At 65.3% G+C, this 55634-nt stretch carries 59 protein-coding genes and 1 tRNA gene (2 of these 60 only partly in view); 26 read left to right on the top strand and 34 right to left on the bottom strand.

The genetic code is table 11. The annotated features are described in order from the left end of the window. A protein-coding gene (locus LDH66_RS12205; protein WP_226481349.1) for a DUF7839 domain-containing protein crosses the window boundary here: on the top strand, positions 1-351 show its 3' portion. It extends 429 nt beyond the left edge of the window; only the last 351 of its 780 coding nucleotides appear in the window; the start codon falls outside the window, past its left edge; the stop codon is at positions 349-351. Between the two features lie 128 nt (positions 352-479). Here the strand turns inward: LDH66_RS12205 and LDH66_RS12200 are convergent, their stop codons facing one another. The 5 genes from LDH66_RS12200 to LDH66_RS12180 are packed head-to-tail and all read right to left on the bottom strand — an operon-like array spanning position 480 to position 2690. Continuing rightward, complete coding sequence (locus tag LDH66_RS12200) at positions 480-1247, bottom strand: proteasome assembly chaperone family protein (protein ID WP_226481348.1); 768 nt, start codon at positions 1245-1247, stop codon at positions 480-482. A 6-nt stretch (positions 1248-1253) separates the two neighbouring features. Next, positions 1254-1433, bottom strand: coding sequence for an RNA-protein complex protein Nop10 (locus tag LDH66_RS12195; RefSeq protein WP_226481347.1), 180 nt, complete (start codon positions 1431-1433; stop codon positions 1254-1256). After that, on the bottom strand, positions 1433-2233 hold the full coding sequence (locus tag LDH66_RS12190) for a translation initiation factor IF-2 subunit alpha (RefSeq protein ID WP_226481346.1): 801 nt from the start codon (positions 2231-2233) through the stop codon (positions 1433-1435). The genes LDH66_RS12195 and LDH66_RS12190 overlap by 1 nt, the downstream gene beginning before the upstream one ends. Beyond that, entirely contained in the window at positions 2230-2403 is a 174-nt protein-coding gene (locus tag LDH66_RS12185; protein WP_226481345.1) for a 30S ribosomal protein S27e, read from the bottom strand. Before LDH66_RS12185 ends, LDH66_RS12190 begins: the two co-directional genes overlap by 4 nt. 5 nt (positions 2404-2408) lie before the next feature. After that, entirely contained in the window at positions 2409-2690 is a 282-nt protein-coding gene (locus tag LDH66_RS12180) for a 50S ribosomal protein L44e (RefSeq protein ID WP_006186272.1), read from the bottom strand. Positions 2691-2839: 149 nt separating this feature from the next. Between LDH66_RS12180 and LDH66_RS12175 the strand changes: the two genes are divergently transcribed. From LDH66_RS12175 to LDH66_RS12160, 4 genes are all read left to right on the top strand, one after another. Next, a complete protein-coding gene (locus LDH66_RS12175) occupies positions 2840-3118 on the top strand; it encodes an HAH_0734 family protein (RefSeq protein ID WP_226481344.1) in 279 nt (92 codons plus the stop codon). Positions 3119-3318: 200 nt separating this feature from the next. After that, positions 3319-3765 (top strand): GtrA family protein, encoded by a 447-nt coding sequence (locus LDH66_RS12170; RefSeq protein ID WP_226481343.1) that lies wholly within the window; start codon positions 3319-3321, stop codon positions 3763-3765. A gap of 66 nt (positions 3766-3831) precedes the next feature. Continuing rightward, a tRNA-Met gene (locus tag LDH66_RS12165) sits at positions 3832-3906 on the top strand. Positions 3907-4346: 440 nt separating this feature from the next. After that, entirely contained in the window at positions 4347-4664 is a 318-nt protein-coding gene (locus LDH66_RS12160) for a HalOD1 output domain-containing protein (protein WP_226481342.1), read from the top strand. Here LDH66_RS12160 and LDH66_RS12155 read toward each other — a convergent pair. The 9 genes from LDH66_RS12155 to coaBC form a co-directional block, all read right to left on the bottom strand. Continuing rightward, on the bottom strand, positions 4654-5184 hold the full coding sequence (locus tag LDH66_RS12155) for a DUF7974 family protein (protein ID WP_226481341.1): 531 nt from the start codon (positions 5182-5184) through the stop codon (positions 4654-4656). The genes LDH66_RS12160 and LDH66_RS12155 overlap by 11 nt on opposite strands. 93 nt (positions 5185-5277) lie before the next feature. Next, complete coding sequence (locus LDH66_RS12150; RefSeq protein ID WP_226481340.1) at positions 5278-6594, bottom strand: ABC transporter ATP-binding protein; 1317 nt, start codon at positions 6592-6594, stop codon at positions 5278-5280. Beyond that, positions 6591-7703, bottom strand: a complete 1113-nt coding sequence (locus LDH66_RS12145) for an ABC transporter ATP-binding protein (protein WP_226481339.1) — start codon at positions 7701-7703, stop codon at positions 6591-6593. The genes LDH66_RS12150 and LDH66_RS12145 overlap by 4 nt, the downstream gene beginning before the upstream one ends. Beyond that, the gene (locus LDH66_RS12140; RefSeq protein ID WP_226481338.1) at positions 7703-8791 is read right to left on the bottom strand and encodes an ABC transporter permease; all 1089 of its coding nucleotides are present in this window, start codon (positions 8789-8791) and stop codon (positions 7703-7705) included. The genes LDH66_RS12145 and LDH66_RS12140 overlap by 1 nt, the downstream gene beginning before the upstream one ends. A gap of 3 nt (positions 8792-8794) precedes the next feature. Then, entirely contained in the window at positions 8795-9742 is a 948-nt protein-coding gene (locus LDH66_RS12135; protein WP_226481337.1) for an ABC transporter permease, read from the bottom strand. Positions 9743-9753: 11 nt separating this feature from the next. Beyond that, a complete protein-coding gene (locus LDH66_RS12130) occupies positions 9754-11334 on the bottom strand; it encodes an ABC transporter substrate-binding protein (protein WP_226481336.1) in 1581 nt (526 codons plus the stop codon). Positions 11335-11506: 172 nt separating this feature from the next. Continuing rightward, complete coding sequence (hpt, locus tag LDH66_RS12125; protein ID WP_226481335.1) at positions 11507-12076, bottom strand: hypoxanthine/guanine phosphoribosyltransferase; 570 nt, start codon at positions 12074-12076, stop codon at positions 11507-11509. 168 nt (positions 12077-12244) lie between these two features. Continuing rightward, complete coding sequence (locus LDH66_RS12120; RefSeq protein WP_425492940.1) at positions 12245-12922, bottom strand: DUF7344 domain-containing protein; 678 nt, start codon at positions 12920-12922, stop codon at positions 12245-12247. Between the two features lie 115 nt (positions 12923-13037). Continuing rightward, positions 13038-14210 (bottom strand): bifunctional phosphopantothenoylcysteine decarboxylase/phosphopantothenate--cysteine ligase CoaBC, encoded by a 1173-nt coding sequence (coaBC, locus tag LDH66_RS12115; RefSeq protein WP_226481334.1) that lies wholly within the window; start codon positions 14208-14210, stop codon positions 13038-13040. 191 nt (positions 14211-14401) lie between these two features. Here coaBC and LDH66_RS12110 point away from each other — a divergent pair, with 191 nt between their 5' ends. Next, entirely contained in the window at positions 14402-15487 is a 1086-nt protein-coding gene (locus LDH66_RS12110) for a polymer-forming cytoskeletal protein (RefSeq protein WP_226481333.1), read from the top strand. Here the strand turns inward: LDH66_RS12110 and LDH66_RS12105 are convergent. From LDH66_RS12105 to LDH66_RS12090, 4 genes are all read right to left on the bottom strand, one after another. After that, complete coding sequence (locus tag LDH66_RS12105) at positions 15484-16809, bottom strand: MFS transporter (protein WP_226481332.1); 1326 nt, start codon at positions 16807-16809, stop codon at positions 15484-15486. The two genes, LDH66_RS12110 and LDH66_RS12105, sit on opposite strands and share 4 nt — an antisense overlap. Positions 16810-16924: 115 nt before the next feature. Further along, complete coding sequence (locus tag LDH66_RS12100; protein ID WP_226481331.1) at positions 16925-17494, bottom strand: YqaA family protein; 570 nt, start codon at positions 17492-17494, stop codon at positions 16925-16927. A gap of 94 nt (positions 17495-17588) precedes the next feature. After that, complete coding sequence (locus LDH66_RS12095; protein WP_226481330.1) at positions 17589-18014, bottom strand: GtrA family protein; 426 nt, start codon at positions 18012-18014, stop codon at positions 17589-17591. Further along, positions 18015-19448 carry a sulfatase gene (locus LDH66_RS12090; protein ID WP_226481329.1) on the bottom strand — a complete coding sequence of 478 codons (1434 nt, stop codon included), beginning with the start codon at positions 19446-19448 and terminating at the stop codon, positions 18015-18017. A gap of 408 nt (positions 19449-19856) precedes the next feature. On the opposite strand from LDH66_RS12090, the gene LDH66_RS12085 reads away from it, so the two are divergent. From LDH66_RS12085 to LDH66_RS12070, 4 genes are all read left to right on the top strand, one after another. Further along, positions 19857-20876, top strand: a complete 1020-nt coding sequence (locus tag LDH66_RS12085) for an N-acetyltransferase DgcN family protein (RefSeq protein WP_226481328.1) — start codon at positions 19857-19859, stop codon at positions 20874-20876. Between the two features lies 1 nt (position 20877). After that, positions 20878-21921 carry a dipeptide epimerase gene (locus LDH66_RS12080; RefSeq protein WP_226481327.1) on the top strand — a complete coding sequence of 348 codons (1044 nt, stop codon included), beginning with the start codon at positions 20878-20880 and terminating at the stop codon, positions 21919-21921. 143 nt (positions 21922-22064) lie between these two features. Further along, a complete protein-coding gene (locus tag LDH66_RS12075) occupies positions 22065-22973 on the top strand; it encodes a response regulator (RefSeq protein ID WP_226481326.1) in 909 nt (302 codons plus the stop codon). Between the two features lie 118 nt (positions 22974-23091). Then, positions 23092-23973, top strand: coding sequence for a hypothetical protein (locus LDH66_RS12070; RefSeq protein WP_226481325.1), 882 nt, complete (start codon positions 23092-23094; stop codon positions 23971-23973). A gap of 34 nt (positions 23974-24007) precedes the next feature. On the opposite strand, the gene arsN2 is transcribed toward LDH66_RS12070, so the two are convergent. The 9 genes from arsN2 to LDH66_RS12030 all read right to left on the bottom strand — a co-directional run bounded on the left by arsN2 (position 24008) and on the right by LDH66_RS12030 (position 30318). Next, positions 24008-24457 carry an arsenic resistance N-acetyltransferase ArsN2 gene (gene arsN2 / locus LDH66_RS12065; protein ID WP_226481324.1) on the bottom strand — a complete coding sequence of 150 codons (450 nt, stop codon included), beginning with the start codon at positions 24455-24457 and terminating at the stop codon, positions 24008-24010. Positions 24458-24541: 84 nt separating this feature from the next. Next, positions 24542-24778, bottom strand: a complete 237-nt coding sequence (locus tag LDH66_RS12060) for a hypothetical protein (RefSeq protein ID WP_226481323.1) — start codon at positions 24776-24778, stop codon at positions 24542-24544. 163 nt (positions 24779-24941) lie between these two features. Further along, positions 24942-25763, bottom strand: a complete 822-nt coding sequence (arsM, locus tag LDH66_RS12055; protein WP_226481322.1) for an arsenite methyltransferase — start codon at positions 25761-25763, stop codon at positions 24942-24944. Continuing rightward, the gene (locus LDH66_RS12050; protein WP_226481321.1) at positions 25756-26130 is read right to left on the bottom strand and encodes an ArsR/SmtB family transcription factor; all 375 of its coding nucleotides are present in this window, start codon (positions 26128-26130) and stop codon (positions 25756-25758) included. The genes arsM and LDH66_RS12050 overlap by 8 nt, the downstream gene beginning before the upstream one ends. Positions 26131-26279: 149 nt before the next feature. Beyond that, positions 26280-26726: an AAA family ATPase gene (locus LDH66_RS12045; protein ID WP_226481320.1), complete on the bottom strand. Its 447-nt coding sequence runs from the start codon at positions 26724-26726 to the stop codon at positions 26280-26282. A gap of 70 nt (positions 26727-26796) precedes the next feature. Then, the gene (locus LDH66_RS22960; RefSeq protein ID WP_264182379.1) at positions 26797-26928 is read right to left on the bottom strand and encodes a DUF7577 domain-containing protein; all 132 of its coding nucleotides are present in this window, start codon (positions 26926-26928) and stop codon (positions 26797-26799) included. Between the two features lie 83 nt (positions 26929-27011). Further along, the gene (locus tag LDH66_RS12040) at positions 27012-28055 is read right to left on the bottom strand and encodes a DUF7972 family membrane protein (RefSeq protein ID WP_226481319.1); all 1044 of its coding nucleotides are present in this window, start codon (positions 28053-28055) and stop codon (positions 27012-27014) included. Positions 28056-28146: 91 nt separating this feature from the next. Further along, positions 28147-29175, bottom strand: a complete 1029-nt coding sequence (locus LDH66_RS12035) for a DUF7972 family membrane protein (protein WP_226481318.1) — start codon at positions 29173-29175, stop codon at positions 28147-28149. A gap of 93 nt (positions 29176-29268) precedes the next feature. Next, complete coding sequence (locus LDH66_RS12030; protein ID WP_226481317.1) at positions 29269-30318, bottom strand: DUF7972 family membrane protein; 1050 nt, start codon at positions 30316-30318, stop codon at positions 29269-29271. Positions 30319-30545: 227 nt separating this feature from the next. Here LDH66_RS12030 and LDH66_RS12025 point away from each other — a divergent pair, with 227 nt between their 5' ends. Further along, a complete protein-coding gene (locus LDH66_RS12025) occupies positions 30546-31055 on the top strand; it encodes an FxLYD domain-containing protein (protein WP_226481316.1) in 510 nt (169 codons plus the stop codon). A 72-nt stretch (positions 31056-31127) separates the two neighbouring features. Here the strand turns inward: LDH66_RS12025 and LDH66_RS12020 are convergent, their stop codons facing one another. The 3 genes from LDH66_RS12020 to LDH66_RS12010 form a co-directional block, all read right to left on the bottom strand. Then, entirely contained in the window at positions 31128-31475 is a 348-nt protein-coding gene (locus LDH66_RS12020; RefSeq protein WP_226481315.1) for a hypothetical protein, read from the bottom strand. A 237-nt stretch (positions 31476-31712) separates the two neighbouring features. Continuing rightward, positions 31713-32558 (bottom strand): PspA/IM30 family protein, encoded by an 846-nt coding sequence (locus LDH66_RS12015; RefSeq protein WP_226481314.1) that lies wholly within the window; start codon positions 32556-32558, stop codon positions 31713-31715. A gap of 147 nt (positions 32559-32705) precedes the next feature. Continuing rightward, complete coding sequence (locus tag LDH66_RS12010; RefSeq protein ID WP_226481313.1) at positions 32706-33581, bottom strand: winged helix-turn-helix domain-containing protein; 876 nt, start codon at positions 33579-33581, stop codon at positions 32706-32708. A 129-nt stretch (positions 33582-33710) separates the two neighbouring features. Between LDH66_RS12010 and LDH66_RS12005 the strand changes: the two genes are divergently transcribed. The 4 genes from LDH66_RS12005 to LDH66_RS11990 all read left to right on the top strand — a co-directional run bounded on the left by LDH66_RS12005 (position 33711) and on the right by LDH66_RS11990 (position 38719). Beyond that, complete coding sequence (locus LDH66_RS12005; RefSeq protein ID WP_226481312.1) at positions 33711-35321, top strand: M23 family metallopeptidase; 1611 nt, start codon at positions 33711-33713, stop codon at positions 35319-35321. Positions 35322-35414: 93 nt separating this feature from the next. Continuing rightward, positions 35415-36038: an alpha/beta hydrolase gene (locus LDH66_RS12000; RefSeq protein WP_226481311.1), complete on the top strand. Its 624-nt coding sequence runs from the start codon at positions 35415-35417 to the stop codon at positions 36036-36038. Positions 36039-36186: 148 nt separating this feature from the next. Continuing rightward, positions 36187-37086: an FRG domain-containing protein gene (locus LDH66_RS11995; protein WP_226481310.1), complete on the top strand. Its 900-nt coding sequence runs from the start codon at positions 36187-36189 to the stop codon at positions 37084-37086. A 538-nt stretch (positions 37087-37624) separates the two neighbouring features. Then, positions 37625-38719 carry a PAS domain-containing sensor histidine kinase gene (locus tag LDH66_RS11990; protein ID WP_226481309.1) on the top strand — a complete coding sequence of 365 codons (1095 nt, stop codon included), beginning with the start codon at positions 37625-37627 and terminating at the stop codon, positions 38717-38719. A gap of 386 nt (positions 38720-39105) precedes the next feature. Here the strand turns inward: LDH66_RS11990 and LDH66_RS11985 are convergent, their stop codons facing one another. From LDH66_RS11985 to LDH66_RS11975, 3 genes are all read right to left on the bottom strand, one after another. After that, positions 39106-40950 (bottom strand): ATP-binding protein, encoded by a 1845-nt coding sequence (locus LDH66_RS11985; protein ID WP_226481308.1) that lies wholly within the window; start codon positions 40948-40950, stop codon positions 39106-39108. A gap of 56 nt (positions 40951-41006) precedes the next feature. After that, positions 41007-41822: a cohesin domain-containing protein gene (locus LDH66_RS11980; RefSeq protein WP_226481307.1), complete on the bottom strand. Its 816-nt coding sequence runs from the start codon at positions 41820-41822 to the stop codon at positions 41007-41009. A gap of 155 nt (positions 41823-41977) precedes the next feature. Further along, positions 41978-42598 (bottom strand): DUF7344 domain-containing protein, encoded by a 621-nt coding sequence (locus tag LDH66_RS11975; protein ID WP_226481306.1) that lies wholly within the window; start codon positions 42596-42598, stop codon positions 41978-41980. 348 nt (positions 42599-42946) lie between these two features. Here LDH66_RS11975 and LDH66_RS11970 point away from each other — a divergent pair, with 348 nt between their 5' ends. From LDH66_RS11970 to LDH66_RS11955, 4 genes are all read left to right on the top strand, one after another. Further along, positions 42947-43279, top strand: a complete 333-nt coding sequence (locus LDH66_RS11970; protein ID WP_226481305.1) for a DUF7113 family protein — start codon at positions 42947-42949, stop codon at positions 43277-43279. Between the two features lie 227 nt (positions 43280-43506). Next, positions 43507-44316 carry a helix-turn-helix transcriptional regulator gene (locus tag LDH66_RS11965; protein WP_226481304.1) on the top strand — a complete coding sequence of 270 codons (810 nt, stop codon included), beginning with the start codon at positions 43507-43509 and terminating at the stop codon, positions 44314-44316. A gap of 264 nt (positions 44317-44580) precedes the next feature. Beyond that, a complete protein-coding gene (locus tag LDH66_RS11960) occupies positions 44581-44811 on the top strand; it encodes a DUF1059 domain-containing protein (protein ID WP_226481303.1) in 231 nt (76 codons plus the stop codon). Further along, positions 44811-45350, top strand: a complete 540-nt coding sequence (locus LDH66_RS11955) for a hypothetical protein (protein WP_226481302.1) — start codon at positions 44811-44813, stop codon at positions 45348-45350. Before LDH66_RS11960 ends, LDH66_RS11955 begins: the two co-directional genes overlap by 1 nt. Before the next feature lie 52 nt (positions 45351-45402). On the opposite strand, the gene LDH66_RS11950 is transcribed toward LDH66_RS11955, so the two are convergent. Beyond that, positions 45403-46680 carry a DNA double-strand break repair nuclease NurA gene (locus tag LDH66_RS11950; protein ID WP_226481301.1) on the bottom strand — a complete coding sequence of 426 codons (1278 nt, stop codon included), beginning with the start codon at positions 46678-46680 and terminating at the stop codon, positions 45403-45405. 125 nt (positions 46681-46805) lie between these two features. On the opposite strand from LDH66_RS11950, the gene LDH66_RS11945 reads away from it, so the two are divergent. The 7 genes from LDH66_RS11945 to LDH66_RS11915 form a co-directional block, all read left to right on the top strand. Next, on the top strand, positions 46806-47084 hold the full coding sequence (locus LDH66_RS11945; RefSeq protein WP_226481300.1) for a hypothetical protein: 279 nt from the start codon (positions 46806-46808) through the stop codon (positions 47082-47084). Positions 47085-47217: 133 nt separating this feature from the next. Beyond that, entirely contained in the window at positions 47218-48771 is a 1554-nt protein-coding gene (locus tag LDH66_RS11940) for an HTTM domain-containing protein (protein ID WP_226481299.1), read from the top strand. 124 nt (positions 48772-48895) lie between these two features. Further along, positions 48896-50416 carry a 2,3-bisphosphoglycerate-independent phosphoglycerate mutase gene (gene gpmI, locus LDH66_RS11935; protein WP_226481298.1) on the top strand — a complete coding sequence of 507 codons (1521 nt, stop codon included), beginning with the start codon at positions 48896-48898 and terminating at the stop codon, positions 50414-50416. Between the two features lie 271 nt (positions 50417-50687). Next, on the top strand, positions 50688-51110 hold the full coding sequence (locus LDH66_RS11930; protein ID WP_226481297.1) for a hypothetical protein: 423 nt from the start codon (positions 50688-50690) through the stop codon (positions 51108-51110). 318 nt (positions 51111-51428) lie between these two features. Continuing rightward, positions 51429-54116, top strand: a complete 2688-nt coding sequence (locus LDH66_RS11925) for an alkaline phosphatase PhoX (protein ID WP_226481296.1) — start codon at positions 51429-51431, stop codon at positions 54114-54116. Beyond that, positions 54113-54868: a hypothetical protein gene (locus LDH66_RS11920; RefSeq protein ID WP_226481295.1), complete on the top strand. Its 756-nt coding sequence runs from the start codon at positions 54113-54115 to the stop codon at positions 54866-54868. Before LDH66_RS11925 ends, LDH66_RS11920 begins: the two co-directional genes overlap by 4 nt. Before the next feature lie 250 nt (positions 54869-55118). Next, positions 55119-55634, top strand: partial view of a fibronectin type III domain-containing protein gene (locus tag LDH66_RS11915; protein WP_226481294.1) — the start only. It continues 993 nt past the right edge of the window; the window shows 516 of its 1509 coding nt (coding positions 1-516); its start codon is at positions 55119-55121; its stop codon lies off the right edge, out of view.

The following is a 55634-nucleotide window of genomic DNA, read 5'->3' as shown; positions in this document are numbered from 1 at the left end:
ACCGACGTCGGCGTCACCAGTTTCGAGGGCGTCATGGAACTCGATCCCGGCTCCGTCACCGTCCTGCAGGTCCCCTCGATCCGCACCGGCGGGAGCCGCGCAATCGACGATGAAACCGTCACCGAAGCCTGCGCCGACGCCGACATCGTGGTCGCCGCCGGCGTCGAGGCCGTCGTCGCCTGTCGGCAGGCGGACACCGATCCCGACGTCACCTTCGCCGTCGGCGACGTCGCGGCCGACGCCGCGAATCACGGCCTCGAGGTCACCGCCGTCGCCACGACCGACGCCGTCGGCCGAGTCACCGACGCGCTCCGGGACGCCGACGTCTCCTACGAAGTGCTCGAGGGCTGATTCGATCGGCCGCGAACGGCCGTTCGCCCGATGAAACACACGATACGAGAACAGCGACCGCTATTGTGGTCAGGGATCCGAAAATCACCGCCGACTCGAACGCCCGACACCGACCGTCGGTACCGCTATCAGCCGATATACCGCAGATCGTCGTCCGTCGGCACGTCCATCTGCTGTTGTTGCTCCATCTCCTGGATCTTGCCGATGACCTCCTCCATCTCGTCGGCCCGCTCGTCCAGAGACTCGTACTCAACCTCGAAGCCGAGCACGTCCTCGAGCACCTCGAGCACCGCGCGGGCGCTCTTGGGGTCCACGAGATAGCCGCTGGTCTCGCCCATCAGGCAAGTCGCCTCGAAGCCGCGGCGATCGCCGAGTCCGAGCAGGAGACCCGAGACGCCGACGATACCGCCGGCAGGCTCGTCTTCGCGGAACTCGACGCCCGCGTCCTCGAGTTCCTCGAGCATCGATTCGTCGCTGACGGCTCCGACGACGGCGTACTCCTCGATGAGTTCGCCGGTCGGGACGCCGCCGAGCGCGTACACCTCGGTCGCGCCGAACTCCTCGGCGATATCGAGGAACGCGTCGGTCAGCGTGTAGTGACCCGCGTTGCTCTGGGCCTGATGATCACCGGTCAGGAGGAGGAGATCGCGGCCCTCGGGAACGTCGACGGCGTAGATCTCCGCACAGGTCAGCTCCGAGACGCCGTCCTCGACGCTCACCTGCGGCGGGAACTCCCGAGAATAGATCCGTCGGACGAGCGTGCTCTCGCCCTCGAGTTCCTCGAGTAAGTGCTCGACCGCGAGGGTGCCGACGTGCCCGACGCCCGGCAACCCCTCGACGAGGACGGGGTCGTCCAGTTCGACCTCGGCGACTGCGTCGATCTCGAGTTCGTCCATACCGTATCAGCGGCGGCGACGTTTAAGAGCGCGTCGGTACTCCCCGTATGGATCGTTCGGATCGAACGGTGCCGGAGCGCTGTTTTCGGCCGTGGCTCCGCAGTCGGGACAGGTGTCAGAAAGGGTGTACACCGGGCTGTCGTGGGCCTCGCGCCACGCCGAACACACCCGGATATCCGATTTCATTACTCGTCGTCGGTGCGGCGCTCGCGGTGGTATTCGCCCGTGCCACCGTGGCCTTCGATCGCGCTGACCGCTCGCTGTGCGCTCTCCTCGAGGTTGGATTCGGCGGTCTTGTAGTTGGGCGCTCGAACTTTGATTCGGTACTCGGGTGCGCCGACGTAGCTCACTTCGAGATCGACTTCGTCGGGCACCTCGCCGTTCCCTTCGGCCGCCTCGAGAGCCTCACGGATGCCGTCGACGCCGGTCTCGGTCGGATTCTCGAGGTCGACGTAGCCGGTGACGTTGACGTACGGCACCGAGACGTTCTCGCGGGCCGTATCGACGATCGATTCGATCTCGTCGTCGTCGAGGTCGGTGTCTTCGAGGGCCTCTTCGCCGTGGATCGCGGCCTGCTTGAATCCCTCGTAGAGACCGCCGTGGATGGCGATCAGCTCGTTGGCGATAGCGGTGTAGTCCTCGTCAGCGATCTCCTCGCCGAAGGCCAGTTCCATCCAGTTGTCGGCCTTCTGCTCGTTTTTCCACTCCTGAATCTTGTCGGAGCGCTGGTGGTCGTTGACGTCCTTCAAGGAGAGGTCGATCTGCTGGGACCCCTCGTCGACGTCCAAGACCTTGCAGACGACGATCTGGCCCTCGCGGACGTGATCGCGGACGTTCTTGATCCAGCCGCTCGCGACTTCGGAGATGTGGATCAGACCGCGCTTGTCCTCGTACTCCTCGAGATCGACGAAGACACCGAAGTCCTCGATTTCGTCGATCTTGCCGACGACGAGTTCGCCGGGATCGGGCCAGCCGCTGTACTTCATCGTGACTCGACTGTCTCGACGATCTCGTGTTCGATCTCGGCTTTGCCGCCGGTCGGTCGCACGAGCGTCGTGCCACAGACGGCACAGGCGACCTCCGAGGAGGCCTTGCCGAAGACGGTCTGTTCGTTCTCGCAGTCACTGCATCGAACGCTGTAGAATTTTCCTGCCATTGGTATCACTCCTGGAACTCAAGTCGGCCGGTACGCCATCCCTCGCGGAGGTGGGCCTTGCCGCATTCGCCGCAGCGGTACTTGAGGTCGGTCTTCTTGGTAGGCTTCTCGCCGACGGGCACCTTCGAGAAGCGACCGGAGTTACCGATGCTCGAGGTGCTCCGTCGGGTGCGGCGAGCGTCCCACTTCAGACCAGAGGAGCGGCCCGTTCGGGCCTTTTCGACTTCGTGTTCGTGATGTTCGTTGCAGTGCGGACAGTACGTATTGAATCGGCGTGGCATCTGCATAGTTATCTCACTTGCCGTGGGCTAAGATAGCGCCGTTTATAACCCGTTTGGTTCGTCGTCGCTCGTCGTCGCCGGCCGTCGTTTCGACCTCGGTCGGACGCACTCCCAGGTCCGAAGCGTTTAATCCGCTCTCCCGTGAATTCCCGGCCATGAAGCAGCTCATCATCCACGGGGATCCCGGGATCCGTAACGGAGCCATCGTTCGGTACGAGGGAGACGACGGGGAATCCGAGGTGGTCTGTTTCGGGATCAATCGAAACGGCGAGTACCACGGTCCCGACCGGGTCCAGCTCTGGTGTACCGTCGGCAGCGAAGACGAGTTCGAGGACTACGAGAAGCGAAACTTCACGCCGCACTTCCTCGACGTCGACCGCGTCGACGCCGACGACGTCGAAGTCGTTCGAGCGAAGAGCGATCTCGCGGTCTGACCGCGTCGGTCCGCTCGGTCGTCGGCCCGCTTCTCACCTCGGCTCCGAATGTTTTTCTTTCTCGCAGATCGCATACGGGCAAACGAGCACCGCGAGCGAGTGTCCCGGTCCGCGAATCCGATCGGATCGAGACGATCGCTCGGCGACCGAGAAACCGAATTCGAGGACGACCACCGACCCGCTCGAGACCGACCACGACGATGAGAGAGTCCCTGTCAGAGGCAGTTCGAACGCGAGCTCGCGCGTTGCTTTCGACGACGCGGTTTACCCAGTTCGTTGGCGTCGGGACCGTCGGTGCAACCGTCGATAACCTGGTCCTCGTGGCGCTCGTCGAGGCCACCGTTCTCGGCCCGATCGTCGCGAAGGTCATCTCCTGGGAACTCGGGATCGCGATCATCTTCGCGATCAACGAACGGTGGACGTTCGCGGACTACGGGCGGGTCGGACTACGGCCGTTGGGAAGGCGGTTCCTCCGCTCGAACGCGGTCCGGTTCGGCGGATTTCTGGTGACGATAGCCGTCCTAGGCGTGTTGGTCCGGCGGTTCGACGTCTGGTACGTTGCCGCGAACGTGATCGGGATCGGCGTCGGCTTCTTCGTCAACTACACCTGTGAGAGCCTCTACACCTGGCAGGTCCATCGGACGTAGCGGGAAAAACCCGCATACGGCTACCGGATCGCAACCCTTAACTAATGCACTCGGGTATGATGTGGTAGCGGGATGGGATAGCCAGGAGATTCCGGCGGGCTCATAACCCGCAGATCGGTAGTTCAAATCTACCTCCCGCTACTTTTCGACGCGAACAATAACGAGGAGCAAAGCGACGAGTGTCGTGAGCGTCGAAAATAGTATAGAGTAGATTTGAACCAGACGGCACCCGAGCATCGCGAGGGTGACGGCGAGGTTCAAATCTACCTCCTCCATTTTGACGTGAATAATACCAGCAAACGGAACGATGAGTCCCGTGAGCGGCGACCGTAGCGATAGTCAGTTCGACCGGACGCCACTCGAGCAGCACAGGTCACGGATCCGTTCACGGCCGCGTCGCTGCCGGTCCCGTTTCTTGCAGCCCGCTGTCGAGCCGGTTCGCTTCGGATCGAGTCTCGCGTTCGTCGAGAGTCAGCGACCGGTTTCGGTGCGAGTCGCGACATCCACAGCGTTCACTACAATTCTCACACCCTAAATAAACGGGACGAACGTTGATGGTCGTTTGTTCCGTGTGACGGACCATGACGCGAGACCGCGAGAGCGACCGGCCCGTTGCCGATGGGGGCCCCGAGTTCGTCACGGAGTGTCGGCCGGAGGAGTCGACGATAGAGGCCGTTTCACGGAGCGTCGCCGCAGTACGTGGGGTTTCAGAGGGGGATCTCGAGCCGCTCTACGAGAACGTCGACGTCGGGTCACTGGAAGCGATGATACGCCACGCTGAGGAACGCGGGCGGTCCGTAGACGTCGGATTTACCGTCGACGGGTACACCGTTCGTGTGAGCGATTCCAGGGAGATACGGATCGTTCCGAACCACTCCGAACGGAGCCTCAATCGGTGATCTCGATCTCGGTCCGATCGGCGAGTCCTCGGTCGGCGGCGTCCGTGCGAGCGACGCTCCCGCTGATCGCGTAGGTACCGGGATCGACGCGCTCCCACGCGTCGTCGGCCACCTGAATTCGCTGTGACCACTGCCGACGGAAGCGTTTGCGTTCGTTTCGGGCGAAGGAGAACGCGTCGGATCGGTCGGGAACCGATCGCGGGCACTCTGAGGCGTCGCGGAGGCCGTCGATGGCCCAGTACCAGCGGTTCGGCGAGTCGGTTCGAATTCGAATCGGAAACGGGAACCGATTGCGAAACTCGACGACGATGTCGACCGGTTCGCCGGCGTCGTACCGTCGTTTCTCGGTCGAGACGGTAACGTCGATCGCCCAGTGGCGCACCGCGACCGGCGCGAACGCGTGGCTGAACGCCGCCCAGTCGATCGTGCGCGGATCGCGGTCGTCGCCCGCGGCCGTCTCCGGAGCGAACGGGTCATCGTCCGCGCGCTCGAGCGCGTCGGAGTCGTAGATTCGTTTCATCGCTGCTCGTCTCGCGTCCGCCGATCGGCTCGAGTCGGTCGATCGGCCCGAGCAGGTCGGCCATTGCTCTCGTCGTCCGTCATGGGAACAGTTCTACTGATCATGTGCTGACGTTCGGTCCGCGTCGAACTCGGGATCGGCGTCGAATCGGTCGTCGAACCGGTGGCAAGCGATCGGGTGGTGATCCGAACTCCCCTGCAGTTCTGGCTCCGTCGTCTCGCAGGGCGTCTCGAACGCCGATGCGAGACGCCGTCGCGCCCCCTCGAGGTCGCCGACGGCGGCCGTCTCGAGCGCCGTCGAGAGGACGGCGTCGGCGTCCGAATCGCGGAGCCGCCGGGGAATGTCGTGGGCGTCGCGGATCGCCGCAGTGAGATCCGCCGCGTCGTCGGATCGCGAGCACAGCGCCTCGAGCCCCGCGTCGGCGTCCGCCTCGGCCAGACGGGTCCGGAGCGACATGATCCCGCGGACGGTCGCCGTCTCGAGGTCGAACGCCGCGGGCGGGATGACTTTCGGACAGCGAGTGTGGAACCGGCAGCCGGCGGGCGGATCGGTCGGCGAGGGGACCGACCCCTCGAGGACGATCCGGTCGCCCTCCCAGCAGGGGTCGGGTTCGGGGATCGCCGACAGCAGCGCTTCCGTGTAGGGGTGGGACGGGTCGTCGAAGACCGCGGCGGTCGGTCCGGTTTCGACGATCTCGCCGAGGTACATCACGGCCACGCGGTCGGCGACGTGCTCGACGACCGAGAGGTCGTGGGCGATGAACAGATACGAGAGGCCGAACTCGTCCTGCAGGTCGGACAATAGGTTGAGAATCCGGGCCTGTACCGAGACGTCGAGCGCGGAGACGGGTTCGTCGCAGACGACGAGTTCGGGTTCGACGGCGAGCGCGCGGGCGATGCCGATCCGCTGGCGCTGGCCGCCCGAGAACTCGTGGGGGTACCTGTGCGCGTGGTCGGCCCGCAGCCCGACCGTCTCGAGCAGGTCACGGACGCGCTCGTCGCGGCGGTCGGGCGGAACGATATCGTGGACCGCGAGGGCCTCGCCGACGATTTCGCCGACCGTCAGTCGCGGATCGAGGCTGGCCGTGGGGTTCTGGAAGACGTACTGGATCTCGGTCCGCAGCTCTCGGAGGTCGGCTCGGGAGCAGTCCGTGACCTCGGTGCCCCGATACGTGACCGAGCCGCCGGTCGGCTCGAGCAGCCCGAGGAGCGTCCGGCCGAGGGTCGTCTTGCCGCAGCCGCTCTCGCCGACCAGCCCGAGCGTCTCGCCGTCCCGGATCTCGAGGTCGACGCCGTCGACCGCACGGACCGTTTCGTCGCGCCCGAGCAGCCGATCGAGGACCCCGTCGGCGGTGGAGTAGTGGGTCTCGAGCCCCTCGGCCTGGAGCAGCGGGGCGTCGTCGGCCGTCATCGCGTCTCACCTCGATGATCCCGGTCCCCGGACTCCCGGTCGCGACGCGAATCGTCCGTCTCGTCCTCGCGCTCGTCGTCTCGCACCTGCACCTCGTACTCCAGCCCGTCCTCGAGGTCGCCGGTGTACTCGAGACAGGCGGCGAGGTGCGCGTCGGGGCCGGTATCGGCGGCCGGCGTCCTCGATTCGGACTCGACGAGCGGCGGGTCCCGCCGGGCACACGCCTCCTCGGCGTAGGGACAGCGCGGATGAAACCGACAGCCCGTCGGCGGGTCGACGAGGCTCGGCATCGTCCCGGGCACCGTCGCGAGGCGGTCGCGATCGTCGCCGAGGCGGGGAATCGACGCCAGCAGTCCGACGGTGTAGGGGTGTTTGGGATCGTAGTACAACTCTTCGACCGGCGCACGTTCGACGAGCTGCCCGGCGTACTGGACCAGCACACGATCGCACAGTTCCGCGACGACCCCGAGGTCGTGCGTGACGAGCTGGATCGCCGTGTCGGACTCCCGGGCGAGGTCCGCGAGCAATTCGAGAATGCCGGCCTGAACGGTGACGTCGAGGCCCGTCGTCGGTTCGTCACAGAGCAGGAGGGCGGGATCGCAGGACAGCGCCATCGCGATGACGACCCGCTGTTGCATTCCCCCGGAGAACTCGTGGGGGTAGTCGGAATATCGTGCGGTCGCGTCCGGGATCCCGACCCGCTCGAGGAGGGCGATCGCCCGATCGCGGGCCTCGCGGTCGGTGACGGCCTCGTGGGCGCGAATCGCTTCGGCGATCTGTTCGCCGACGGTGTAGACCGGATTGAGCGCGGCGTCGGCGTCCTGAAACACCATCGCGACGTCGTTGCCGCGGATCTCCCGGAGTTCGTCGGCCGAGCACTCGAGGAAGTCCCGCCCGTCGAACCGGATCTCGCCGCCGACGATCTCGCCGGGCTCGCGGATCAGGCGGAGGAGCGCGAGGGTGGCGACGCTCTTGCCGGCCCCGCTCTCGCCGACCAGTCCGACCGTCTCGCCAGCACGGATCTCGTAGCTGATGCCGTCGACGGCCCGGACCACGCCGTCGTCGGTGTAGAACTGGACGACGAGGTCCTCGACCTCGAGCAGCGCCATCAGCGCATCCGCCTCCGCTCGTCGCTCGCGTCCCGATGGGGATCGAGCGCGTCGTTGATGCCGTCGCCCACGAGGTTGATCGCCAGCACGAACAGGAAGATCGCGAGCCCGGGGAAGACCGTGACGTGCCAGTGACCCTGGACGAGCGAGTCCCGGCCTCGGGAGAGCATCGCGCCCCACTCGGCGGCCCCGGACTCCGGGCCGAGTCCGAGGAAGCCGAGCGCTGCCGCCGTGAGGACGACCGTACCGACGTTGAGCGTCGCCTGCACGACGACGGGCGCGATTGCGTTCGGGACGACGTGCCTGCGGACGATCGTTCGGTCGGGGACGCCGAGCGCCCTGGCCGCCGTCACGTACTCGCGTTCGCGGACGGAGAGGACTTCGCCGCGCAACAGTCTGGCGTAGCCGATCCAGCCGGTGACGACGAGCGCCACTACCAGCTTCCAGAAGCCCCGTCCGAGGATCGCGACGATCCCGATCGCGAGGACCAGGAACGGAAAGGCGTACAGCACGTCGACGACTCGCATGATGATTTCGTCGACCCAGCCGCCGAAATAGCCGGCGATCGCGCCCAGCGGAACCCCGATACACAGCGCCAGCGAGACGGCGATGAGGCCGACACTCAGCGTGTAGCGGCCGCCGACGAGCACTCGAGATAACTGATCGCGGCCCGCCCAGTCAGTGCCGAACGGATGGTCCCACGACGGCGGGGCGTTCGTCGGGCCGACGAACTGTCGGGCGGGATCGTACGGAGCCAGCGACACGGGCTGGAGCGTGATCGTGTACTCCGCCGTCGAGACCTCGATCGGGCGAGCGAAGACCGCGAGCAGCGCCATGACGACGATGATCGCCAGCCCGACCATCGCCGTTCGATTCCGGTGGAACCGGTGCCACGCCTCCTCGAGGCGGCGGCGTCCCCGTCCCTCGGACGTTCCCATCGTCGCCGTCGGTGAGTCGGCGTCATCGCCGCTCGAGTCCGCGTCTCTGCGGCCCGCCGAGTCTGCGTCTCCGCGGCCGTCCGACTCCGCGTCGTCGAAGCCGACGATGTGAATCCGGCCGCGGTCGGTGGTCGGTGGTCGGTCGCTCATGAATTAGTATCGAATGCGCGGGTCGAGTATCGCGTAGACGACGTCGACGAGCAGGTTCGCGAGGACGATCGAGACGCCGATGAGCAGGACGGCGGCCTGAATGACCGGGTAGTCTCGCTCCAGGATTGACCGGACCAGCAGCCGCCCCATGCCCGGCCAGGAGAAGATCTGTTCGACCACGACGGCGCCGTCGACCAGGAACGCGAGTTGGAGACCGGCGACCGTCACGACCGGGAGTAAGGCGTTTCGCAGGACGTGTTTCAGGATCACCGTCCGCTCGCGCAGTCCCTTCGCGCGCGCGGTCCGAACGTAGGCCGCGTCGAGTTCCTGGAGCATCGACGACCGCAGTAGCCGGGTGACGAGCGCGGCCGAGGCGGTTCCGAGCGTGATCGTCGGCAGGACCATGAACTTCGCCATCGCGAGGCTCGCCAGCGGCGCGTCCGGCGGGATCACCCGAACCCAGCCGAGTCGGACGCCGAAGACGAGCAGGAGGACGAGCCCGAGCCAGAAGTTCGGCGTCGCGATGCCGGCGAGTGCGGCGAGCCGACTGAACTCGTCGGCCGGCTCGCCGCGCCTGACCGCGGCGACGATGCCCGCGGGGACGCCGATCGCGAGCGCGAGCAGCCACGCGGCCCCGCCGAGGGCGAGCGTCGCGGGCAGCCGCCGGCCGACGGTCGCCGTGACGCTTCGACCGGTGATCGGCGATTCGCCGAACTCGAGGAACAGTGCGTCCCGCAGCCACAGCAGGTACTGTTCCCAGACCGGTCGGTCGAGATGGTACTCGGCCCGGATCGCGGCCTCGGTGGCGGGACTGACGTTCCGAAACCCGACGAGGGCGTCGATCGGATCGCCCGGGAGCGCGTGGATGAACGAGAACGTCAGCGCGGAGACACCGAGCAGGACCGGAACCGTGACCGACAGCCGCGTGAGGACGTAGCGACCGAGCGACATTGATGAGTGAGTCAGTCCGAACGGACGTATTCGTCGGCGATTCGTTTCTGGAACGCCTCGTCGGTGTACGCCTCGAGCAGCGGCGAGATCGGCGTGTAGGCCGGTCGGCCGACCCCGTGATACACCTCCTCGACGATCCGCTCGCGCGGAATCAGCATGTTACAGCCCCGCCGAACGGCGTCGCTGGAAAACGGATCGCGGTAGCACGGGTAGATCAGCATATCGAACCCGCCGCCGACGTGGCGATCGACGCCGTACGCGTCGTCGGCGTCCAGATCCGCGAGACTCGCCGGCGGCACGCCGTCACTGAAGTCGATATTTCCGGCCTCGAGTGCGCCTTGTCGCGACGCCGTTTCGGTGATGATCTCGAGTCGCACGGTCTCGACCGGTGCCGTCGCCGGGACCGTCTGCGAGCCCTCGAACCAGTAGTCGTCGAACCGCTCCAGTCGACAGTCGTCGCCCGCTCGATAGTCGGCGAACCGATAGGGCCCGGTTCCGATCGGGGTCGACTCGAGGTCGAGGTCACCGTCGATGGCCGCCATGGGGACGATCGGAAGGTCGAACAGTCGCCGTTCGAAGGGGCCGTACTCCCGCCAGCAGTCGATGTCGATCGTGTAGTCGTCGACGATCTCGCTGCCGTCGTACCAGTCGAAGACGTCGGCCTCGCGCGCTTCGCCCTCGTAGCGTTCGAACGAGCCCTTGACGTGGGCGGCGGTGAGCTCCTCGCCGTTGTGAAACCGGACGCCCTCTCGGAGGGAAAACCGGTAACTCGTCGCGTCGAGTCGCTTCCAGCCGTCGGCCAGGACCGGCTGCACCGTCCCGTCGAAGTCGACACCGGTAAGCCCCTCGTAGACGAGCTGTGTCGCCTGACTCGAGGCGGTGTCGTTCATCGACACGGGATCGGTCGTCGAGATGTCGCTCCCGAGATCGCCGACGAACTCGTCGGTCCCCTCGAGCTTCGTGAAGACGTCCGCCCAGGGGGCGTACACCGCGTTGTACGTTCCCGTCTGGAGCGGATATGCCTGCCAGCCGCTGACGGCGTCGGCGTCCCAGACGTGTGCCGCTTCGCTGAATCGAACGACCGAGACCGGCGAGTCGGCGACCAGCCGCTCCTGTAGCCGCCGGTAGATCTCGACCCGTTCGGCGGTGACCGTCTCCTCGAGTCCGCTGTCGATGTACTCGTCGACGGTCTCGTCGGCGTAGTGGTTCACGTTGAGCCCACCGGGCGTGTGGCTGTCCGAGTGAAACAGCATGTTGACGTAGTCGTCGGGATCCCAGCCACCGGTCCAACTGACGATGAAGAGGGCGTTTTCGCCCTCGTCGGCCGCTGCGGTCAGCAGGTCGAGATAGGTCGTCCACTTGTATTCCGCGATCGAGATATCGAAGAAGCCGGTGTCCTCGAGTTCGGCCGCGAGGAGTTCAGCGAAGCGGCTTCGCTCGGTGCCTTCGGTGACGGCGATCGTCGTTTCGAACGGCGGCTCGATGCCGGTCGCCGCGAACCCCTCCTGAATCAGCTCCTCGGCCGGGCCATCGGCTTCGACACTGTTGCTGCGAATACAGCCGGCCAATCCGGCGATTCCGGCCGTACCCACGCACTTCAATAGCGAACGCCGCCGTAACGGACGGCGTTCATCCGGCCCGACGCGATTCCCTGACATCGGTGTAGGATTCAGATCGTGACGATATATTCCTTGTGATAGGTAGACACAGGCCAGTACGAAGGCCGAGTATATCGGCCGAAAACCGACGAATTACCGACGCTGCTTACTGATCGCCTTCCTCGTCGACGATGACGACCTCGCCGTCGACGACGTCGACGTTGATCAGCGTCTTGACGTCGTAGTCGGCATCAGCGACCTTGTTCTCCCCGCCGACCTTCTTGATAACTGCGACGGTATCGACGACCTCCGCGCCGATCTCATCGAGCGCGGCGAGCACCGAGGCGAGCGTGCCGCCCGTCGAGAGGACGTCGTCGAGGACGAGCACGCGCTCGCCCTCGCGAACGTCGTTGATGTACATCTCGTTCTCCGAATAGCCCGTCTTCTGGGAGATCGCGACCTCGTCGTCGAGGCCGTACTGGCGCTTGCGGATGACCGTCAGCGGAATGTCGGTCATCAGCGAGACGGCAGTCGAGATATGAATGCCCATCGCTGCGGGGGTGACGATCCGGTCGACCTCGTCGAGTTCCGCCTTTCGGATGATCCGAATGACGATCTCGCGCAGGAGTGTCGGGTCGAGCTTCGGGACGCCGTCGCTGATCGGATGGACGAAGTAGTGATAGCCGTTCTTCTCGATGATCGGCGCCTCGAGGAGCGACTGCTTCAACTGATCCATGTCGTCGGTGGGACGGTAGCGGAGTAAAAGTTGACGATACGACCGAGACGATTGTGGAACGAGAACGAATCACACTCCATCTCGGTTCGGGCTGGCCGACTGACCGTCGGACTCTCCCCCGCAGTAGATGCAGTGGACGCATCGGCCCCGCACATCGGACGCTGAGCCTTACTCGTCGGTCCCGTAGCTGAGCTCGGGCGGCTGGTCGCCGTGGCCGAGGCGCATGTTCCGCTCGTGGTAGATGTGTGCGACCGCGGTCAGCGTAAACGTGACCGCGATGACGGCCGTCCAGGTCAGGCTCGACAGGGCGATCAACGGATAGATTTCCAGCCAGAGAGCGGCGACGAGCGCACAACTGATCGCGCCCAGCGAGAGGTACAGCTCCCGCCACGCGAACTCCCGACCGGGAACGATCTCGAGGTAGACGCTGATGTCCCGGGTTCGCTCGGTCGCCTGGATGACGCCCTGATCGGAGTCGAATCGGAGGATACCGATCCCGTCCATCTTCGGGAGGTGCGTCTGCTGGAGCGTCGTGTAGACCCGCTTTCGCTGTTCGGGCGTGACTCCCTCGAGCGTCGTCTCGTACTCCCAGGCGGCGACCTGTTGGGCCAGGTCGCCGAGTTCGACCGGGCGATCGTCCTGCTTGAGATACTGCAGGACGTAGCGACGTCGCTGGTTCCGCAACACCTCGAATATTTCACCTTTGGAGAGCTGTTCGTCGGTATCGGCGTCCTCGGCACCGTCGCCGGTATCGGCACTGTCGTCGACGGTATCGGCACCGTCGTCGCCGGTAGCAGCGTCCTCGGCATCGTCGGCGGTTCGGTGTCGTTGCGCCACCTCGATCACCTCGAAGTGCCGGCCGACGCCGCTATCCCGGGAACTGATAATTCCGATCGTCTATCCATTATCCCGGTCGGACGAACCCCACCCATATAATTCTCCTGACGCACTCGGGATACAATTAACTATCTGTCACGTCCGCGGTCAGGACCGCCGCGATCGAGTCGGCGATTTCGCCGCCCAGTCCCGCTTTCGACCCCTCGTACCTGGCGGCGTCGGTCGCGTGGACCAGCAGGGCCGTCGTCCGCTCTGCGCCCATCACGCTCGCGTCGTTCGCGACGACGAATGCGAGGTCGGCTCGCTCGAGCGTGTTCCTGGCCTGCTCGATCATCGCGTCCTCGTCGCCGGAGGTCTCGGTCTTGAAACCGACGATCGGGAGGTCGGGATGGGCCGAGCGAATCTCGTCGATGAGCTTCGGCGTCGGCTCGAGTTCGAGCGTGAGATCCTGGCCCGAACGGATCTTTGCCTCGCTCGTGTCGACGGTGTAGTCGCCGATCGCCGCCGCCGAGACGAGCGCGTCGGCGTCTTCGCAGGCCTCGCGCGTGGCCGCGAGCATCTCGCTCGCGCTCTCGACGTCGCGGACGTCGGCGTAGGGCACCTCGGGACCGTCGTGGACGAGCGTCACGTCCGCCCCGCGGACGTAGCAGGCTTTCGCGACGGCTCGTCCCATCTTCCCCGACGAGCGGTTCGTGATGACCCGGACGGGATCGATCGACTCGCTGGTCGCCCCGCTGGTGACCACCACGTGCTCGCCCTCGAGCGGCCGATCGCCGGCCGCGCGGGCCGTATCACAGACGATCGCCTCCTCGCTGGCGATCTTGGCCTTCCCCTCCTCGATCCGGGGATCGACGAAGTCGACGCCCCACGCCGTGACGGTGTCGATGGCCTCGAGCACGCCGGGGTGGTCGTACATCGGTTCGTGCATCGCGGGCGCGATGACGATCGGCGTGTCGGCACCGAGCGCGGTCGTCGCGCACGTCGTCACGGGCGTGTCGTCGACGGCACCGGCGATCTTGCCGACGGTGTTGGCCGTCGCCGGTGCGATCAGGAGCACGTCCGCCCAGCCGTCGTACCCGCAGAGATCGACATGTTCGACGCGTCCGGTGATCTCCGTAACGACCTCGTTCTCGGTCGCGAACTCGACGGCCCAGGGGTGAATAATCCCGCCTGCGCTGTCGGTCATCACCCCGCGAACCGCGGCCCCCTGCCGCCGCAGTTCGTGGGCCAGTTCGACCGTCTTGACCGCCGCGATCGACCCCGTGATCCCGAGCGCGACGTTGACTCCCTCGAGCATGTGAGTGTCACTTCGGATGGGGTGCCTTTAGGGTTACTGCCACTGGGGGTTCCGTCTCCCACAGCGCGGACCGAACGACGGCTCGAGCCGCGGCGAGACCGGACTGTTCGTCGCTCGGACTTCTTAATTATCGGTTGTGAAAGATGAAAGTCACCCAAAGCGATTATTCGTCGCAGTCGAAAATACGGCTAATGCGATTTCGTCGGCTCCAATCGGACGAGACTGCGGTCTCGGCAGTGATCGGAACGGTATTACTCGTCGGGATTGCGACGATCACGATGGCGATCCTCGCGGCGGCGATTCTCGGTGTCGGACTCTTCGAACAACCGCCGGACGCGGAGTTGGTTTATCAGGAAGACGAGGACGGAACCGTCGCGATCGGCCTCATCGACGTTCGAGGGCTGACCGCGGACAATACCGAAATCCGACTCGAGGGCGAAGGGAGCTGTGGCAATTGGGACGGGAGCGGCGACCTCGAGCGAGGAGATGTCACAGTCGTCGACGGGGTCGACTGTTCGGAACCGCTCGAGGAAAACGACGTGTTACAGGTGATCGGCTCCAACCTGTTGCTCGGGACGTACGAGCTACGCGGCAGGGCATACAACTGCGACGCGTTCACCGGCGCGTTCAATGACGGGAGCGAGATCACGGTCGACCGAGGCGAACCGGTCTCGTGTGATTTCGTCGATACCGACGGCGGTCGGTTGGATAACCAACTGGAGATCAACAACGAGACGAAATTGATCGGTGACGTGAACGTGACTCAGAGCGTCGATCTCAAAGACGGAGACATCGTCGGCGACATCGACACCGACGACCTGCTCACGCTGCGAGACGGCTCGGATATCGACGGCTCGGTTCGAAGCGGTCCATCGAAAGACGTTATCCTCGAAGTCGAAACGGGTGAGACGAGTACGATTACCGGGGACATCGAGGGAGGCCGGGACGCGATAATCAAAGACGACAACGTCGTCGAAGGCTCCGTAACGGTCGATAGAAACGTCGAGATCAAAGACGGGGGCGAGATCGGCGGCTCGATCGACGCCGGACGGCAGGTAACGCTCAAATCGAACAGCTACGTCGGCGGCCCCATCGACGCCGACGACGACGTGACCGTAGAGCAAAACGGTTTCGTGGACGATAGCATCGACACGGCCGGCAACGACGTGACTCTGGAGGAGGACGCGACTGTCACGGGAGACGTCACCGCGGACTCGATCACGTGCAGTTCCGGTGCGACGATCGACGGTGAAGATTGCGACGACTACGCGAGCTAATCCAGCACGTCTGAGGGCGACACCCGACTTTCTTCGCGCGGGTCCGCGAGCGCCTCGAGCGAGACGACGAGCCCCGCGCCGACGAGGACGAGCCCGCCGGAAACGGCGAAGGCGACGAGGTAGCCGACGCTCGCGGCCCAGCCGCCGAGAATGCCGCCGAGACCGCCGCCGATCGCGCCCAGGGCGACGTAGGCCCCGAGGATCTCGCCGCGGGCGTTAGCCGGCGCGAGGCGGGTAACGATCGCCGTCCCGATGACTGCGATCCCCGCCCAGGTGACCCCGAGGAGGGCCAGCACCAGGCCGGCAACGCCGAACGCGACGGAGACGCCCAACCCCGAAATGACGAGTATTGACGGGAACAACACCCCTCTGGCAGCGAGCGCGCCAGACTGCAGTCGACGGACGTCGTATCGCGCCGAGAGCCGCCCGGCGGCCTCGTAACAGGCCGCCGACCCGAGGCTCGAGGCGAGATAGAGCGCGAAGACCTGACTCGAGTCGAAGCCGGCGTCGGTCAGGAACAGCGGGAGGGGTGCCCAGAAGGCCGCGGAACCGGTAAAGAAGAAGAGGCCGGCGACGAAGTACGTCGTCAGCGCCGGATCGAAGCGGTCGGCGAGCCGTCGTGGATCGATGCCGCGCGTCGTCCAATAGAGGCGGTTCGGCGAGAACACGAAGGTCGCGCCCTTGACGCCGCGACCCGAATTCGCGAGGAGGCGCCCGACTCGTCGGACGGCGCGCTCGTCGGTGACGTGGGCCGACGGTGCGGGCCGCGGAAGGGTCCGCGCCGCGAGGACCGCGCTCACGCCGGCACAGGCCGCGAGGACCCAGAACAGCGTCCGCGTCACCGCGCCGGGCGCGAGCAGCCGGCCGCCGACGAACGGCCAGACCGTCCCGAGGACGAGGCCGCCTGCCCAGCCGTACCCCTGATACTTGTTCACTAGTCCGATCCGCTCGCTCCACGCGGACTCCGGCGTGTCGTCGACGACGAGCATCGTCAGAACCGGCCCGACCGACGAGACGAACAGCCAGAGGACTGCGTTCGCGACGATAACGGCCGTAATCGACGTCAGAAAGGGAATCGCAGCGAGCGACCCGGCGACGCCGATCAGGGTCCCGAGCACTAGCGGCCGGCGACTGTCGACCCGATTCGCCACGCGCCCGAACGCGATCGCACCGGGCGCGCCGACGACGGCCGCCGTCGCCGCCAGGATTCCGAGCTCTACCGGTGCTGCACCGAGCGAGACGATATAGAGCGGGACTAACAGCGATGCGCCGCCGAAGGCGATCGAGCCGAGTCCCCAGGCGGCGAGCCAGCGGTCCGTCATTACCGTCTCGTCGGCCGCGAACGGGTAAACCGTGGTGATATTCGTGACCGAGCCACCGAGACCCGCAATCGAATCGGATGGCCGACTCGAACCGGCGGCGGGATCGCCGCCGGTGTCAGAACACCGCTACGAAGCCACCGAAGAGGCCGAGCGTAACGAGGAGTCGGCCGAGACTCCCGAGGAACGTCGCCAGCGCGAATTTCGGGTAATCCTTCTCGAGGACGGCGAAGGCGTAGATCGAGATGGTGTCGGGAAAGAAGGGGACGGAGAGGGCGATCGCGAGTCCGCCGTAGCCGTATCGCCGCGCCAGCTGGACGGAGCGTTTCTCCGACCACGCCAGCACGTCCCATCTGGACTGGCGCAACCACCGGGTTATCGGCCCCGAACGTTTGACTTCCTGTCCAATATGGAACGCGAACACGCTGCCGGCGGCCTTGCCGGTCGCGCTCACGAGCATGATACTCGAGAGCCGCAGCCACTGGGGGAACCCCAGATCCAGCGGTGCGAGGAGGACGACCTCGCTGGGGCCGGGCAGGACGAACGCGATCAGAAACGAGTAGACGAAGACGATTCCCATGCCGGCCCAGCCGGTGGCCGACTCGACGAGCGCCTCGCCGCTCCCGACGAGGAGACCGATTACCGGCTCGAGCACGAGCAGCGCTGCCGGAGAAAGGATGCCGTTCATTGCGGGTCAGATAATCGAGTGTTCCACGTTCGTTCGGACGTTCGTCCGGCCGTCAGTTGCAGGGAAGTACGTCCGGTCGAGACAAGGCCGATCATCACGACCCCCACGTCCACCGCGCGTCGAGTACGTATCGATACACGCCGCTGAGAGCGATCGCGATCCCGTTGGCGACCAGATACGGCAGGTGAACCCACTCGACGAAGCCGAAGAGGACGCCGATCTGGATCGGTATCGCCGTCCCCCGGACGACGTTCGTCTTGAGTAATCCGACGAGATACTCGCCGGTACCGGTGTTCTGTGTCGCCCGAAACGTCCACGCGTTGTTGAGCACGTACGAGAGAACGATCGTAATCTCGATGGCGATCACTGCACCGACCAGATAGTGTAATCCGACGCTGTCGACGAACGCCCACAGCAGCACGATCTGGACCCCCGCAGCGACGGTCCCGACGATGGCGAACCGTCGGAGTTGGCGCGCGAACGGTCCGTCGACGAGACTGCGGAGGAACGATCGGATCATCTATCGGTAGCCCAGTGCCGACAACCGCGCCTCGAGGTCCTCGTCGACGTCCTCGTCGTCGGCTGCCTCGGAGTCGTGATCCCGTATTGCGTTCGCGTGGGCCGTCACGATCGGTGCGAGCGAGTCGATCACGTCCCGTTGTTCGGGCGTCGGATCGGTCGCGAGGTTCGTTTGCTGCAGCGGATCGTCGGGTCGATAGTACAGTTCGGTCTCCTCGGCCTCGACGTTTTCGATGTAGGTCCAGTCCCGGTCGCGGGCGCTGACGAGGAGTTCGCCGTCCGCGAGCGATCGCGGAATCGGTTGTTTCGTCACCGATTCGTCCCGGACGGTGACCGAGACGACCGGATCGTCGACGGGCGACTCGTCGCCGACGATGCTGGGAACGAGCGTATCGCCGGTCCACGACGCCGGCGCCTCGACGTCCAGTAAGTCGGTCACCGTCGGGGAGACCGAATCGAGCCCGACCTGTCCCTCGACTCGGCCCCCGTCGGAGCCGGGAACGTCGACGATGAGCGGGACCTGAATCAGTTCGTCGTACAGCTTCGGATAGTGGGCGAGGTGGCCGTGTTCCTGGAACTCCTCGCCGTGGTCGCCCGCCAGAATGACCGCGGTGTCGTCGTCGTGGTCGTTCGCCGAGAGCGTCTCGAGGAGCCGTCCGATGCTCGCGTCGACCTGTCGGACCGCCGCCTGATAGAGCGTTCGAAGGTCCGAGAGGGTTCGATCGCTGACGCCCAACCCCAGTCCGGTCCGGGTGTGGGCGAGCAACATTCTGTGCGTGCCGACCCGGTTGTCCGAGACCTCGCGGATGTAACGAGGTGCGGGGACGTACGGCGTGTGAGCGTCCATGTAGTGGACCCAGAGGAAGAACGGCGACGACGTCTCCTCGACGAACTCGCTCGCGGCGTGCTCGACGTCGAACATCCGCGACGTGTCCAGAAACGGCCGGTCGTCCGTCTCGCCGCGGAGCCACGACCCGGCGCGGCGGACGGGCGAGGCGGCCAACTGGAGCCAGGCCTCGACGGTCGGATGCGTCGCGAGGTAGCGACTGTAGACGCTCGAGCCCACGTTCGCGACGAACGATTCGAACTCGTCGAACCCGTCGTCGTACCCCCAGTGGGTCGTGAGAAATCCGTTCGCGGCGTTGAAGCCGCCGGTCGCGACGTCCGCCTCCGAGACGACCTCCGCGAGCGTCGGGGATTCCTCGACGCCGATCCGTCCATTATCCGCGAACACGGGGCGGGAGGACAGGATCGACGGAAACGAGAACGGCGTCCAGTTGCCGGTCGCGAAGGCCCGGTCGAAGACGGTCCCCCGGTCGGCGAGAGAGTCCAGTACCGGCGTGTGACGGTCGGCATCGTACGGGCTGATCGCGTCCGCCCGCAGCGAGTCGACCGTGACGAGTACAACGTTCGAAACCGATGTGTCAGTTCCCATTCTTGTCCAGTTCTCCTGCCGGATACCGTCGGTTCGGCGTCCCGATTCGGTTCCACCGAGCGACGCCGAGCGGAGCGCCGAGCGTCGGCCCTACGCCGACCCGTACGGACTGGTAGAACACGAAGTTGTGGTCGAATCGGTTAGTTATCGAAATGAGGGTTTCGGTATTGTCGAAATGGTAGAAGTGTGTTGATATGACGCCGCCTCGAATACGTTCAGTACACGTTAATATAATATCATATAGGTAAATTCATACCACCTCTAACAGTATTTATTTGCTAACGACGCTTCGCGAATCGGTCGAGCCGATCACACGAGGACGCTATTCGCAAGGCGTACCGAGCCCGTCGGGCGAATTCGCCGGACGCAGGACCGACAGTATAAGTCATCCCTCGTCTATGTCCCGATATGCGTGTCGCGATTCTCGCTCACGAGAAGTTTCCCGACCGAGCCAAGACCGCCCTCGGCGTCCTCCGGTACGCCGACCACGACGTCGTCGCCGTACTCGACCGAGCGAACGAGGGACGGCGCGTCGCCGACTTCGTCCCCGACGTTCAGGACGCACCGATCGTCTCCGGAACGGCGGCCCTCGAGTCGGACGCCATCGATACCCTGCTGATCGGCATCTCTCCGATCGGCGGGGAGTTCGACGAGAGCTGGCGGGCGGACGTGCGGACGGCCCTGGAGTACGGCTGTGACGTGGTATCTGGCTTACACTACTTCCTCGCGGACGACGAGGAGTTCGCCCGGCTGGCGGCCGAAAACGACTGCGAGATCCGCGACGTCCGGAACCCGCCGGCCGATCTCACGGTCGCCGACGGCGTCGCCGGCGAGGTCGACGCCGAGGTGATCCTCACCGTCGGCACCGACTGCTCGGTCGGCAAGATGACGACGACGATGGAGCTCGCCCGCGACGCTCGCGCTGCCGGTCACGACGCCGCCGTAATCCCGACCGGCCAGACCGGGATCATGATCGAGGGCTGGGGCAATCCGATCGATCGCGTCGTCAGCGACTTCACCGCGGGCGCGGTCGAGGAGATGATCGTAGAGAAGGGCGACGAACACGACTACCTGTTCGTCGAGGGACAGGGCAGCATCGTTCATCCGGCGTACTCGCCGGTCACGCTGGGAATCCTCCACGGCTCGATGGCCGACGCGCTCGTGCTCTGTCACGAGGCCGGCCGCGAGGAGATCCACGGCTACGAGTCCTTCTCGCTGCCGTCGCTCCCGATGTACATCGATCTCTACGAAGACGTCGCCGAACCGGTCGCGGAGAGTCAGGTCGTCGCCGGCGCGCTCAATACCGCCGGCCTCGAGGACGACGCCGAAGCCCGCGAGGCCGTCGCGGAGTACGCCGACGCGATCGGCGCGCCCGCGACCGACGTGATCCGCTTCGAGACGGACGAGTTGCTCGAAGCGCTACTCTGAGATGGCCCTCGAGACCGCATTCGAACGGCGCTCGCTCCCCCTCGAGTACCCCTTCGGGATCGCCCGCGGGACGACGACCGAGACCGAGGTCGCGTTCGTCCGGATCGAGGCCGACGACGGGACGACCGGTATCGGCGCTGCCGCGCCGTCGTCGCACTACGGCGAGACGGCGGCGACCGTCGGAGCCGTCCTGCCCGAGCTTCTGGCGGTCGTCGAGGAGGTCGGGGACCCCCATCAGCTCGAGCGGATCGAGCGTCGCATGCGCGAGACGGTCCGGCGAAATCCGTCGGCCCGCGCGGCAGTGAGCATCGCCCTCCACGACCTCGTCGCGAAACGGTTCGACGTCCCGCTCTATCGGTACTGGGGACTCGATCCCGCGGAAACGCTCGAGACCTCCTACACCATCGGTCTCGACGACCTCGAGACGATGCGGGAGAAGACGGAGACGGCCGTCGACCGAGGCTACGGGCAGCTGAAGGTCAAGCTCGGGACCGACCGCGACCGCGAGATCGTTCGGACGATCCGGTCGGTCGCGCCCGACGTCGACCTGTTCGTCGACGCAAACGAGGCCTGGACGCCCCGCGAGGCGGTTCGGAAGATCGATCGGCTCGCCGAGTTCGATCTCGCGTTCGTCGAACAGCCGGTCCCGGCCGACGATCCCGAGGGACTCCGGTTCGTCTACGAGCGCTCGACGCTCCCGATCGCCGCCGACGAGTCGTGCATCACGCTCGCGGACGTTCCGCGGATCGCCGACCGCTGTGACATCGCGAACCTGAAACTGATGAAGTGTGGCGGCCTGCGGGAAGCCAAACGAATGATCGGCGCCGCTCGCGCCCACGGCCTCGAGGTGATGTGCGGCTGTATGACCGAATCCAACGCCTCGATCGCGGCGGCCTGTCACCTCGCGCCGCTGCTGGACTACGCCGATCTCGACGGCTCACTGCTCCTGGCCGACGATCCCGCTGACGGAGTTCCGATGCCCGACGGCCGGATCGATCTCGACGGCCTCGAGCGCCTGGGAACGGGCGCCGTCCTCGAGTCGTGAGGGGCGGATCAGTTCGCTCGCGAATCGCACGTCGTTTCTTTCGGTTGCTGTATTGTCGCATTCATATTATTATATCTAGAGTTATTTGAGGTTCCAGCGGAAACGGGTCGGCAGTCGCGGTCCACAGCGAGCGAACTCCACACATGCCACTCGACTCATCCCACGGTGCCCGGACGGACGAGGCCGAGACGACGGTTCCCGAGACGACGCCTCGTCACGTGCTGATCGTCGAAGACGACGAGGACCTCGCGGAACTCCTGTCCGTCTGGACGCGAGCGTGCTTCGGCCGAGACGCACGGATCCGCGTCGCGCATTCGGTCGCCGACGGCCGGGCGCAACTGGACGCTCAGGGGACGCTCGACGTGGTACTCCTCGATCGACGATTGCCCGACGGTGCGGGGCGCGACCTCCTCGATTCGATAACGAACCGGTTCGACGCGATCACGCTGATGATCACCGCGGTCTCGCCGGAAAGCGACATCATCGATATCCCGATCGACGACTACCTCGTCAAACCGATCGACGAGGAAACGCTCGTGACGAAACTCTCCCTGCTCGAGAAACTCGACGCGGCCAACGCCTTGGAGCCCTACACCGACTCCCGGAAGGCCAGCCTGCTCGAGTTCCACCTCGACGCGCCGAAGGAGAACCCGCTGTTCCGGCGCTTCGCGGCCAGGTGGTCCTACGACCGCCTCGAGATCGCGGTCGTCGACGGCCGCCCGGTCGTCTACGAACTGTATACTGGCGGTCGGCGGGCGGGCGACGACGATCGCGAGGTCCACGTCTCGATCGCCGGAACGCTCGCAGCGGCCGTCGACCCGCTGCTCGAGGCGGGAGAGATCGAGCCGGTCGGCGAACTGCTGCCGTCGGGCGACGGCTTCGCCTGGATTCGGGCCAACGGTACCGGTCCGATCGAGTCCGACGACGGCGCGATCGCGATCTACGGTTTCACCTGCGAGACGCCCGAACGGTACGTCACCGACGACGGCGGACCGCCGGCCGGCACGACCGGTCGCGAACTGACGAGCGTCCTCGAGTCGGCGTTCGACTGAGGGGGCGTCTCCACGTCGACCGAGCGGTGGGCCGATTCCGGCGGCTATCACTCCGAGAGACTGTCAGTCCGGCCGGCAACGGGGTTTCATACCAGCGGTCGGTGTGGATCGTGCTGGTATGTACGACAGTGACGGCGACCGAAACGTGTCCCGACGGGCGCTGCTGCAGGCGTCGGCCGGGACGGTCGCGCTTTCGGGCATCGGCAGTGCGCGAGCCACCGGGGAGACGGGAGACGCCGCGGTCGTCCCCCGGTTCGACGAAGACTGTCCGGAGGCTACCCTCGAGCCCGGGATGACCCACTGCGAGGGGGCGAGTGCGGAGGGCTGTGCTGACGATCACCCGGCGACGATCGAGCTCCGATCGGCGGTCGCCGACGCCCTCGAGACGCGGTATCCCGACGTAGACGCGCTGATTGACGCGGGATACAAACCGTACTTCGACACGCTCGAGACGGGCGACGACAGCTGGTCGCACTGGCTCAGCCCGGAATTCATCGGCGACGACGAGCTCCTGACCCCCGAACGGCCGGAATCGGTCCTCGTCGACAACCAGTCGTGGCGGTCGATCGGCGTCATGTTCATCGCGACGAGCGAGGGGGAGCCGGTCGAGCCGCCGGCGGTGTACGGCGCGGACGACGCCGAGCAACTGTGTTCGCCGTGGCACGCCCACACCGGACTCCCCGGCCGGTTCGCGTGGTGGTTCTATCAGCAGACCTACGAGCGCGATTTCGCCGACGGCGACCTCGAGTTCCCCTGTCGAACGCCCTGTATGCTCCACGTCTGGACCGTCGACCATCCCGAGAGCGTCTATGCACACGACGCGCCGCCCCAGGAGAACCGCGACCTGCCGCCCGCTGACGACCCCGATTTCGACACCGACGCGGTCCCCGGCGAGGACGAACTCGACTGGGGCGCACTGCCGGAGGACGTCGTCCCCCAGCGGACGCCCGACGATTTCTCGCTTCCGGCTCCCGTCGGTACCGATCTGGACCTCTGGTAGCGACCGGGTTCGGCATCCGATCACTGCAGAAGAGCTATCTCTCGAGGGCCTTCTCGAGACAGGTCGCCGAAGCCGGACAGAGATCCGCGAACTCGGTCGTTCGCCGAATACTCGCGGGAACGGTCTCCCGATCGATCGCTTCGTACCCGCGTCGTCGAAAGAACGCCGATGCGGTCGTCGTCAACAGGTACAGCGTCTCGACGCCGTTCGATCGCGCTCGGTCCTCGAGCGCGTCGCACAGCGCCGTTCCGTACCCCTGCCCGCGGTTCGGTTCCGTGATCACCACCGACCGGAGCAGTGCGTTCGACCCGCGTGTTTCGAGGCCACCGATGCCGACAAACGCACCCTCAGAGAACGCAGCGAAGAAACACTCCGGCTTCGATCGCACGTCCCGATACGGGAGGGAATTGGCGTCTAATAGTGCTTCGATGCGGCCGAGATCCTCCGGCTCCGCCTTCCGAACGGTTATCGAAGTGTCGGTCATACGGTCTCCTCGAACGCCGAGAGCAGTGATCGGTTTCGACGCTGCCGAACGAGCCGCGGTCGGTTCGGCGACGGGGAACGACGGTTAACTCGAGTCATCGATCTGTGTCTGAGCGATCGTAATCCTGACCCTTCCGCCCAGCTCAAACGAGAAGCCGCCGCAGTCGGAGACGCAGCGGGCGAGTCTCCAGGCTCGTCGCACACCGAAGACGAGACCGGCGGCGATCGTGAGGGTGACGGCGGCGGTCAGCGGCCGGCTCACGGCCCAGAGGAACAGGAGAAACGCGGGGACGAGAGCGTAGCCCGCGAGTATGCTCTCCAAACTGGGTCGATCAAAGACTGGGCGATTTCGTGGGTCGAACGGTGGTCTGGACATCGAGCAGTGTGTGGGGTATTCGTGATAGTCGTGGCGAAGCCAACGGTACGTTCCGCGACGGGTCTCGCTCTCGGCGACCGCGGTCGTCCGAATCGATGTGCGCGTGCCGTTACGGTGCCGGCTTCTCACCCTCGATCGTCGCCGCGACGACGTAGTCGCTCACGTCGCGCTCGTCGTCCCAGTCGCGGATGAACGACTCACTGTCCGCTTTCGGCTCGATCGCGACGTCGGTGAATCCGGCGTCGGTCAGCATCGCCTCGAGCGCGGGAATCGACGACGCACCGCCGACGCACGCGGCCACCGAGGCCGGATCAGTCCGGACATCGGCGGGTAGCTCGGCGGTCAACACGACGTCCGAGACGGCGAGGCGACCGCCCGGTCGCAGGACGCGATACGCCTCGCGGAACACCTGCGACTTGTCCGCCGAGAGGTTGATGACGCAGTTCGAGACGATCACGTCGACGGACTCGTCAGCGACCGGTAGGTGTTCGATTTCACCGAGACGGAACTCCACGTTCGTCGTGTCGTTCGGGTCGATGTTCTCGCGGGCCGTCTCGATCATCTCTGGCGTCATGTCCACGCCGATGACGCGACCGGCCGCGCCGACCTCCCGCGCCGCGAGGAAGCAATCGAATCCGCCGCCGGAGCCAAGGTCGAGGACGGTGTCCCCCTCCTCGAGACCGGCGATCGCGGTCGGATTACCGCATCCGAGGCCCAGATTCGCGCCCGGAGCGATGTCTCGGAGGTCGTCGTCCGAGTAGCCGACCTCGGACGCCCGTTCGATGGCCGTATCGCTACCGGACCCAGCGTCGCCACAGCACGACGACGATTCCGTCGCAATACGTGCGTATCGGTCCCGCACGGCGGTGCGCCGTTCTCCGGCATCGAGCGGGTCGCCGTCCGTCTCAGTTGTAGGGTCGTCCTCAGTCATCGTCGGGTGATCTCGTGTCGTCGAGGACGCGGAGCAGCCGTTCCGCGCGCGGCGTCGCGGTGTAATACCGCCATCGCCCCTCTTTTCGCCGCTCGACCAGTCCGGCGCTGAAGAGCTTCGAGAGCGCTTGACTGACGGCTCCCTGGCTCACGCCGAGCGCTGGCTCCAACTCGCAGACGCACACGGCGTCGTCGCCCGCGGCGATGAGTCGGAGCGCTTCGTAGCGGGTGTCGTTACCGAGGGCCGCGAGCGTCTGAACGTCGGCAGCGACCGCTCGGTCCGTCAGTGAATGCTCGACCGAGCAACAGTCCGCCGTCTGCGGCCCTTTCGCCTCAGTCGATTTGGTATCGGTCTCTCGCCCCTCCATCTTAGCAATAGCTAATATTAGTGTCCACTAATATAGTCGTTACGGACGCTGCGGTGACTGTCCAGAAAGAGTACATCGACGGCTCGCTATGCAGACGAGAATCCCCGCAGCAATTCGACAGCCGGTCTCCGCGAGTCAGAACGCGGACCTCACTCGAGCCAGTCCCTGATCGCGGCCGTGATCCGATCGGCCGCCTCGTCTGGCCCGTACTCGTCGGTGTCGACCTCAAGGTCAGTGTCGGGTTCGTCGAACTCCCGATAGACCACGTGAACGCCCTGCTCGTCGATCGGCTCCGCCCGACGGCGATTGCGCTCGAGGCAGGTCTCGAGGCTCGCGGTCACGAGGACGAACCGAACGTCGCCCAGCGTCCGAAATCGCGTCTGCCACGCTCGCTGATAGAACGTGCCGTCGACGAGCGTGATCCCTGCGTCGGGCGCGTCGGCGACCCGCTCGGCCAGTTGCTCGTAGGTTCGACTCGAGAAGTCGTCGGAGTGGACCGACCGAACCGGCACGTCCCGCGCCGCGAGCCGACCGCGGACGCGGGCCGCGATCGTAGTCTTGCCCGCGCCCGGCGGCCCGCAGATGACGGCGATCACGGCCGTCGGTAGCCGCCGCGGGCATACCAAAGGCGGGGATGTCGATCGTCGACCGAGGCCGCTCGCGCGTTCAGATCGACGTCGACCGCGCCGTTCTCGTGGGGAGTTCCGCGAGACACTGTCGACAGTAGGTGTAGAAGAAGTCGTTCTCAGTCCGGCAGACGGGACACTGCTGTCGCGTCGTCTCGGATGTAGTCGACATGAGTCGCGGTTAGGAACAGGGATGGATAGTCACGAGGCCCACGTCTGCAAGCCGCCGGCGTCGGTCTCGCGAGAGCGGCGCTCTCACTCGTTTTCCCACTCGATGGCCTCGCCGCGGCTCGACTCCCGGAGGATGAACGGCCCGATCGCGAGCGTCCGCTTCGCGACGGTCGCGATCCGCAGGATGAAGGAGATCAACAGGAGAAACGGGGCGACGGCGACGGTCGACGCCAGCGCGACGATCCAGACGACGGTGTCGATACCGAGCACCGATCCCGCGACCGCGCTCGCATTGAAAAAGAGGATCATCGACAGCGTCACGACCAGCGCGGGAACGGCGACGTACATCATCGCCCGCGAGAGGTTGATCAGTTCCCACTGGAAGTACATCGTCTTGAAGTGCTCGCGGGCGAGGCCGAACAGCTCCAGTGACTCGAGTAAGTCGGCGGCGGCCTCGCGAGTCTCGTCGGAAAACGACTCCCCGTGGACGTTCTCGATCCGTCGCAGCCGAAAGATTTTCCACGAATAGTTGTAGTCCAGCGCCGCCTTGAGCACCTCGTACGTCCCGAACTGTGCGTCCTCGAGTTGGTCGCGGACGGCGTCGGCGTGGGTCGTGAGGTTGTCGACGAAGTCGTCGACCCGCTCGACGAGGTCCTCGTCGCGGCTCTCGGCGACGGCGTCGCGGAAGTCGGTCGCTCGGTCCTGAGACGTGGTGACGATCGCCTCGATAAACGAGGACGGTTCCGGCGGACTGATCGGTGCGTCGATCGACTCCTCGACGTCCTTCCGAAACTTCATCGCGCCGGAGAACCGCCTGCGCTGGTCCTCGACGGCCCCCAGTTCCTGAGAGAGCACCAGCGAGTTGATCGCGATCACGAGCGTGACGCCCGTGATCAGTGCGGTCACGAGCGCCTGAAAGACCGTCTCGATCGGATCCCGCGTCCCGATGAGCGACTGCAGCGAGACGGGGCTGAGGCGAGCGGCGACGAGCAGGCCCGCGAAGACGATCAGCATCAGGAGGGCGGTGACGAGCCACCGGTTCGCGTTCAACAACAGCCAGTGTTTCCACGTCGGATCCGTCCCGCGTTCGACCATCGTGTCGCCGGGCTGGGACCCGTCACCGCTCATGGTTCGGCTCGGACGATACCACACCGCCTCGGAAATAGCTACGGCAGGAGTCGGGGCGTCGAACCGCCGCGTTCGCGGAGTCTCGATCGACTCAGCCCAGATCTTCGTCGCGTTCGGACTCCCGGAGGATGAACGGCCCCATGGCGAGGGTCCGCTTCGCGACGGTCGCGATCCGGAGGATGTAGGCGATGAAGATGACGAACGGTGCGAGCCCGACGACGAAGCCCGCACTGGTCAGCCAGACGAGATTGCCGATACCCAGCGTCGTCCCGGGGAGCGCGTTGCCGTCGATGTACATCATCAGGAGCCCCATGACCGCCAGCGCGGGCACCGAGATGTACAGTAGCGCCCGCGAGAGGTTGATCAGTTCCCACTGGAAGTACAGCGTCTTGAAGTGCTCGCGGGCCGGCCCGAAGAACTTCAGGATCTCGATCATCTCGTGGAGTTCGTCGTCCGCGTCGTCGGACAGGTCGTCGCCGTGGTCGGCCCGGATCTTGCGCGCGTCGTAGATCTTCCGGGAGTAATTGAAGTTCAGCGCGTTCCAGATCACGTCGAAGGTGCCGAACTGGGCGTCCTTGAGGTCCTCCTTGACGACCTGTGCGTTTTCGACGATGTCGTCGACGTAGTCGGCGACCTTCTCCTGGATCTCGTCGCCGTGGTTGTCCGCTACCGTCTCCTCGAGTTGCTCCGCTTCCTCTTCGACGCCGTCGACGAGCTCGTAGAGGAACGCCGCGGGTTCGGGCGGCGTCACGTCCTCGTACTCGAGCGAGTCCTCGATGTCTTTTCGAAAGTCCATCGCGTTCTGCATCCGCTCTCGCTGGTCGCCGACCGCGCCGAGTTCCTGGGACAACACCAGCTGGTTGATCGTGACGACGATCGACGTCCCCGTGATGATCGCACCGATGAACGCCGAGAAGATCCAGAAGGTGCCGTTGTGCTGGGCGACGATGAGGCGCAGGGGCGTCAATCCGAGCCGACTGGCGGCGACCAGGACGACAAACACGATCATCAAGACGGCCGCCGTGAAGAGCCAGCGCCCCATCCGGAGCAAGACCCACAGTCGCAGGCCGCCGACACCGGCCCGTTGACTCAACACGCCGCTCGAGTCCGAATCGCTCATTGAGTGTGAAAAACGGATGACAAGGACGGATAAAATACCCATGCGGGAGTGAGCAGCCCCGACCGGGAGGTGGAGGTCGTCGAACGGGATCGGCTACCGATCCTCCCCGTATGTCACGTCGAACGGCCCTTCGTCAGGGTCTTTCTGTGGGATCATCGGGCCGACCGACGCGGTGCGGCGCGTGACGGTCGCGGTCCGGAGGATGTAGGAGACGAGCAGCGCCAGCGGCGAGAGGACGACGACGATCAGCGCGCTCACGACATAGGGGAGCACTGCGACGCTCACGCTCGGCCCGGTGAAGTCGGCGTAGAGGAGCCCGACGAGGATCGCCGACAGGATCGATGGGACCCCGCAGTAGATCGTGAGCTGCGAGAACCGAGTGAGTTCCCGCTGCAGGTACGTCGTCTTGAACTGCTCCCGGGCCACGTTGAACAGTTTCAGGGACCCGATCAGCTCGTCGAGTTGGTCCGTCGCGGCCGGCGACAGCGAGTCGTCGTAGTCGTTGCGCAGATGGGTCGCGACGTACAGCTGCCAGGCCTCGTCGTAGTCGATCGCCGCCGACACGGCCGAGAACGTGCCGATATCCGACTGATCGAGCGTGTCACTCACTCGGTCGGCGCGCTGCTGGACGCTGTTCGTGTACCGGACGACGGTCTCGCGGACCTCGTCGTCGTGATCGGCGACGAGCTCGGCGAGTTCGGTGGCCTCGTGTCGGATCGATTCGATGATTAACTCGAGCACCCTCGTGGGCGCGGTCGGGGTCGCGGGAACGGTCGCCTCCTCCGCGACGTCCTCGCGGAACGCCACGACGCCCTCGAATCGGTCGCGCGCTTTGCCCGCCGCACCGAACTCCTGGGAGAGGATGAGCTGATTGACCGAGACGACCAGCGTCACGAGCGAGAACGTGCCCGCGATCATGCCGCTCGCCACGCGCGTGACGGAGTTCGGATTGGCGAAGTTGATGACGCCGAGCTCGTACAGTCCGACGACCAGCGCGAAGATGACGACCGAGAGCAGCGCCGCGACGGCCAACCGGTTTCCCTGGATCAAGAACCATTCGTGGAACCGCGTCAACGGCCCCGCTTCCCTGCCCACGTCGGCCCCGTAGGACTCGAGCGTCTCGTCGGTCTCAGCGGATCCCATGCCGACACGTTCCACCGACCCGACAATAAGGGCCTGCGTTGCACACACCGTCGGCAGCGGGAGCTCGTGATCGACGCGTCCCTCGGCGAGCGCTCCCTGCGCGGTCGAACCCGGTCCGTGGAGTGCGAGAGAACGGCCGCTTCAAGGCCTACACTGAAATGCGTCCGCGGTGTCATCCGGTACATGCTCAGTCTGGGAACCGACGTGCGGACGACCGTTCGACGGCGATGACCCGATCGGAATCGACGAGCCGACGGCGAGTACTCGCATCGCTCGGAGCCGGGATCGCCACCGCGGCCGCCGGCTGTCTCGGCGGCGACGGCCTCGGCGGCCAGCCGAACTACGAGGAGGGAAACGTCGGGAGCGTCAATGCCAGCAACGTCTCCAGTAGAAATGCATCCCAGATGTCCACGGCGGCGGCACTCGCCCAACAGCAACCCAGCAACTCGGTAACGCCGCTCGATCCGCTCGAGTTAATCGACCACGAGTTCGTCGTCGAGGACGGCTATCTGGGGTCGACGATCCAGGGAAGCGTCGCGAACACGGGGTCCGATCGAATCCAGATCGTCGAAGTGCGAACGCGCGTCTACAACGGTGCCGGAAATCTGCTCGGCCGCTATCTCGCCAGTACCGGCGACCTCAGCGGCGGCTCGACGTGGGAGTTCCAGGTCATCGTCCTCGAGTCGCCGTCGGACGTCGCCAGCTACGACATCACCGTTCTGGGAACCCCCTCGTAATCGGCGCGGAATCCGCCCATCGAATCGGTACGAGGTCCGGCCCACTGCGATCGGTGTGACCGTCGATCCCGATCAGTCGCCCGTCTCGTCGCGGAGTTCGTCCGCGACCCCGTCGAAGACGGTCTCGGCGCTCACGGCGAGCGTGTACGCCGGCCGCCCTTTCCCGGTCGGCGACGTCTCCGCGGGATCGACCTCGTCGACGAACTCCTCGTCCTCGAGGCGGTACAGCGATCGGATGACGTCGGCCTCGGTGATCGTCCCGACCACTTCCGTGTCGACTTCTGACAGGTGCCGCTGGCAGTGTCGCCGAAGTTCGTGCGTCTGGACCGGCGTCTCGCCCTCGCGGGTGAGTTGCGCGACACCGAGCAGAACGACCTGATTGGTCAACGAGATGGATTCGAACGGTGACTCGTCACTCATAGCGGATAGTTGATCGTGAACGATGGTAACCGTTTCTCCTCCTCTCGGTACAGGAACCAGCAGTCGGCTCGCGGGAACCCGCGCCGGGCCCGCTCTCCAGTTGCGGGAAACGTAACTCTCCGGTGACAAGATACCGTTCGCCGTGCGTCGGCCGCCCGTCGTCCTCTCGTCCATCGCTGACCGACGGGGACCCGAATTAGCACTTCGATACCGTACGTAATCCGGACGAAATCGGCGTTACGCGTTCTCTTCGTCCTGTAACTCCGCCAGTTCGGCCTCGACCTCGTCCTGCTCGCCGTTCTCGAGTTCGGTGAGCTCTTCCTCGTCGACCTCGGCTGCTGCGTCGGCCTCGACGTCCCCACCGGACGCCGTCTCCGCATCGGTGTCGGCCCCGACGTCGGACTTGAGCGTCTCGAGTTCGGCCTCGACGCCGCTGTCGGTCGACAGCTGCTCGAGTTCGCGGTCGATGTTGTCCTTGTCCGAGAGCACGTCGTCGAACGCGCCGGACTGGTGGAGTTCGTCCATCGCGGCGGCGCGGGCCTCCATGTCCTCCGTCTGTTCTTCCGCCCGCTCGATGGCGCGGCCGACGTCCTCGAACTCCTCGCCGGTGGCCGTCATCGCTTCCGACACCGTGGAGCTGGCCTTCGCGGCCTCGTGGCGGGCCTTCATCGTCTCCTTTTTGGTCCGGAACTCCTCGATGCGGCTCTGGAGCTCGTTCTTCTGTTCGATCAGCCGGTCCTGCTGATTCTGGAGGTCCGAAATCTGGCGCTCGAGATCCTCGATCTGGTTCATCTTCGTCTTCTTCTTCTCGAGGGCGCGTCGCGCCAGATCCTCGCGATCCTGTTGGACGGCGGTACGGGCCTGATCGTTGTGTTTCTCGACGTTCTCCTCGAGGCGACGTTTCTGCATCTCGAGGCGCTTTTTCTGCGTGGTGAGATCGGCGATACCCCGCTTGACCTGCTGGAGCTGGTCGCGCATCTGCTCGTAAGAGTAGTCCAGCGTTTCGGTCGGATCCTCGGCCCGGTTGAGCACCGAGTTGAGTTTCGACCGGATAACGTAGGAAGCCCGAGAGAGGATGCCCATATTCGCTACGTATCGCTCCCTGGCCTTAAAAATGTCACTTCAGAGATGTCCGGCATCGAACGAACCCCACCGCGACGCGGTCGCGATGCGATCCGTCCTCGAGGGAGACCCGTGACGATATCGGTTCTCGGCGCGCTCGAGCGTGTGCTATCGATCGACGGACCGGACGGCGAATCCCTCGTCCACGGTGATCGTGACCGCGCCCCCTTCCCCTGCGACGTCGAGCGCGACCCGGACGGGTTCCCGGGATTCGACCCGCATCGTCGGCGTCGGCAGCTCCCAGTCGTATCGGTCGCGATCGATGCCGACGTCGGCGAGCGCACCGGCGACGCGATCGTCGAACAACAGCGGGGAGAGCGGATCCGCGCCGACGAGAAACGTACAGGTGTCACACGCGATCTCGATCACGTGGTCGTCCTCGAGTTCGACCGAGTGGCCGTCCCTCCCGTCATCGAGACGGAGATCGACGGTCGTCGCGCCCGCACAGAACGGACATTGTCCGTCCCGGGCCATCGCCATGTGGTGTCTGGCGCGGCGAGTCGTCGCCCGAGCGACCGCGTCCGCGCTTCGCCCCGCGAACCCGTTTTTCGGGAACGGATAGGTAAAGCCGATCCAATCGTCACACGCCGAACACTCGACGGTGACGAACCCTCGTTCGTACCGAAGGATCGGCGCCGCATCACACCGCGGACACGCCGAGTCGATCGCCGTCGGGTCGTACTCGAGGCGGTCGGTCGGCCGATGCGCCACGACGGTCCGATACAGGGCCGTCACGCTCGCCGCGGGAACGTAGCCGTCCTCGACCTCCCGAACGTAGACGCCGCGGAGTTTGTCGAGGTGGTAATTGAACTGCCCGCTGTCGCGCATGCCGACCGCGTCCATCAATTCCGTGTACGACTTCGGTTCGGTGTAGACGGCGTGCCAGTCCTCGAGCAACGCCAGCAGGATCTCGAGTCGGATATCGTGGTCGAGCAGCGAGAACGCTGCTCGGACGGAGTCCCCCGCCTCGTCGTCCGTCGTCATGCGACTCCGTTCTCTCGACAGCGTATTGACCGTTCCGAACGTGCGAGCGGTCGACGAATTGTGTGAACCCGCGTTGTGAAACGTACTTCACAAAGCGATTACAGTTCCGTGGCAACAACTACCGTACTGATGACCGAACGCACGACTGCCGGCGAGTCGACGACGCTCGCCGAACGCATTCGGAGCCGCCTCCGGTCGTTCGAGCCGATGCACCTCGCGTTCCTGGCGCTGCTGGCGATACCCGGCTACGTCTTCGAATCGCTCGCATTCCTGCAGTTCTTCGAGGTGTTCTTCCTCGTGTTCCTCTGGCCGTTCGTCGCGCCGCTGGTCGACTGGGTAGTGCGACGTAGCACCGACGAGAAGAGCGAGGACCCGACGGACTGGATTCGGATGGGGAACTGGCGGGAGTATGCGGCGTGGCTGCTCATGGTACCGGCAACGTTTCTGAACCCCATCGTGATGGCACAGGACGCGCTCCAGTGGCTCGGCGTTCCCGTCGCGTTCGCCCGTCACCACGGCTCGTTCCCCGACGCCGACGGCTACGACCAGCACGTCTCCTATCGGCTCCCGTTCGACGGCCCCTGGACCGTCGTGAACGGTAGCTACCGACAGGACTACTCTCACTCGTGGTTCCCGGTGACCCAGCGGTACGCGTACGACTTCGTCATCACCGACGCCGACGGCCGAACTGCCCCCGAGGACGCCGGCTCGGCCGTCGACAGCTACTACTGCTACGACGAACCGATCCTCGCTCCGGCCGAGGGCGTCGTGGTCGACGTCTTCGACGGCGCCCTCGAGGCGTCGCGCGGCGGCGGTCTCTCCCATCCCCTGAAACGTGATCTCCGCGGGAGTTACGTGGTGATCCAGCACGCCGCCGACGAGTACAGCTGTCTCGCCCACCTCGTCCCCGGCAGCGTGACCGTCGAACTCGGGGACCGCGTGGATCGCGGACGGGAGATCGGCCGCTGCGGTCACTCCGGGAACTCCTCGGAACCCCATCTGCACTTCCAGTTACAGGACCACCCCGACTTCGCGATCGCTGCGGGGCTCCCGATCGCCTTCGACGACGTCGCCATCGAATGGCCGGGTGCCAAAGCACCGGTCAGCGATCTTCGGTCGGACCCGAGCGAGACCGCGAGTGACCGCGAACTCGAGGCTGACGCGAGCAACCGCCCGCTCGAGGACGGAACGTATCGCGCCCGCTCGTACATCACCGCCGGACAGCGAGTCGCACACGTCGGCCGAGACGGGACCGATTCGAGGCGGAGACACGACGACGTCGCGCACGCCGGCGACGTCACGCCCAGGGCTGACGACTCGACGGGAACGCAGTCGACGGGCCAGCGACGCCTGGGAGTCGCTACGCTCCAACGGATCGGGTTCGGGGCGTGCGTCGGCGGCGTCGCCACGTTCTTCGCGTCGATAGTCGTCTCCTGGCTCCCCGTTGCGCTTCTGCTGGGCGGTGGGGCGGCGATCGGCGCGGCCGCTCGAGTCGGCCTCGCGGTCCCGGGCGGAGACGGTGACGGACGACGCCCCGGTTCGAGAGGGACCGTCGTCGGCGTCGGAGCCGTCGCCGCCGCCGTCGCCTGGTACGGGCGAACCGACCCGGCCGTCGGACTGCAGTCCCTCGGCGCGCTGGCCTTCCTGGCCGGATTCGTCTGCTACGTCGCCCTCGGCGAGTACGAGCGGCTGCGACTCGGCGAATCGTTCCCGGACCGCGGCGGCGTGCGCTCGCTCTGAGCGGCGCTCGGTCCGACCGCCTCGAGCACCGGTCCGCAGCGGCGAGACTCGCGGTAACGTGGCTTGATTAGCGGGCGTCCACAACGACGGGCCATGAGCGACGTCCTCATCCCCGGTGGCCGCGATGTCCGGGGGACGCTCGAGGAACCGACCGACGAACCGCGGGCCGTCGTCGTCGCCTGCCCGCCCCACCCACAGCAGGGCGGCTCGCGGAGCGATCCCCGCCTCGTCGCCCTCGGCGACGCCCTGACCGAGGTCGGGATCGCCTGCCTGCGCTTCGAGTACGGGCCGTGGGACGAGGGCCGTGGCGAGCGCGAAGACGTCCGCAACGCCGTCCGGTGGGCTCGCGACGAGTACGACGGCGCAGACGGCGACGGGCTCCCGGTCGGCGTCTTCGGCTATAGTTTCGGCGCGTCGCTGGCCCTGCTCGCGGCCGCCGATACCGACCCCGACGCCGTCGCCGTTCTCGCTCCCACGGCACGGCTCGCCGAGGATCTCGATGCGCTGGCAGCGCTGGATGCGATCGAAGCCCCCGTCCACGTTTGCTACGGCGAACGTGACACGACCGTCGACTGGGAGCCGGTCGTCGAGCGCGCTCGGGAGCGCGGCGACGAGACCACCGCGCTGGCGGGCGACCACTTTTTCCTCGGAAAACACGACGAGATCGCGGCGACGGTACGGTCGTTCTTCGAGCGGACGCTGCTCGAGGCCGCGTGACGGAACGGGACGACCGGTCGGAATCGCGAACGCTCTCGAGCGGCGGTCAGTCACCGCCATCCGTGAAAATCGCTTTTGCTCGCGCCGCGAGTAAGTCGGCCACTGTGGCACCGATTCAGGACCGAGCCCGGAGCGGCCGTGCGAACCGATGACCGCAGCCCGTCCCGAATCGATCCAGCGGGCCGAGACGTGGACCGAACTTCAGCAACTGATCTCCCAGGAGATGTGGATGGGCGACATCGGCCGCCACCGCTCGCCGTACGTGTTCCGCGGCGTTCCGGACGAATCGTTCAGCCTCGAGACTTCGATCAGTCGCTTCGTCGGCGACTCAGGCAAGTGGAACCTCGAGCCCCTCCTGCTCCGGAACTTCGCCCAGTACGCGGCGGACGAGATCGAGGAGCCCCGATCGGTCTGGCACCTGCTCTCGATCGCCCAGCACTACGGGCTGCCGACCAGGCTGCTCGACTGGTCGTTCTCGCCGCTGGTGGCGGCGTACTTTGCGACGTACACCGGCGACACCGCACACGACGGCGCGATCTGGGCCGTCGACTACCGGCAACTGCACGCCGACCTGCCCGACTACTATCAGGCGGTCCTCGAGATGACGGAGACGCACATGCTCGACACCCACCTCCTCTCGAACGCGACCCTCGAGTACGGACTGCGCGAGGACACCGGCGACAGACGCGCCCCGGCCCGAAACCTCAACGACGTCTCCCGCGTGAACGAACTCTGGCAGGAGCTGTGGGCGCCCGAAACCGAGCGGGACGACGAGTACGTCATGTTCTTCCGCCCGCCCGCGATCGACGACCGCATCGTCAACCAGTCGGCCGTCTTCTCGTTCCAGTCCGACCCGCGGTTGATCCTCGATCAGTGGCTCGCGGACCGTCCCGACTGCTACCGCAAGATCGTCATTCCGGGCGAGCGCAAGCTCGAGTTCCGCGACAAACTCGACCAGATGAACGTCAATCACCGGACGCTGTTCCCCGACCTCGAGGGGCTGGCGACCTGGCTCAAGCAGTACTATCAGCCGCAGTCCCAGGAGTAACGGGAACGGACACGAGCCGAGAAGTGAGTTCTATAGGAAACCCCGTTATTCGGTCACCCCCTCAGTGATCAGTACAGGTGGGAGACTTGTTATCCCGATATACTATAGAGCTGATTCGGGGGACTGTATACTCTACCCGTTTAGCGCGCGGAGAGACGCAGTGGTGGGCCTCCCGCTGAGTCTGACGACGTGTTCGAAGAACGGACCCGGTTCAGCCAGCGCTTTTTCAGTGATTCAACTGCGATTGGACCAACTGTGGCAGTACTGTGGAAATCGATCGCGACTGGTTTGTTTGATCATCTGGGTGAATGCGCATCTTATACGCATGCAGTTCCGTCTGTTTAGATGGAGATATTTTCCCTGTAGTCGCCCCGCAGAGAGAAAGTCAAGAGGCGGAACGGCCGTGGGCCGGCCACAGGAGTGTCACAGAACCGCCACTCAAGCAACACACCATGTCAGACCGTACTCCCCGAGAGAATCCCGAAGACGCAAACGGCATCTTCCGTGCCGAAGACAATTCCGGCGATATGGAGCAGTTATGAACGCTCAGGAGCTTGAGGCTCTCGTTCCAGCGGCACTCGATACGCTCCCGATCAACTTCGCTATCCTCGATGATGACGGCACGATACTGCATACGAACCACGCATGGCAGGAGTTCGGTAAATCGAATGGTGTCGATTCCCGGCCGGATCTGATCGGAACCAACTATCTCGAAATTACCAACCGAGCGGAGTCGGAAACTGGGCAGACTGCCGCCGTTGGGTTATCCGAGGTGCTCGCGGGCGACCGGGAACAATTCGAATTCGAATATCCGTGTCACTCTCCGAATGAGCAACGCTGGTTCCTCATGCGGGCGGCATCGTTCACCGACGGCGATCGGAGATACGTCGCCGTCGCACATTTCGATATCACCGAGCGCCGCGAGTACCAGCGACGGCTGGAGACGTCGAACGAGCACTTCAAGCAGTTCGCCTACGCGGTTTCTCACGATCTTCGGGAGCCGTTACGGATGGTGACGCGCTATCTGCAACTGCTCGAGAGCCAGTATGGGGACGAACTCGACGAGGACGCGAGCGAGTTCATCGAGTTCGCCGTCGACGGTGCCGAGCGGATGCGCGAGATGATCGAAGGACTGCTCAAATACTCGCGAGTCGAGACACAGGATGATCCCAACGATTCGGTCGATCTCGAGACAGTGCTGGACGACGTACTACTGGATCTCGACATGCGGATCGAGGACGCCGACGCCGAAATCACCAGCGAATCGTTGCCGACCGTCACGGGTGACGCCAGCCAGCTCCGTCACGTCTTTCAGAATCTGCTGGACAACGCAATCGAGTACAGCGGCGAGCAGGCGGCGCGGGTGCGGATTTCCGCGACGCTCGACGAGGACGAGTGGATCATTTCGGTCAGTGACGAGGGAATCGGCATCGACTCGGCGGACGCAGACCGGGTTTTCGAGATGTTCCAGCGTCTCCACAGCTACGAGGAGCACGCCGGAACGGGAATCGGGCTCGCGCTCTGTAAACGTATCGTCGAACGGCACGACGGAGATATCTGGATCACGTCCGACTCGAAAGACGGAGCGACGTTCTCGTTTACGATACCCGCGGCACGCGGTCGGGATAATTGAAACTCTCGTCCTGATCAGTCACGCGCTGCTCTGACCGAGAGCAGTGCGTGCCGAATATGCGCTCGGATTCGGCATGATTCGATGACCCTCCACTCAACCTCTTTTACCGGGGTCCTTCCTCGTTCGCTTCGCTCACTCGGTCGAACCCCGGCAAAACCCGTTGATGCTGTCAGAACGCGTTGCGTTCTGACTGCTAATCAGAACCGCAAAGCGGTTCTGATGATGCCAAAAGGCCGCCGTCGCGGGGTTTCACCCCGCTCCGGCGGTGAACTGCTCGCGTTGCTCGCGGATGCTCGTGTACCGACCACCGTTCAATATCTACGTCTACTGAGCGGCCGGTTCGAGAGCCAGTCGTGTGACTCGAGGTTCCGATAGCGAAGAGACGCTCAGTCCCGTCCGTGCCGAGTCAGACATTTCGGCAGCCCGATGAGTTCGACGGGCTCCGAATTATCCGGCGAGTAGACGACCATCTGGCCCTTCTCCATGTAGGGCACTTTGGACTCGAGGTTGCTGGGAATGTTCACGCTCTTGATGGCGTCCTCGTCGCCGAGGTTGAGCACGACGGTGGTGTTGATCTGCTTGAACACGGCGTCGTGGATGTCCTGGGGATCCTGCGTGATGAGGAAGAGACCGAGGCGCTCCTTTCGGCCCTGCTTGGCGGCCTCGGTGAACTTCGTGATGACCTTTCCGGCCTGAACCGAGTCGGCGTCGGTCAGGAAGTTGTGGGCCTCGTCCATACCCAGCACGAGCGGGGTCTCCTTGACCCGGTCGTAGTCCGGATCGTTCGAGAGCTTCTGGTCGATGATGAGCGAGGAGACCGCGAGGACGATAGCCTCGGTGGCCCGGCTGTCGTTGATGTGGTAGGTCGGCACCACGGTCAGCCCGCCGGGGCGGACGAAGTCGTGGACGAGCTCGGTGATCGGACGCGCGTCCTGATCGAAGACGTGCCCGAAGCCGAGCACCCGCCGCCGGACGGCGTCGAAGGTCGCCTCGTGGACGCGACCCGACTCGTCGAGTTCCTCACGCAGCGCGGGGTCGTCGAGGAACGTCGTGAACTCCTCGTAGGTCCCCCCGCTCCTGTACTGCTTGCGGAACCGCGGGAGGAGCACGCTGGTGAGCGCGCCGTACTGGTTGTCGTTCAGCCCGCTGCCCGCGACCAGCCACGGGTTGTCGTGGACCATCGAGAACGGAATCGTGAACTCGACCTGTTCCGCGCGGTGGTGGCCCGCCGCGTACGACGCTGACCCGACCTTCGGAATGAAGGCGGTCGTATCGTCGTGGCCGCCGTAGGCGATTCCCTCGCGCTCGAGGCGACGCGCGAACTCGTCGTCCAGATCGGGGTTGTCGTCGTGCATCTGGGCGTACTCGTCCTGGGGATCGAACTGGACGACGGCGGGGCTGACCTCGCGGCCGTCGTCCATGGGGTAGGTCCGGTCGTCGGCGAGGTACTGCCGGAGAATGTTCTTTGCGCCGTGGGTCTTCCCCGACCCCGTTCCGCCGGCGATCAGCGAGTGGCGGAAGACGAGCGGATCGCCGGCGTCGTAGTCGTCTTTCAGCCGGTAATCGATAGTTGGCGGCGACGCAGCGGTCCGCACCTTCTCGCCGCCGACCGAGAGGTGACCCAGGAAGACGCCGTCGTCGGGCATCTTCAGCCCCGTTTTGATCTCCTCGGTGTCGTCGGCCTGCCGGATCACCGTCTGGGGTTTCGGCACGCGGTCGGTCATCCGCCGTTTGAGTTCGCCGTCGTCGTCGTACAGCACCGCGACGGGCTCGAGATTCGCGACGAACTTGTAGTCGGCCTCGTCGATCTCGTCGGTCCGCATCGCCCGCCGCGCGTGGATCTCCGTCGCGTCGTCGGCGTGATACTGCTGGGCGTACTCGAGTCCCGTAATCCGGCAGAACAGCGTCTCGCCGTCGGGATAGGGCGCGAGCAGGTAGCTCCCGATGCGGATCGACGACCGGTTGCCGCGGGTGACGTACGCTCGCAGCGTCGTATCGTCCGCGTCCTCGGCGATTCGCAGGCCCTGGGAGACGCAGATCGTCCCGATACCGACGTCCTCGCCGCTGGGCTCGACCGTCGTCGCCTCGAAATCGTTCGTTACCTCGTCGCTCGTGGAACTCGCCGCGCCCTCAGAACCCGAAGACGACGGCGAGCCCGTCTCGTCGGCCGCCGAGCCGTCTTCGGTACCGGCGTCGGCGTCGAAATCGCCGAAGTCTCCCAGATCGCTCATACCAACCCCATCCGGCCCGTCCCACAAACGCGTTTCCCTCCAGTCGGATGGACTGTTTATCCCCGGCGACGGTCACGAGCGACTGCGAAAAGCAGTAATCCCATCGTAACGGCCGCGAGCCCGATCTCAGCCGTGAACCCCGGAACCGGCTCACTGTCGTCGGTCGCCGCCGATTCGTTCTCGGCATCGCTCGAGCCGTTTCCCCCGTTCTCGCCGTCCGAGTCCCGCGCCAGTTTGTTGGGATCGGGATGGTCGAACGACTCGAGCGGGTCGAGCGACTCGGTGCCGCCGTCGATCGCGACCGTCGCGGACTCGTCGACGACGGCGACCGGCCAGTCTCCGGTGGTGTTGACGTCGCTCTCGTCGAACGAAATCGTCGTCGCACCGGCCGGCGCGTCCTCGGCGACCCGGACGGTCAGCGTCGCGATCGTCCCCACGCCGGTCGCACCGCCGGCGGCCGGCTCGCGGCGCTGCTCGATGATCGCCGTCCCCCGCTCGTGGGCGAGTGTCTCCGTCGTCTGAATCTCGGTGTCGCCCCCCTCGAGCCACGGGCCCCGGTCGATGCCCTCGATCTCGAGGTACTCGGGGTGGTACCGGGCGATCAGCGTCACCGCGTCGATACCCTCCCCGCCGTGACCGCCCTGACTCCGGAGGGTCACGTCGATTTCGACCGTCTCGCCGGGCGCGGCCTCGACCTGTGATCGATCGGGCGAGACGATCGCGACCTGATCGATCGCGGCGGCCGTCCCCGCGATGGGCGCGATCGAGAGGGTGAGAGCGAGCAGGACGGCGAGACCAGTGCCGCTGACGAGGCGGAGACCGGCGGCTACCGCCTCGTCGAGCGAGCGGGATCCATCATCACTTGCGTCCATCGCGACGGCTCTCCCTACGGACGGGACGGTCTTACCGTTTGTCGATCACGGCGGACGCCACTGTCGGTGGGGCAGTCGAACGCGAACGAACCGTGCAGGAAAGCGAGCGTGCGTCGAGACGGCTGGCGGCAGGCGATCCCGGACGCGGTCGACGGTTACTCGACGATCGAGACGACCTGATCGTATCGCGTGACGAGGCGAGAGTCGTGATCGTAACCGATGACGCCGATCTCGGCCATCGCAGGCAGGTGAGAGTGGTGGAGTGCGATCGTCGCGCGCTCGGCGTCGGCGAACGGCCCACCGTCGTGGGCGCTGAGTCGGCTGGCGAGCTGCTCGAGCGAGAGCGGCTGGTCGGCTTCCTCGAGGACAGCGAGCAGCCGCATCCGGACGGGATCGACGAGCGTCTCGAGCAGGGTTCGCGCGTTCTCGTCCTCACAGAGATCGAGCAAGACGGAGAGATCGGCGGGGTGAACCGGCGGTTCGTCAACGAGCGCGACGCCGTCGTCGGTCCAGTCGATGATCTCGTAGTCCTCGAGTCTCGGGAGGTGGTTGTGAACGAGGCTGATGCGCACCTCGTGTCGGGTCTGCCCGTTCGATCCCGTCGTCTCGTCGATCAGGGCCGTCGTCAGTTCCGACAGGGAGAGTCGCGTCTGTCGGCAACCGAGCACCTCGAGCAGGCGAAGCCGGCGAGGGTGACGGAGGATCTCGTAACACTCTGTCGGAACGGTTGCGAGGGGGTCGGGCATGCTGCCGCCGAGGTGAGCGTCCGAACTCATTACACGTACCAACCTCTGCAAGGGGGATAAGATCGTTTCCAAAACGATTTGGGCCGGAAATCCCGCTGTTACTCCCGTAACTTCGCCATAACGCGCTGAAGTCCTCGTGAACGGGCGATAGAGGAAATTTCCGTTGGAAACGTCACCCCAGAACACGAGAATGACACAGATTCGATACATATCGGATGAGACGAAAGAGGGTGTTCGTGATATCGTCCTTCGATTCCAGTTAGTGAAATAATCAATTCGGCGACGGTTCGACCGATGAACTGACCCAGCCGAGCGCGGTGTGTCCGCGCGCTGGCCGATGCCACGGCATTTTTGCGTCCGCGAAGCGTACGATAGCGCATGCTCATGGTACGCGGTCGGGCGGGCGGGACCGAACTCACTGGGACGCTGTACGAACGGGGTGAGCGAGCACCCACGTTCAGCGGCGCACCCGACGAAGACGCCGCGTACGTCTGGGTCTGCGACGAGTTCTACGAAGTCGATAGCGGCGGGACGACGCAACTCGTCGACGGTCGCGAGGTCAACCTCGCCTTCGAGTCGCCCATGCCGCGCGGCTTCGATACCCGCGATCAGGCCCTCGAGGGAGCCAAGGAACACGTCCGAACGCAGTTCGCGCGGATCGGGGTCGACCCCGACGACGTCGAACTCGAGGTCGAAAAAAACGACGGCTAGGGCTCGCAGCGGGTGCCCCGAGAACCGTCACCTGATTCGGCGGTCCTCGAGCAGTCACGTATTCGACTCTGTCTCTGAGAGACGTGATCGGCATAGAGAACTGGTCGTCGATGCGGCGGAATCCGTCCGCGGACTCACGGTGTCCTCCTCTCACCGACGTACCCGTCCGGATACTGCGAGCAGTGACGAAGGACCACAGCTATACCGTTAGCATGCGTACTTCTACCATGATATCTACTGTCGCAGATTCGCCGCTCGACGATATCGAATTCCTCGCGCGGTCGGAACATCGCGTGACCGCGCTCGAGGCACTGGTCAGACGGCCACAGAGCGGGGACGATCTCCGGGAGATAACCGGGACTTCGAAGTCCACGATCCGACGGACGCTCCGCGAGTTCGAGGCCCGACACTGGATCGAGCGGAACGGACACCGGTACGAGGCGACACAGCTGGGTACGTTCGTCGCGTCGGGGATGGGGGAATTAATCGGCCGGTTCGAAACCGAGCAGAAACTCCGCGACGTCTGGCAGTGGCTCCCGAACGAAGCGAGCGGTTTCTCGATCGAGATGGGGGCCGATGCGGTCGTGACGGTCGCCCGATCCGACGATCCGTACCGTCCGGTGAACCGGTTCGCGTCGCTGCTCCGAGAAACGGACCGGTTTCGGTTCGTCGGGTTCGATCTGGCCTTACTCGAACCGTGTAAGGACGAACTCGCTCGACGGATCGGCGACGGGATGGACACGGAAATCATCGATCCACCGTCCGTCGCCAGACACATCCTCTCGACCTACCCGGAGCACTGTTCCGGGCCTCATGAGAGCGGTCGTCTCGCGGTCCGACTCCACGACGACTTGCCGCCGTACGGGGTCGCTATCCTCGATCATCGAGTCGGGATCAGCGGACACTGTCCCGAGAGCGGGACGGTTCGGGTGTTACTCGATACCGACACACCGGAGGCGCGTGACTGGGCGGAGTCGACGTACGCGTCCTTCAGACGCGACTCTCGACCGCTCGCTTCCGAACTGATCGCCGAATGACGACGCGTACGCGGTGTGGCAATGAGGCTGCTTGATGCGGCCCACTGAAGACGCGGCCGACTATAGTATCGAAACCGGATCGACGGTCAGTGATCGGGGCTGTGACACCCTCGACCGGAGCGGCGATTCGCGAAGAGAGACGTCACGCGGTTCCAACCGATGACCGCCGTGCAGCGGCTGCACGACTGTCACCGACTGCACGGAAACCACTAGATGCCTACACGACCCTCCGTCTCGTAGTCTCGCTTGCCGAGAGGCGAACTCATGACTACGAATACACGATCGAAAGACAGCGCGACGGGCCTTCAAGTGGCGTGCGATACAGCGGTTTCAGGGTGTGTCTTCCGCATGCGTACCGAGGCGGACGACAAGGAACGACTGCTGGAGACGACTCGTGAGCACGTCAGAGAACGACACGGGAAAGACGTCAGCCTCGACGAGATCGACGCCCGCCACGTGGAAACGGTCGAGGTCGAACTCGAGGAGGCGGACTGATGAGTATGAACCGGGCGACGGCCGACCGACACCGGACTGATTACGAACTCGGACGAGGCGTACGGATCGGCTCGCTCCTGATGGCGCTCTCGGGCGTCGCCTTCGTCGGGTACGGGATCGTCTTCCTCGCCAGAACGTTCTTCGGGACCGGCTTCGAACTCGGCGTCGCGACCTTGAACGGAGTCACGCCGGCGGACCTCGACGCGCTCGATCCGGCCGTCATGCACTACATCAACCATCTCCACGTCGCGACGGCGGCGTTTATCATCGCCACCGGGATCGCTATCGCGACGCTCGCCTGGTACGGTGTCCGAAGCGGGCAACTGTGGGCGTGGGCGACGGCAGTCGTCGCCGCCGTGATCGGACTGGCCATCGCGCTTCCGATGCACTACGCCGATCTCTTCGCCCACGACTGGGTGACACACCTCGGCCCCATCTACCTCGCGACGATCGTGTTCGTAGTGGGTGCCGTACTCGCCTACCGAGGAATCCAATCCGGACCCCAGACGGCCGAGGCCGGTACGAACACCGAGGCTTAGAGGCTCCGTTTCGGTAGTCGGCCGTATGAAGAACGACCGGGATCAGCAGCGGTCAATAGGGCTGTTCGTCCCACCGGTGGTCGTCGTAGGTCCGATCCTGAGCCGCGTCGAACCGCTCCTCGAGCGTCTCGCGGAGCGACGCCTTCTCCGAGTTACTGATCCGAGCGAGTTCGTCGGCTTTCGCGACGATCGTCGGCGGACCGTGAGCGACGGCGACGTCCTGGAGGAGTTGCATCGCGAGCCGCTCCCGGATGTCGGGATCCTTCGTGAACGCGTAGGGGGCTTCGATCCGGTAGAGCAGGTCGTCGCGGGGATCGTAGATTACGAAGAAGGTGACTTCGTAGGCCTCGCGCTCGAGGCGACGCTCGACGCCGAGCGCGTCGCCCTCGACCGAGAGCGGTCGGTCGACGCCGCCCCGCGATCGGAACCAGTTCGTATAGGTCAGCGCGGACGCGTCCCGTTCCCAGCGCTCGCCGTCGACGTCGTCGACGTACTCACCGCGCTCGAGCAGGCGGGTGAACAGCGCCGAATCGTCGCTCCAGGGCACGCTGACGTCGACGTCTCGGTTCGATTTCAGCGTCCGGGTGAGCACGCGCGTCGCGGGATTCTTGACGAAGCCGACGAGGGGGACGTCCCGGTCGACGAAGTCCTCGACCAGCCGGACGTAGTTCTCCAGCACCGTCGTGGGGCGGGGGTCCTCGAGCAGGAAGTCCGCGAGGTCAGGGTGCTGGTCGGCCCAGCGCAGCAGGCCCCGCGGATAGAGCGGCCCGTCGAGGACGAGCAGGTCCGAGACGTCGGCGGCGTGGTCGCGGGCGTGTTTGCTCTCGGCGAGGTAGAGCGCGAGCGCGTGGACGACGCCCTCGGCGAAGCGTGGCAGCGGCGGGATCTTGACCGCCCGGCTCTTGCTGTAGCCCTCGTCGAACTTGCCCCACGTCTCGTCGACCATCATCGTCTCGTCGTTCGAGTGGACCGTCATCACGGTCGTCCGCGATCGGTGGAGGTCGAGGTCGCTCGGGGTCGCGCTCATCGCCGCCTGCGCGATGTCGATGACCAGTCCGTTCGTGAACGTCGTCGGATTGATCGTCCCCGCGTCGAGCCCGTGTTCGGTCGGGAACTCGCGGTCGCGAAGGGCGACTCCCTCGCAGTCGACGACCCGTCGCGCCTGATCGCCGACCGGCTCCAGGATCGGTCGTCCGTCGTGAAGCAGGGGATCGAGAAACTCCGCCCAGACGGTTTCGGCGAACGCGCGACGGTCCCGCTCGTCGGTCCCGTGGTCGATCCGCCTCGCGAGCCGCGCGATACCGTCGAAGTGGACCGGATCGAGCGTCATGACTGGGGGCACCCACCCGATCCGCAAAAATCCAGTGGTCGCCGGAAACAGGTGATTAACTCGAGGCCGGGTAAATAACTATCAGAAAACGTATATATGGGCGCGTCGAGAGTCGAGATATCTCGATGTCCGAGCGAGAAACGGCCGCGACCGTCCGCGACGACCGCGCGATCAATTGGCGACAGACCAGTTCCGGAGTCACCCTCTATGAGGAGGGGGCGCCCGACGCCTGGATCCACGCCGAGTTCGAGGCCGGCGTCGCGCCGGAAGACCGGCTCTTCATGATTTGTGAGGACTGTGGTGCCGTGTTCGCACAGCGAGTCAAGCCCGGCAAGGAAACCGTCTGTGGGGACTGCGGTGCGACCTTCGAACACGACGAGGACGCGACCCGACCGTCGCACTGAACGATCGACGACCGTTCGTTTTTCGACGCCCGCTCCGAACGAACGATCGAGCCATGCGGAAAGGGGTCTTTTCAGCTTACAACAAGCTTATACCAGTTGATACGAAAGCGGAGGGACGAATCAAGACCGAACGATGGATCGAGCCCTCCTCACGAAAGGCCGAAATCGGGTACAGACCGCACTGGATGCCGCCTCGGCGTCGTTCGTCCGACGGTTCGAGGTCGACCTGCGAGCGCTCGCCGCGTTCCGTATCGCGATCGGAACGCTGGTGATCGTCGACCTCCTGCTCCGGTCGCGACACCTCACGGCGTTTTACACCGACGACGGGGTCCTCCCGCTCGAGGCGCTGTTTTCGGACTACTCATCCGTCTACTCTCTCCACGCTATCTCCGGCGAGGCGTGGGTCCAGGCGCTCCTGTTTTGCGTCGCCGGACTCTTCGCCCTCGCGATGATCGTCGGCTACCGAACCCGTCTCGCGGCGATCGTCTCGTGGCTGCTGTTGCTCTCGTTACACGCCCGGAATCCGATGGTACTCAACGGGGGCGACGCCCTGTTTCGAATGTTGCTCCTCTGGGCGATCTTTCTCCCTCTCGGAGAGCGCTGGGCGATCGACGCCCGCCGGACCGATCGGGACCGATCGACAGCGTTCTCCGCCGGAACGATAGCCGTCCTCCTGCAGCCGCTGCTCATGTACGCGAGCAACGCCATCTACAAACACAGAGGCGACACGTGGATGGCCGGCGATGCGGTCGTCGAGGCCTTTCGAGCAGATCAGTTCACGATTCTGCTCGGCAACGTCATCGCGGACCAGATACTCCTGTTGCGCGCGTTCACCTACGTCTGGGTGACTCTGCTCGTGCTCTCGCCCTTGCTCGTCCTCCTGACCGGGTATCGGCGGGCGATATTCGCCTCGCTCTTCGTTGGCATGCACCTCGGCATGGTCGTCACGATTCAGGTCGGTCTCTTCCCGCTGGTCGCCGTCGCCGGACTCCTCCCGTTCTATCCCCCGGTCGTCTGGGACGCGCTGGGCCGGCTCGCGACTCGAGCCGGGATCGCACCGCGACTTCGCGGCGGGCTAACGCGGCTGCAACGGGCCGTCCCGACGCTCTCCGTGCCACTGCTCCCGTCGCTTCGGACGGCCGTGCCCTCCCTGGCCGCGGTCACGGACCGCGGACGAGTGCTGGTCTCGACGGTCCTCCCGGGGCTCTTTCTGGTTCTCGTCTTGCTCTCGAGCGCCGGCGCGGTCGGGTACGACGAAATGCCCGACCGCGGCGAGGAGGTGCTCGAGAAGGCGAAGGCCCAACAGAGCTGGCAGATGTTCGCTCCGGACCCGATCTGGCGGGCCAAGTGGCTCGTCGTGCCGGGCGAACTCGAGGACGGCACGGAGACCGACATCTATCGCGACTCGGCCGTCGACTGGGACAGACCGCCGTCCGTCGACGAGACTTACGAGAGTTCCCGCTGGCGAAAGTACGTTCGGAACATGCGGTTCGTCGACAACGAGAACCACCGCTCGTACTTCGCGAACTACCTGTGCGGACGCTGGAACGCCACCCACGAGACGGGCGTCGAGCGGGTCACCGTCTACGGGCTGTCCGATCGGGCCGCCCCGTACGAGGAGCCGGATATCGCCGAGTACCACCTGATCGAGTACGACTGTTCGGGCGAGTTCGTCCAGAACGACTGAGGATCGACGACGCTCGACGATCCCGAATTGGACCCGCCCGAACGAGCGCGACACGGACCGCGACCGATTCCCTATTCTCTCCGACAACGACAGCTAATTAGGCCGCGCTGGAAACCGGAGCTATATGGAAGCTGCGCTGATCGTCCTCGACGGCTGGGGACTCGGTGACGGCGGTAGAGACGCGGTCCAGGCGGCCGAAACGCCGGTCTTCGATCGACTCGCGGAGTCCGGATCGGACGGACGCCTCGAGGTCGCGGGCCGGCGCGTCGGCCTGCCGGACGGCCAGATGGGCAACAGCGAGGTCGGCCACCTCAACATCGGTGCCGGCCGAGTCGTCTACCAGGAGTACACGCGCATCTCGGACTCGATTGCGGACGGCTCCTTCCGGGAGAACGACGCGATCAACACCGCGTTCGACAACGCCCGCGCAAACGACGGGAAGGTGCACTTCGTCGGCCTCGTCAGCGACGGCGGGGTGCACTCGGACCAGGAGCACCTGCACGCCCTGATCGAACTCGCGGGCGACCGCGACGTCGAGGCCGTCACCCACGCGATCACGGACGGCCGGGACACCTCGCCGACGGGCGGCCGGGAGTATCTCTCGACGCTCGAGGAGGTCGTCGCCGACCATGGCACCGGCGACGTGGCGACGGTCTCGGGCCGGTACTACGCGATGGATCGCGACCAGAACTGGGACCGGACGAAGCGGGCCTACGACGCCATCGCGAACCGCGAGGCCGAGTGGACCGCCGACTCCGCGGTCGACGCGGTCGAGCAGTCATACGACCGCGACGTCACCGACGAGTTCGTCGAACCGACCCTGATTGCGGATCAGCCGGCGCTCGAGAATGGCGATTCGGTCGTCTGGTTTAACTTCCGCTCTGACCGCGCCCGCCAACTGACTCGGATGCTCGCCGACATTCGACCCGAGGACTGGGCCGACGAGTTCGAGACCAGCCCGCCGGACGCCGAGGTCGTGATGCTGACCCAGTACGACAAGACGTTCGATCTCCCCGTGGCCTACCCACCGAACCAGCCCGAACAGGTGCTCGGCGAGGTGCTGGCCGACGCCGGCCGGACGCAGCTCCGGATCGCCGAGTCCGAGAAGTACGCCCACGTCACCTACTTCTTGAACGGCGGCCGCGAGGTCGAGTTCGACGGCGAGATTCGGAAGATCGTCGAGAGTCCGGACGTGCCGACCTACGACCTGCAACCCGAGATGAGCGCGCCCGCGGTGACGGACACCGCCGTCGACACCATTGAATCGGACGACCCGGACGTGCTCGTGCTCAACTACGCCAACCCGGACATGGTCGGTCACACCGGCGACTACGAGGCCGCGATCGAGGCCGTCGAAGCCGTCGACGCGCAACTCGGCCGGCTAGTCGAGGCGCTCGAGGACGCCGGCGCGCACGTCCTCATCACCGCGGACCACGGCAACGCCGACGATATGGGAACCGAAGAGGATCCCCACACCGCGCACACGTACAACGAGGTCCCGATCGTGTATCTCGCGCCCGACGGGACCAGCGGCGGGCGGACGATCCGCGAGGGCGGCACGCTCGCGGACATCGCGCCGACGATCCTCGAGGCGATCGACCTCGATCAGCCCCCCGAAATGACCGGCGAATCGCTGCTCGAGTGACGGCCCGGGTCGGTCGCGGCGCTCGGCGGCGACCGTGCGCTCGAGACGGATGACGGCGGGACGAGCGGTACCGTTCGTCTGCCCCGTATCGTCGGGTTCGAATCGACCGACGAAGCGAGTCGACCAGCAGTGTCTACGCTACCGCGGTGACCCGATGACGGCCGTCACCGACCGTCTCGATACCGGACTGATCGGTTCCGGAGCGCTATATACGTCACATACGAAGGTTCAAGAGACCGATACGACTGGGTTTAGGCGACATCGCTTCGACATGTCACAGTCCACACCCACCCCCGATACGGACGAATCCGTCGTCGACGCGTACGTGCTCGGCGTTCGGATCGTCGAGATCGACGCGACCGACGGCGACGACTCGTGCTACCGATTCGAGGCACCGAACCACACCGAAATCGCGTTCGACGACCTCGAGGACGCTCGCCTCTACGCCGACGTCTACTTCGCCGTCAACGGCTTCGTCGAGGAGAACACGGGCGACCGCGGCGTTCCGCCCGAAATCGTTCAGGCCGGGAAGGATACGCTGGCCGCGTATCTCGTCACGTGTCCCTGGGCGGACATCGAATGGGTCGCCTCGTTTTACGGCGTCATGCCGCCCGAAATCGAACGCTATCTCTCCTGGGTTCGCGAGCGTGCGGCCGAAATCCGCTCCGAAGCGGCCGAGCGAGGCCTCGAGTAGGCCGTTTCGGACTCCGCTCGGGCGCCGTTCTCTCTCTCTCTCCGCACTGTCGGAGGCGGAGTCGGCCGTTTCGGACTCCGCTCGGGCGCCGTTCTCTCTCTCTCTCCGCACTGTCGGAGGCGGAGTCGGCCGTCGACGCAGTCGACGAAGCGAGCAGCAACTGCCGGTAGTCCGGAACGTACTGTTCGATCTCTCTCGGTCGCTCGTTCTGTGAGGTTTCAATCCGTTACTGCTGGCTATACCACACTATATTACCTATATAATAGTATTTTATTTATTATAAAATCTAATGAGTTAATTGTGAGTGGCTCCGCTCGCATGGTCGAATTCACCAGACGGAACTTGATGGCATCATCGGTCGCGGCAGCGATCAGCACCGGGGCGGTCGGCGTCGTCGGTGCGCAGGACGGAAGGGACGAACACGAAACGCTGGCAGCGCCGTACGTCGAGGGGAACATCGATCGGTTTTCGACGACTGCGAAGGGAGCCGAAGTAACGGGACCGTTCGTCTTCGAGACGGGAGAGCTCCTCTACAGTCTGCAGGGACCCAGCCCGGAGAACATCGCTCCCTTCGACACGGGCGGGGTCGGCGTCTTCGACGATTTCCAGTTCACCTTCAACGGGAAGAACGACGAGTTCAAGGAGCTCGAGGCGCCGCGAACCGACCGAGAGGAGCGCCAGGTCCTCTCGGCGGCCGGCCAGTACCGACTCCTCGTCCAGACCGGCGAGGAGATCAACGGCGGAGACGAACGGTTCGGTCACCCGCAGACGCCGGACGGCACGGACCTCGAAGAAATCGCCGAGGAGACCTACGAGGGGGTCGGCGAACAGGCCGACATGAACTTCTTCGTCGCGACGAACGACGAGGGCACGGAGGGCTACCTCTTTACTAACAACGAGACGCGACCCGGCGCGATCTCGCGAACACCGCTCTACCGCGACGAGGACGGCTACTGGCAGGCCGACCTCGAGAACGCGATGGAACTCGAGAACACCGAGGCGTTCCGCGAGATCGGCGGGACGAGGGTCAACTGTTACGGCGACCTCAGCCCGTGGGGGACGCCGCTGTCGGCCGAAGAGGAGTACGGTCACCCGCGCGTCAACGGGCTCGCGACGGTCAGTGATATCGTCGAACAGGGCAGCGGCGTCGGCCTTCGCGGCGGCAACGAGTTCTGGAACCGCCCCAACATTCTAGAAGTCCACGGCTCGCTCGGAGAGATCTTCGGCGACGAGCACGCGTATCCGATGGGGCTGAACAACAGCCGGGGTACCGAGAAGATGGCCTATCACCTCGGCGTCGAGCCGATCGATCAGACCGAGGCCGAGATCGATAACGAGGACGAGGACAGGGACGGGGACGGCACCAAGACCGTGAACACGCCCCGACCCATCGGGGACGAGGCGTTCCCGAATCGCTACCGCTACGGGCACATCGTCGAGATCACCGAGCCGACCGCCGAGGAGCCGATCCCGGTCAAACACCACGTCTTCGGCCGCGCCGCGTGGGAGTGTCCCGAAGTCCTGCCCGACGAACGCACCGTCTATCTCGCCTCCGACGGCGGTGCGAAGGGTATCTACAAGTTCGTCGCAGACGAGCCCATTCCGGAGCACGACGACCGGATGGACGTCCGCGGTACGCTGTACGCCATGAAGGCGGCAGAGATCGGCGAGGGGCCGGTCGCCGAGACGGACCTCGAGATCGAGTGGCTCGAACTGGGTACCGCCAGCAACGGCGAGGTCGAGTCCTGGATCGCCGACTACGACGACGTCACGCAGGTCGACTACCTCGAGACTCACGCCGAGACCGACTGGGAAGACGACCTCGAGACCGCTCTCGCCGAAGCCGACGAGGAGGTCGCCATCAACGGCAATCAGGACTTCATCACCGACGAGGAGATCGTCGAGTGGGCCGAACAGTACGAGGAACGCGGCCCCGACGGCGTCGACGAGGACCTGCGCCGCGTCCCCTTCCTCGAGACCCGCGCGGCCGCCAAGGAGATCGGTGCCAGTATCGAGTTCAACAAGGCCGAGGGGATCGACGCTCACGACGAGGCCGAGCCCGGCGACTTCATCTACTTCGGTATCTCCTCGCTCGGCGGCTACATGACCGACGAACGGGGCGACCTCCGGTTCGACGAGGTCGAGACTGGGGTCCTCTATCGGGCCGAGCTCGAGGCGGGGTACGACGTCTCCCGACTCGAGCCGGTCGTCGTCGGACCGAACGGCAGCGCTCCCGAGTCGCTTCAGGACGCGTCGCTGATCAACGTCGACAACGTCATGGTGCTCGACGACGGCCGCGTCCTCCTCTGTGAGGACAAGGGAAGCTTCGGCCGCTCGTACCCCAACGACGCGATGTGGGTCTACGAGCCGCCGGCGACGCTGGAGATCGACTCCGTCGCGATCAGCCAGGAGACGACCGGCGAAGCCGATCTGACGCTCTCGTCGATCCCGAACGGCCTCGCCGGCGGCCGCGTCACCGTCTCCCTCGAGCACACCGACGTCGCCGAAATCGCCGGCGCGAGCTATCACGACGCGCTCGAACTCACCGCCGGGCCGACGATCAGCGACGACGGCTCGACGGTCGAGTTCCGGTTCGCCGACATCGAAGACGAGATCGAATCCGGCGCGACGGACGTCACGCTGGCGACCGTCGAGATCGAGGGCGTCGGTGGCGGGACGACCGATATCACGGCCGACGTGCAGTCCCTGGACGACGACGATGGGGCTGTGATCGACGCCCAGCCACGGCCCGGCGTGGTCGTTACTGGGCCGCCGCCGGTCGGCGGCGGCTCCGGCGGCTCGGGCGGACGGGCTCCGACCGACCCCGACGGCGACGGAACGTTCGAGGACGTCAACGGGAACGGACGGCTGGACTACGACGACGTGACCCTCCTCTTCGAGCACATCGAGGACGACTCGGTCCGTCTCAACGTCGACGCCTACGACTTCAACGACAACGGCCGCATCGACTACGACGACATCGACGAACTGTACGACGAGCTGTGAGCGAGACATCGCCGCGGCGTCGAATCGGCGCGCTCGTCGTCGCCCTCGCGGTCGGACTGACGGTCGGGCTTCCGGTCGCGGTCACGGCCGCGAGCGGCGGCTCGACCCCCGGAATCGGCGCGACCGAGGCGAACGGCTCGACGACCGAGAGCAGTCTCGTCGTCGCCGACGCGACCGTCGAGCCCGGAGGGACCGCGACCCATCGGATCGCGCTCACCGACGCCCCGGACGGCCTCGCCGGCTTCAAGATCACCCTCGAGCTGTCGACCGAGGCCGCGACGGTCTCGAACGCCAGCTATCCCGACACGTACGGGAAGACGTCTGACCCGATCGTGAGCGACGACGGGCAGTCGGTGACCGTCGAGGCCGCCGATCTCACCGACGAGGTGGCGCCCGGCGCGACCGACGTCACGCTCGCGACGGTCGCGGTTACCGGGCCCGACACCGGTTCGACGACGCTCGAGATAACGGACGTCCAGGCCGACGCGGACGGCGGCTCCCGCATTGAGCCGGTGCTCGAGGCGGGGACGCTCACCGTCGACGACGGGACGGCCGTCTCCTCGGCACAAACCGCGGACGGCGACGGTGACGGCGGCACTGATTCCGGTGACGGGACGGACTCCAGTGACGGGATGGACTCCGATGACTCGAATCGGAGTTCGAGTTCGGACTCGGTCCCCGGCTTCGCGGGCGGAGCCGCACTCGTCGCGATCGCCGCTCTCGCGGCGGCCCTGCTCGCGCGGTCCCGGTAACCCGTCTGCTCATTCTTTTCGACGCGCCTCCCGCCCTGCTGCCGTCTCACTCGCTCTCCTCTCAGTTCATAGAAAAGTTATTAATACGTTATTTCGAACGAAAATACACATGCGAACCAGTATTCATTCAGATGAGTTTCGAGGAGGATTGTGGACGTGTCTCGTCGCCATTCTCGTACTGGGCGTTGCGTTCGCGCCCGCGACAGGGGCTGCGACGACTGTAATAGCGACCGGTTCAACGACGACCGATGTGACGACCGAGGAATCGCCGTCGGTCGACACCACCTGGGCCGACGTGCTCAACGACTCCGCTGTCATCGTCGCTGGGAACCTCACCGATCTCGGCGACGCGGAGAACGCGACCGTCCGGTTCGAGTACCGCGAGAACGGCTCGAGCGACGCGTGGTCGACCGCGGCGGCCGAACCGAGGGCCGAGACGGGCGCGTTCAGGGACGATTTGACCGGTCTCGAGCCCGGGACGGTCTACGAGTATCGTGCCGTTGCGGAGACGACGGTCGGCGTCGACCGCGGCGAGATCCGAACGATCGAGACACCGGCCGATCGACCGGAAGCGACGACGACGGGCGCGACGGCCGTCGGTGAAACCGAGGCGACGCTCGGCGCGAACGTGACCGATCTCGGCGGCGAGTCGTCGGCCGAGGTGTGGTTCTCGTATAGCCCGACCGACGAGTACGAGCCGAACTCGGAGTGGACCGAGACGCCGACCCGGACGGTCAATTCGACCGGCGTGGCGACCCAGCAGGTG

Origin of the sequence: Natrinema amylolyticum (assembly GCF_020515625.1) — an archaeon.
Classification (GTDB): Archaea; Halobacteriota; Halobacteria; order Halobacteriales; family Natrialbaceae; genus Natrinema; species Natrinema amylolyticum.
This window is presented reverse-complemented; position numbering and strand designations above follow the sequence as displayed.

What these genes read in the sequence shown, in the direction of transcription:
- LDH66_RS12145 (WP_226481339.1), bottom strand. Translation starts at nt 7,703, where the DNA reads ATGGCGCTGCTCGAGGTCGAGGACCTCGTCGTCCAGTTCTACACCGAC.
- LDH66_RS12035 (WP_226481318.1), bottom strand. Translation starts at nt 29,175, where the DNA reads ATGAGCGATTCGGACTCGAGCGGCGTGTTGAGTCAACGGGCCGGTGTC.
- LDH66_RS11970 (WP_226481305.1), top strand. Translation starts at nt 42,947, where the DNA reads ATGCTCATGGTACGCGGTCGGGCGGGCGGGACCGAACTCACTGGGACG.
- LDH66_RS12090 (WP_226481329.1), bottom strand. Translation starts at nt 19,448, where the DNA reads ATGGGAACTGACACATCGGTTTCGAACGTTGTACTCGTCACGGTCGAC.
- hpt (WP_226481335.1), bottom strand. Translation starts at nt 12,076, where the DNA reads ATGGATCAGTTGAAGCAGTCGCTCCTCGAGGCGCCGATCATCGAGAAG.
- LDH66_RS11950 (WP_226481301.1), bottom strand. Translation starts at nt 46,680, where the DNA reads ATGACGCTCGATCCGGTCCACTTCGACGGTATCGCGCGGCTCGCGAGG.
- LDH66_RS12135 (WP_226481337.1), bottom strand. Translation starts at nt 9,742, where the DNA reads ATGTCGCTCGGTCGCTACGTCCTCACGCGGCTGTCGGTCACGGTTCCG.
- LDH66_RS11990 (WP_226481309.1), top strand. Translation starts at nt 37,625, where the DNA reads ATGAACGCTCAGGAGCTTGAGGCTCTCGTTCCAGCGGCACTCGATACG.
- LDH66_RS12025 (WP_226481316.1), top strand. Translation starts at nt 30,546, where the DNA reads ATGACCCGATCGGAATCGACGAGCCGACGGCGAGTACTCGCATCGCTC.
- LDH66_RS12030 (WP_226481317.1), bottom strand. Translation starts at nt 30,318, where the DNA reads ATGGGATCCGCTGAGACCGACGAGACGCTCGAGTCCTACGGGGCCGAC.
- LDH66_RS12170 (WP_226481343.1), top strand. Translation starts at nt 3,319, where the DNA reads ATGAGAGAGTCCCTGTCAGAGGCAGTTCGAACGCGAGCTCGCGCGTTG.
- LDH66_RS12200 (WP_226481348.1), bottom strand. Translation starts at nt 1,247, where the DNA reads ATGGACGAACTCGAGATCGACGCAGTCGCCGAGGTCGAACTGGACGAC.
- coaBC (WP_226481334.1), bottom strand. Translation starts at nt 14,210, where the DNA reads ATGCTCGAGGGAGTCAACGTCGCGCTCGGGATCACGGGGTCGATCGCG.
- LDH66_RS12000 (WP_226481311.1), top strand. Translation starts at nt 35,415, where the DNA reads ATGAGCGACGTCCTCATCCCCGGTGGCCGCGATGTCCGGGGGACGCTC.
- LDH66_RS12010 (WP_226481313.1), bottom strand. Translation starts at nt 33,581, where the DNA reads ATGACGACGGACGACGAGGCGGGGGACTCCGTCCGAGCAGCGTTCTCG.
- LDH66_RS11925 (WP_226481296.1), top strand. Translation starts at nt 51,429, where the DNA reads ATGGTCGAATTCACCAGACGGAACTTGATGGCATCATCGGTCGCGGCA.
- LDH66_RS11995 (WP_226481310.1), top strand. Translation starts at nt 36,187, where the DNA reads ATGACCGCAGCCCGTCCCGAATCGATCCAGCGGGCCGAGACGTGGACC.
- LDH66_RS11960 (WP_226481303.1), top strand. Translation starts at nt 44,581, where the DNA reads ATGACTACGAATACACGATCGAAAGACAGCGCGACGGGCCTTCAAGTG.
- LDH66_RS11940 (WP_226481299.1), top strand. Translation starts at nt 47,218, where the DNA reads ATGGATCGAGCCCTCCTCACGAAAGGCCGAAATCGGGTACAGACCGCA.
- LDH66_RS12080 (WP_226481327.1), top strand. Translation starts at nt 20,878, where the DNA reads ATGGCCCTCGAGACCGCATTCGAACGGCGCTCGCTCCCCCTCGAGTAC.
- LDH66_RS11985 (WP_226481308.1), bottom strand. Translation starts at nt 40,950, where the DNA reads ATGAGCGATCTGGGAGACTTCGGCGATTTCGACGCCGACGCCGGTACC.
- LDH66_RS22960 (WP_264182379.1), bottom strand. Translation starts at nt 26,928, where the DNA reads ATGTCGACTACATCCGAGACGACGCGACAGCAGTGTCCCGTCTGCCGG.
- LDH66_RS12160 (WP_226481342.1), top strand. Translation starts at nt 4,347, where the DNA reads ATGACGCGAGACCGCGAGAGCGACCGGCCCGTTGCCGATGGGGGCCCC.
- LDH66_RS12005 (WP_226481312.1), top strand. Translation starts at nt 33,711, where the DNA reads ATGACCGAACGCACGACTGCCGGCGAGTCGACGACGCTCGCCGAACGC.
- LDH66_RS12070 (WP_226481325.1), top strand. Translation starts at nt 23,092, where the DNA reads ATGTACGACAGTGACGGCGACCGAAACGTGTCCCGACGGGCGCTGCTG.
- LDH66_RS12190 (WP_226481346.1), bottom strand. Translation starts at nt 2,233, where the DNA reads ATGAAGTACAGCGGCTGGCCCGATCCCGGCGAACTCGTCGTCGGCAAG.
- LDH66_RS12155 (WP_226481341.1), bottom strand. Translation starts at nt 5,184, where the DNA reads ATGAAACGAATCTACGACTCCGACGCGCTCGAGCGCGCGGACGATGAC.
- LDH66_RS12180 (WP_006186272.1), bottom strand. Translation starts at nt 2,690, where the DNA reads ATGCAGATGCCACGCCGATTCAATACGTACTGTCCGCACTGCAACGAA.
- LDH66_RS12075 (WP_226481326.1), top strand. Translation starts at nt 22,065, where the DNA reads ATGCCACTCGACTCATCCCACGGTGCCCGGACGGACGAGGCCGAGACG.
- LDH66_RS11980 (WP_226481307.1), bottom strand. Translation starts at nt 41,822, where the DNA reads ATGGACGCAAGTGATGATGGATCCCGCTCGCTCGACGAGGCGGTAGCC.
- LDH66_RS12185 (WP_226481345.1), bottom strand. Translation starts at nt 2,403, where the DNA reads ATGGCAGGAAAATTCTACAGCGTTCGATGCAGTGACTGCGAGAACGAA.
- LDH66_RS12050 (WP_226481321.1), bottom strand. Translation starts at nt 26,130, where the DNA reads ATGGAGGGGCGAGAGACCGATACCAAATCGACTGAGGCGAAAGGGCCG.
- LDH66_RS11955 (WP_226481302.1), top strand. Translation starts at nt 44,811, where the DNA reads ATGAGTATGAACCGGGCGACGGCCGACCGACACCGGACTGATTACGAA.
- LDH66_RS12175 (WP_226481344.1), top strand. Translation starts at nt 2,840, where the DNA reads ATGAAGCAGCTCATCATCCACGGGGATCCCGGGATCCGTAACGGAGCC.
- gpmI (WP_226481298.1), top strand. Translation starts at nt 48,896, where the DNA reads ATGGAAGCTGCGCTGATCGTCCTCGACGGCTGGGGACTCGGTGACGGC.
- LDH66_RS12100 (WP_226481331.1), bottom strand. Translation starts at nt 17,494, where the DNA reads ATGAACGGCATCCTTTCTCCGGCAGCGCTGCTCGTGCTCGAGCCGGTA.
- arsM (WP_226481322.1), bottom strand. Translation starts at nt 25,763, where the DNA reads ATGACTGAGGACGACCCTACAACTGAGACGGACGGCGACCCGCTCGAT.
- arsN2 (WP_226481324.1), bottom strand. Translation starts at nt 24,457, where the DNA reads ATGACCGACACTTCGATAACCGTTCGGAAGGCGGAGCCGGAGGATCTC.
- LDH66_RS12150 (WP_226481340.1), bottom strand. Translation starts at nt 6,594, where the DNA reads ATGACGGCCGACGACGCCCCGCTGCTCCAGGCCGAGGGGCTCGAGACC.
- LDH66_RS11965 (WP_226481304.1), top strand. Translation starts at nt 43,507, where the DNA reads ATGATATCTACTGTCGCAGATTCGCCGCTCGACGATATCGAATTCCTC.
- LDH66_RS12195 (WP_226481347.1), bottom strand. Translation starts at nt 1,433, where the DNA reads ATGAAATCGGATATCCGGGTGTGTTCGGCGTGGCGCGAGGCCCACGAC.
- LDH66_RS11930 (WP_226481297.1), top strand. Translation starts at nt 50,688, where the DNA reads ATGTCACAGTCCACACCCACCCCCGATACGGACGAATCCGTCGTCGAC.
- LDH66_RS11975 (WP_226481306.1), bottom strand. Translation starts at nt 42,598, where the DNA reads ATGAGTTCGGACGCTCACCTCGGCGGCAGCATGCCCGACCCCCTCGCA.
- LDH66_RS12105 (WP_226481332.1), bottom strand. Translation starts at nt 16,809, where the DNA reads ATGACGGACCGCTGGCTCGCCGCCTGGGGACTCGGCTCGATCGCCTTC.
- LDH66_RS12110 (WP_226481333.1), top strand. Translation starts at nt 14,402, where the DNA reads ATGCGATTTCGTCGGCTCCAATCGGACGAGACTGCGGTCTCGGCAGTG.
- LDH66_RS12015 (WP_226481314.1), bottom strand. Translation starts at nt 32,558, where the DNA reads ATGGGCATCCTCTCTCGGGCTTCCTACGTTATCCGGTCGAAACTCAAC.
- LDH66_RS12085 (WP_226481328.1), top strand. Translation starts at nt 19,857, where the DNA reads ATGCGTGTCGCGATTCTCGCTCACGAGAAGTTTCCCGACCGAGCCAAG.
- LDH66_RS12020 (WP_226481315.1), bottom strand. Translation starts at nt 31,475, where the DNA reads ATGAGTGACGAGTCACCGTTCGAATCCATCTCGTTGACCAATCAGGTC.
- LDH66_RS11945 (WP_226481300.1), top strand. Translation starts at nt 46,806, where the DNA reads ATGTCCGAGCGAGAAACGGCCGCGACCGTCCGCGACGACCGCGCGATC.
- LDH66_RS12095 (WP_226481330.1), bottom strand. Translation starts at nt 18,014, where the DNA reads ATGATCCGATCGTTCCTCCGCAGTCTCGTCGACGGACCGTTCGCGCGC.
- LDH66_RS12040 (WP_226481319.1), bottom strand. Translation starts at nt 28,055, where the DNA reads ATGAGCGGTGACGGGTCCCAGCCCGGCGACACGATGGTCGAACGCGGG.
- LDH66_RS12140 (WP_226481338.1), bottom strand. Translation starts at nt 8,791, where the DNA reads ATGAGCGACCGACCACCGACCACCGACCGCGGCCGGATTCACATCGTC.